Genomic DNA, 57,121 nt, shown 5'->3' on the forward strand with positions numbered 1-57,121 from the left:
GCGGACGACCGTGAGACGGGCTGCGCTCAGCGCGATCTGCAGCTCGAGAGCGCCGTCGAGGTCGGGTGCGAGGAACGCCACCGTCGGGCCGGAGCCCGACACGATGCCCGCGAGGGCCCCGTTGCCCTCACCGAGCTCGAGGACGTCGGCCAGGCCCGGCTGGAGGTGCAGGGCGGGCGCCTGGAGGTCGTTGTGCATGGCGTCCGCGAGCATGCCCGGGTCGCCCGCCCGGAGTGCCTGCAGGACGCCGGCGTCGACGACGGGGTGCCGCACCGAGCGGATCTCGCCCTGGTGCCGCAGACGGTGCGCGTCGAGTTCGTCGTAGACGCGCGGCGTCGAGAGGCCGACGTCGGCCACGGCCAGGACCCACTGGAACTGCCCCTTCGCCAGGGCCGGGCTGAGCTCGTCGCCGCGACCGGTACCGATCGCGGTGCCCCCGGCGAAGGCGAACGGGACGTCGGCACCGAGTCGGGCCGAGAGCCGCAGGAGTTCGTCACGACCGACGCCGGTTCCCCAGAGCGTGTCGCACGCGAGCAGCGTCGCGGCGGCGTCGGCCGATCCGCCCCCCATGCCGCCGGCCACGGGCACCGCCTTGTCGACGGTCAGGGCGACGCCGCCCGTGTAGCCGGTCGTCTCGGCCAGCAGGCGGGCGGCCTTGATCGCCAGGTTGGACCCGTCGGTCGGCACGCCCGACACGTCGATGGACGGGCCACCCGTGACGCTGACCGTGAAGTCGTCGGCGCGACGCGCGCGCACGTCCTCGTAGAGGGAGACGGCCTGGTAGGCGGTCGCGAGGTCGTGATAACCGTCGTCCTGCAGGTCACCGACGGCGAGGAAGACGTTGATCTTGCCCGGCGCACGCGTGTGGACCACGGTCGGGGCGGCCACGGACGTCATGCGTCCAACCTAGTCAGTTCTGGCGATCACTCATGACGCCGAACGCCCGCGTCAACCCCTCTTTCACGGGCTGCACCCGTTCGGGCAGGCGCAGGCTGCCCTGCGTCAACGACACCGAGCACTTCGGACCGGCGGTCGACACCACCTGGAGGCGCAGCGTGTCCCCGTGCGCGAGGGTCCAGTCGGCGGTCGGACGCGTCGCGGACCGGGCGACGACCTCGGGCGGACCGCCGGCGTACCGGGCGAACCGGTCGACGGCGAGGTCGAACAGTTCGAGCGGTGCACCCCTCAGGCTGCGGCCGACGGTGACCGCGTAGCTGCCGTCGGGCTGACGCCCCGGCGGCTCGACGCCGCGTTCTTGTTCGTAGCGCACCGTGATCCCTTCGGCCCACCACGGCACGACCTCGAACTCGTCGACCAGGAGGCGCGAGATCTGCTCGTGGGACAGTCGCGCCGCCCCCGCGGCGTCGAGCCGTGCGAACCACTCGGCCGCACCGCGTCCGGTGCCCGACCCGAGCCGGGCGTCACTGAGCCGCTGCTCACCGTGCCCGCGCTCGTCACCGCCACCGTCCCTGCCCCTGGCCCTGCCGGACGGCGCGCCGTCGGGGCCGTTCTTGCGTCGGGGCACGGCTCAGCCGGCCTCGCCCTCGTCGGCGTGCAGCACGGCGGCGACGGACGCCCCGGCGAGGGCGTCGACGTCGCTGACCCGGGCCACGGCGAGGAAGTCGTCGACGGTGAGCTGCTCTCCCCGCTGGGTCGGGGCGAGTCCGGCACGCTCGAGAGCCTCGGAGGCGGCGGCGGACGACCCGTAGAGGGAGGACAGCGACTGGCGCAGCATCTTGCGTCGCTGCTGGAACGCGGCATCGACGAGGGCGAAGGTCGCCCGACGCTCGAGCTCGCTGCCGCGGGCCGGCTTGCGGTCGAACGCGACGAGGATGCTGTCGACGTTCGGCACGGGCCAGAACACCTGGCGGCTGACCTGGCCCGCGGCCCGGAACTCGCCGTACCACGCCGCCTTGATGCTCGGGCCGCCGTAGACCTTCGAGCCGGGCTCGGCGGCCAGGCGCAGACCGACCTCGGACTGCACCATGACGAGCCCGTGCTCGAGCCCGCCGAAGTGCTCGAGGAAGTGCAGGAGCACCGGCACGCTGACGTTGTACGGCAGGTTCGCCACGAGGTGGGTGGGTTCGTCGGGCAGGGTCGTCACGCGCAGGGCGTCGTCGACGACGACGGTGAGGTCGGCCGCCGGCTGCAGCTGCGCGACGGTCTTCGGCAGCTGTTCGGCGAGGCGCTTGTCGATCTCGACGGCCACGACCTTGGCACCCGCCTCGAGCAGGCCGAGGGTCAGGGAGCCGAGCCCGGGGCCGATCTCGACGACGGTCATGCCCGCCGAGACACCCGACGCGGCGACGATGCGACGCACGGTGTTGGCGTCGTGGACGAAGTTCTGCCCGAGCTTCTTGGTCGGCTGCACGCCGAGGAGGTCGGCGAGGTCACGGATCTCGGCGGGGCCGAGCAGGGTGGCGCGCGACATCAGCCCTCGACCGTCACGGGCTCGCTGTCCCAGCTGCCGTAGACCAGTTCGGTCGTCGACGAGATCTGGGCCGCGAGCATGGACACGTCGGTGCCGATCGTCTCGGCCATCGACCGCAGCGTGAAGGGGATCAGGTACGGCGCGTTGGGGCGACCGCGGTAGGGCACCGGCGTCAGGTAGGGCGCGTCGGTCTCGACCATGATCAGGTTGCGCGGCAACTGCACGAGGGCGTCGCGCAGGGGCTGGGCGTTCTTGAACGTCACCGTGCCGGCGAAGGACGCGTACCAGCCGTTCTCGGCGAGGATGCTCGCCAGCTCGGGCCCGCCGCTGAAGCAGTGGAAGACGGTGCGTTCGGGAGCGCCCACCTCGAGCAGCAGGTCGACCACGTCGTCGTGGGCGTCGCGGTCGTGGATCTGCAGGGCCAGGCCGTGGCGCTTGGCGATCTCGATGTGGCCGCGGAACGCCTCGAGCTGGGCCGCCCGACCGTCGTCGCCGGTGCGGAAGAAGTCGAGCCCGGTCTCGCCGACGGCGCGCACGCGCGGCCTCGCGGCGAGCCCGTCCAGTTCGGACAGCGCCTCGTCGAGGGTGCCCGCGGCCGCGAGGGCCGGGGCCTCGTTCGGGTGGATGGCGACGGCGGCGAGCACCCGGGGCTCGCGGCTGGCGATCTCGGCCGACCAGCGGGACGTCTCGAGGTCGGTGCCGACCTGCACCACGCCGCGCACGCCCACGGACGAGGCCCGGTCGAGGTGCTCGCGGTAGTCGAGGGGGCCGTCGCCGTCGTCTCCGACGCCGTCGGCGATCTCGAGGTGCGTGTGGTTGTCGTAGACCGGCACGACGAGGGGCTGGGGAGGCGCGGGGTAGGTCAGGTCGCGCTTCTGGCCGTCCGCGCCCGACGAGCGGTGGCGGACGTGCGTCGCCGGGACTCCGTCGGCCGGCCCGGAGGTCGCGCCGCCGCCACCGGACGTGTCGTCGCTCATGCCGCGGGCTCGGGCTGTTCGATGCGCGGGAAGAGACCGGCGGCGAGCGGCTGGACGTCGGGAGCGCTCGACCACTCGGCCGCACGATCGACGGGCTGGCTGGTCAGCTCGCCCTGCCCGATCGACTGCCACAGGGTGCGCGTGGCCGTCGGGATGAACGGCGACAGCAGCACGGTGAGGGTGCCGAGACCCCGCAGCGCGGTGGCGAGGACCGTCGCCAGGCGCTCGCGCTGCGACTCGTCCTTCGCGATGGCCCAGGGCTCTTGCTCGGTGATGTACCCGTTCAGCTGGTCGACCAGTTGCCAGATGGACGCGAGCGCCTCGTTGATGGCGAACCGGTCGATCGCCGCGTCGGCCTCGGCCGTGACCCGCAGTTCGGTCTCGCGGACGGCCAGGTCGGCCTCGGTGAGGTCGCCGGCGACGGGCACGGTGCCGTCGAAGTAGCGGGTGATCATGGCCACGACGCGTGAGGCCAGGTTGCCGAACCCGTTGGCCAACTCGGCCTGGTAGCGGGCCGCGATGTCTTCCCAGCTGAAGTTGCCGTCCTGACCGAAGGTGATGGCGCGCATGAAGTAGTACCGGAACGCGTCGGCACCGAAGACGTCGGTGATCTGCTGAGGGGCGATGCCCGTGAGCTTCGACTTCGACATCTTCTCGCCACCGACCAGCAGCCAGCCGTGGCCGAAGACGTTCTTGGGGACGGGCAGCCCGGCCGCCATGAGCATCGCGGGCCAGATGACGGCGTGGAACCTCACGATGTCCTTGCCGACGAGCTGCACGGCCGGCCAGCGACGCCGGAACTCGTCGTCGTCGACGCCGTAGCCGATGGCCGTGACGTAGTTGAGCAGGGCGTCGAACCACACGTAGACGACGTGCTTCTCGTCCCAGGGCACCTTGACGCCCCAGTCGAAGCTCTGTCGCGAGATCGACAGGTCGCGCAGACCCTGCTTGACGAACGAGACGACCTCGTTGCGCACCGAGTCGGGCTGCACGAAGTCGGGCTGGGCCTCGTAGAGGTCGAGCAGTCGCTGCTCGAAGTCGCTCATGCGGAAGAAGTAGTTGCTCTCTTGCAGCACCTCGACCGGGATGCTGTGGATCGCGCAGACCTGCTCGCCCTCGTAGGCGCCGGTGCCGGGCACCAGGTCGCTCGGCTGCTTGTACTCTTCGCAGCCGACGCAGTAGAAGCCCTCGAACTCGCCCTGGTAGATGAAGCCGTCGTCGTAGAGCTTCTGCAGGAACTTCTGCACGCCGGCCTCGTGGCGGGCGTCGGTCGTGCGGATGAAGTCGTCGTTGGCGATGTCGACGGTCTCGAGCAGGGGCTTCCAGGACTCGGTGACGAGCTTGTCGGCCCACTCCTGCGGGGTCACGCCGTGGCTCGTGGCCGTGCGCAGGATCTTCTGACCGTGCTCGTCGGTGCCAGTCAGCAGCCAGGCGTCGTCACCCCGCTGACGGTGCCACCGGGCGAGCACGTCGGCTGCGACCTCGGTGTAGGCGTGACCGATGTGCGGCACGTCGTTGACGTAGAAGATGGGCGTTGCGATGAAGAAGGAGTCGCCGGCGGGCATGGGGACCATCTTAGGTGGGGGCACCGACGTGATGACGCGACCCGCGCCTCCTGCGTCCGCCGCCGGGGACGAGGAGGCGCGGGTCGCGTCGACCGGTCAGGTCGCGTCGTGCTCCTCGGTGCGGTCGTCGGAACCCGCCCGCTCGCCGGCGTGCTCGCCCGGGTACTCGACGACGTCCATGCCGAGCACGTACTTGCCCCGGGCGTGGCCGTCCTCGAGGTCGCGGTAGGCGTCCTTGACGTCGTCGAGGGGGAAGATCCCGTCGATCGGCACCATGATCTTGTTGGTCGAGATCAGCTCGAGCAGCTCGGACAGCACGGCCTGCGACGTCGCCTGGGCGCTGCCCTCGGCCTTGATGCCGTGCTGCTCGACGGCCGCGAAGTCGATGATCGTGTCGATGCGCTGCGGCGCGACGCCGAGCTCGAGGGCGTACCCGACGTTGCCCTGGCCGAAGCAGTCCACGAACGCGTCCACGCCCTGGGGGGCGGCCTCACGGATGCGGTCGACGACGCCGTCGCCGTACTCCACGGGCGTGACGCCGAGCTGCCGCAGGAAGTCGTGGTTGCGCTCGCTCGCGGTGCCGATCACGGTGAGCCCGCCGAGGACGGCGAGCTGCGACACCATCACGCCGACGCCGCCGGCCGCGGCCGAGACGACGATCGTGTCGCCCTCGGTGGCCTGCACGGCACGCAGCGCGGCGTAGGCGGTGGGTCCGGTCACGCTGATGCTGCCCGCGACCTCCCACGCCACGTTCTCGGGCTTCGCCACGAGTTCGTCGTGGTCGACGACGACGAACTCGGCGTGCGACGACCGGTTGGCCCACCCGACGACCTCGTCACCGACGGTCCACTCGTCGACCCCCGCACCGACCTCGTCGACCACGCCGGCGAAGTCGGTCCCCTGCCCCGACGGGAACGCCGCGGGGAACGCGTCGTGCATCAGTCCGGCGCGGATCGCCGCCTCACCGGGGTTCAGGCCCGCCGCCTTGACGGCGACCACGACCTGGCCGGCACCCGCCTCGGGCTTCGCCACCTGTTCGACCTTCAGCTCGTCGATGTCGCCGTACTGCTCGAAACGGACCGCCTTCATGTCGTACCTCCTGCTCGTGGTGGGCCGCGCCTCCTCCGGGCACGCGCCTCCTCCGAGCTTGCACCCGCCGGGCTGGGCGGGGTACGCCACGCCCTACGCGCGGGGCGGGCGGGCGGCGAGGGCGGCCTGGTAGAGGTCGCGCCTCGACAGACCCGTGGCGGCGGCCACGTCGGCGGTGGCCTCTTTGAGGCGGGTGCCGTCGGCGACCAGGGCCTGCACCTGCGCGAGCCCGGCGGCCAGGTCGACGACGCGTTCGGGGGCGCCCTCGACCACGATGCAGATCTCGCCCCGGACGCCCTCGGCCGCCCACTCGGCGAGCTCGGCCGCGCTGCCGCGGCGCACCTCTTCGTGCAGCTTCGTCAGCTCACGGCAGACGACCACGCGGCGCGTGGCCCCGAGAGCGGTGACCAGGTCGCCGAGCGAGTCGGCCAGGCGGTGGGGCGACTCGAAGAACACCATGGTGCGGCGTTCGTCGGCGAGCGCCCCCAGCACGCGCAGACGGTCGCCCTGCTTGCGCGGCAGGAAGCCTTCGAAGCTGAAGCGGTCGGTGGGCAGTCCCGACACGGCGAGCGCGGTGAGCACCGCGGACGGGCCGGGGATCGCCGTGACGGTGACGCCCGCGGCCGCGGCGGCCTCGACGAGCGGGAACCCGGGGTCGCTGATGGCGGGCATGCCGGCGTCGGTGAGCACGACCACGTCGGAGGCGCGGGCCAGCTCGACGATCTCGCCCGCCTTCTCGCGCTCGTTGTGCTCGTGCAGGGCGATGAGGCGGGGGCGGTTCTCGACGCCCAGGGCGCGCATCAGGTGGATCGCCGTGCGCGTGTCCTCCGCGGCGACGACCTCGGCGTTCGACAGCGTCTCGATCAGGCGACGGCTGGCGTCGCCGAGGTTTCCGATGGGGGTGGCGGCGAGCACGATCACCCGCCCATTGTCCCCCGGTCCCGGACCGCCCACTTACGATGGCCCGATGACGACCGGGCCCGAGCGCGAATTCGACGCGCTCGTCGAGGCCGGCACCGCGCCTCCTGCCCGTCCGACGGCGGGCGAGCCGGGCCTCGCGTCGGCCGACCCGCTCACCGACCGGGTGACCGTCCCGCCCGTCGGCACCCCGGTCGACGACGCGACCGCGGCCCACGCCCGCGAGGCTCCCCCGACCCGGCTCGACGCCTGGTGGGGGCGCGTGCTGCGCACCCCGGTCAGGAGGCGCGTCTGGGCCTGGGCGGGCCCGCTCGCGGTCACGCTGCTGGCCGCGGTGCTGCGCCTGTGGCACCTGAACTCCCCCGCGACCCTCGTGTTCGACGAGACGTACTACGTCAAGGACGCCTGGTCGTTGTTCAACCTCAGCTACGAGGGGTCGTGGCCGGCCGACTACGACCCGACCTTCGCCGCGGGCGGGGTCGGCGGGTTCCTCGCGGCACCGTCGTTCGTGGCGCACCCGCCCCTCGGCAAGTGGCTTATCGGCCTCGGCATGGCGGCGGTCGGTCCCGAGAACCCGGCGAGTTGGCGCATCAGCACGGCCGTCGTGGGCATCCTCGCGGTCGCCCTGGTCGCCGTCATCGGGTCGTTGCTGCTGCGATCGACGCTGCTCGGCACGCTGGCGGGGTTCTTCCTGGCGATCGACGGGCACGCGATCGTCATGTCCCGGGTGGCCCTGCTCGACAACTTCGTCATGTTCTTCGGCCTGCTGGCCTTCGGGGCGGTGCTGCTCGACCGCCGGCAGAGCGCCCGCCGGCTCGAGGCCTGGCGGGCGAGGAGGCGCGGTGCCGGTCGCGACATCGCCTGGGGCCCCGCCCTGTGGGCGCGTCCCTGGCTGGTGACGGCCGGCCTGCTGTGCGGGCTGGCGACGGCCGTGAAGTGGAACGGCCTGTACTTCCTGGCGTTCTTCGCGGTCTACACGGTGGTCGTCGACATGGTGGCGCGCCGCCGGGCCGGCGTGGAGTTCTGGCTGTCGGGCACCCTGTTCAGGCAGGCACCGGTGAGCTTCGTGCTGACCGTGCCCGTCGCCGTGGTGGCCTACCTGGCGAGCTGGACCGGCTGGTTCGCGACGTCGGGCGGCTACTACCGCAGCTGGGTCGAGGACGGCGGCACGCGGTGGACGGGAGCCCTGGCGTGGGTGCCCGACGTGGTGCAGAACTTCTGGCACTACCAGGCGGGCGTCTACGGGTTCAACGTCGGCCTGCACACCCCGCACGCCTACCAGGCGAACCCGCTCACCTGGCTGCTGATGCTGCGACCGACGAGCATGTACTACCAGGGGTTCGACGAGGGCCAGGGCGGCTGCGACGTGGCCCGGTGCGGCGAGGCGATCACCTCGGTCGCGAACCCGTTGATCTGGTACGCGGCGGTCGCGGCCTGCCTCTACCTCGTCTACCGCGTCGCGCGGTACCGCGAGTGGCGGTACGGGGCGATCCTCGTCGGCGTCGCGGCGGCCTACCTGCCGTGGCTGGCGTTCACCGACCGGACTGTGTTCCAGTTCTACACGATCGCCTTCGAGCCCTACCTCGTGCTCGGCCTGGCCGCGGTGCTCGGCATCGTCCTCGGCCGACGCACCGACGACCGGTCCCGGCGGCTGAGCGGCATCGGCGTCACGGCGATCGTCGTCGTGGTCGCCGTCGCCGTGTCCGTCTTCTTCTACCCCCTGTGGACGGCGCAGCTGGAGGACTGGGAGTTCATCCGGCTGCACTACTGGATCCCCAGCTGGAAGTAGGCGTCGGAGCCGCCGTCCGCCGACCGACGGCTCCTCCCCCGCAGGAGGCGCGGGTCGGCCGTGTTCCGCCGTGTGACGTCCCGGGTCCCCGCGTGACGACCAGCGGCTAGCGTGGGGGCATGGCAGATCGTGAGTACGGCTTCCGCACGCGGGCGATCCACGCGGGCAACATCCCGGACGCGGCGACGGGGGCACGGGCGCTGCCCATCTACCAGACCAGCGCCTTCGTGTTCGACGACACCGACGACGCCGCGGCGCGGTTCGCCCTGCAGAAGTACGGCAACATCTACAGCCGCCTCGCCAACCCGACCACCGCCTCCTTCGAGGAGCGCGTCGCCAGCCTCGAGGGCGGGCTCGGCGCCGTCGCGACGGCGAGCGGCCTCAGCGCCCAGTTCGTCACGTTCGCCTCGCTGGCCGGCGCGGGCGACCACATCGTCGCGAGCGCGAACCTCTACGGCGGGTCGATCACGCAGCTCGACGTCACCCTGCGTCGCTTCGGCGTCGAGACGACCTTCGTGCAGTCCTCCGACCCGGCGGACTACGCCGCCGCCATCCGTCCCGAGACGAAGCTGGTCTTCGTCGAGACGGTCGCGAACCCGTCCGGCGAGGTCGCCGACCTCGAGGGCCTGGCCGACGTGGCCCACTCGCACGGCCTGCCCCTGATCGTCGACTCGACCATCGCCACGCCCTACCTCAACCGTCCGATCGAGTGGGGTGCCGACGTCGTCGTGCACTCGGCCACGAAGTTCCTCGGCGGTCACGGCACCACGCTCGGCGGCGTCGTCGTCGAGTCCGGCCGCTTCGACTGGGACAGCGAGCGGTTCCCGCTCTTCGACCAGCCCGTGCCGAGCTACGGCGGGCTCAACTGGTCCGGCAACTTCGGCGAGTACGCCTTCCTCACCCGGTTGCGCGCCGAGCAGCTGCGCGACATCGGCCCGGCCCTCGCTCCCCACTCGGCTTTCCTGCTCGCCCAGGGGGTCGAGACCCTGCCGTTCCGCATGCAGGCCCACGTCGACAACGCCCGCCAGGTCGCCGAGTGGCTCGACGCCGACCCGCGCATCGAGCGCGTTCGCTGGGCCGGCCTGCCCGGGCACCCGCACCACGAGCGCGCGGCGAAGTACCTGCCGAAGGGCCCCGGCTCGGTCTTCACGTTCGAGCTGAAGGGCGGTCGTCCGGCCGGCAAGACCTTCATCGAGTCGGTCGAGCTCGCCAGCCACCTCGCCAACATCGGCGACGCGAAGACGCTCGTCATCCACCCGGGCTCGACCACCCACGCCCAGCTCAGCGAGCAGCAGCTCGTCGACGCGGGGGTGCTGCCTGGCTCGGTGCGCATCAGCGTCGGCATCGAAGACCCCGACGACATCATCCACGACCTCGACCAGGCGCTGGCCGCGGCGACGAAAGGCGAGTGACCCGACGTGACCGACACCGTCACCACGCAGCTGACCAACGGGCTGACCTGCGAGCTGCCCGCGTCGTCTCCCCTGGCCAAGCTGCTCAAGTCGCAGCGGACGTGGGTCGGCCCCACGGCCCGCGAGCGCCAGGCCATCCTGCGCTCGGCGAAGAGCGTCGCCGTCGTCGGTGCCTCGCCCAACCCGAGCCGGTCGAGCTCGTTCGTGGGCACCTACCTGCAGCAGTCGACCGACCTCCGCGTCTACTTCGTCAACCCCCGAGCCGACACCATCCTCGGCCAGAAGGCCTACCCCGACCTGGCCTCGCTGCCCGAGGTGCCCGACGTCGTCGACGTGTTCCGCAAGGCCTCCGACATCCGATCGGTCGTCGACGACGTGCTCGCGATCGGCGCGAAGACGATCTGGGTCCAGCTCGGCATCTACGACGAGGAGGCCGCCCGGTACGGCGAAGAACAGGGGCTCACCGTCGTCATGGACCGCTGCATGAAGGTCGAGCACGCCCGGTTCAACGGCGGGCTCAACCTGATGGGCTTCGACACCGGCGTCATCACCGCGAAGAAGGCCGGTCGCTGACACGACCGTCGGGGCGGGTCGCGGTTTCCCCGTTCGTCGAGGCGCACACGTTGTGACGCTTCATTGCGGACTCAGGGTCCGATGTCACCGGTCGGCGTTACCGTGGCCCGCATGGCACCCGTCCTCACCTCACCCGTCGTCTCGACACAGTGGTTGGCCGACCACCTCGGCGCCGACGACCTGACGATCGTCGACGCGACGGTGCTCGTCGACCTCGATCTCGACGTCGACCTCGACGTCGATCCGGGTCGCGGCGTCGGCCCGGGTCGTGGCGACGGCCCGGCGGCCCTCACCACGGGCCGCGACGGGTTCGAGCGAGACGGTCACGTCCCCGGGGCGGTCCTCGCCGACCTGCTCGTCGACTTCAGCGACCCCGGCTCCGACCTGCCCTTCACCCGGCCCGGGGTCGACCGTTTCCAGGCCGCGGCGGCCGCGCTGGGCGTCTCGAACGACAGCACGGTCGTCGTGTACGACACGGTCGACGGCCGCTGGGCGTCCCGCCTGTGGTGGCTGTTCCGCGCCTACGGGCACGACGCCGTGGCGGTGCTCGACGGCGGGTGGTCGCAGTGGCTCGCGCAGGGCAAGCCGTACGACCTCGGCGACGTCCTGCCGACGCCCGCCCCGTTCGTCGCGACCGAACGTCCCGACCACTGGGTCGACAAGGCCTTCGTCGAGTCCGTGGTGGCGGGCGACGAGAGAGCGGCGCTCGTCTCCGGTTCGCCCCGCGACGAGTTCGACGGCACGTCGAGCCCGTTCACCCGCGCCGGGCACATCCCCGGCAGCGTCAACGTACCGGCCGAGACGCTCCTCGCCGACGACGGCACGCTCGCCCGCGACCCGGTCCTCCGCGACCGCCTCGCCGTCGTGCCCGACGAACCGCGCACGGTCGTCTACTGCGCCTCGGGTGTGTCGGCCAGCGTCGACGCCCTCGCCTTCGCCGTCCTCGGCCGCTCGGACGTCGCGGTGTACGACGGTTCGCTCGCCGAGTGGGTCGCCGACCCGGCCGCACCGCTCGTGCCCGCCGCCGCCTGACGCCCCCGCCCGGCGCCCCGCACGGTTCACCCGCCGGGCGCCCCCGCCTGGCGCCCCTACCCGGTGCGTCGCCGGTGCCTGGGAGATCGACGCGGTCGTGTCGTCACCCCTCGAGCAGCAGTCCGTCGAGGTCGCCCACGGTCGTGACCGGCAGTCGGCAGACGAAGTCGCGGCAGAGGTACGCGGTGGGGACGCGCCCGGGGGCCGAGCGACCCGCGAACAACTCGAAGCCCGCGTGCTCGAAGGCGACCAGCGCCTCCTCGTCCAGCACGGCGACGACGCTGCCCGGGCGGACGACGCTCCGTGCCCGCCGGGCGAGGCCGTCGTCGGCGCGGTCCGTCGGGGACGGCTCGACCACGACCAGCTGCGTCAGCGGGGCCTCGAGCTCGACGAGCAGCCCGAAGGCGGCACCGTACGCGAGCGGGTTGTCGAGGGCCGAACCGGCCACCTCGGCGACGAGCCGTCCGGCCACCGACCGGTAGCGCGCCTCCCCGGTGAGCTGGTGGAGGGTGAGCGCGGCCGCCGCGACCGCACTGCGTCCCGACGGGTAGGCACCCTCGCTCGGGTCGCTCGACAGGGCAACGCCCTGCGAGACCAGCACGGGGTCGCCACCCGACGGGGCCGCGACGACCCGCGGGTCGGCGTCGTCGAGCAGGCAGGCGTCGACGAACGACCGCGCGGCGACGGCGTACCGGGCCTCGCCCGTCGCGAGCGAGAGGGCCAGCAGGCCGGACGCGAACAGGCCGTGGTCCTCGAGGGTCGCCACGGCGTCCGACACGGTCGACCCGACGGAGGCGCGCAGCAGACGACCATCGTCGGTCACGTGACGCGAGAGCAGCAGGTCGGCCGCGCCGCGGGCGGTGCGCACCCAGTCGGGGCGGCCGTGCCGTGACCCCGCCTCGGCGAGCGCCGCGATCGCGAGGCCGTTCCAGCCGGTGAGCACCTTGTCGTCGACGGGCGGCGGGTCGAGGGCCGCGCGGCCCGCGGCGTCCCTCCGGTAGTAGCCGCCCTCGTCACGGACGCCGTCGATCGTGCTCTCGCTGTCCTGCGCCGAGCCGAAGGCCCCGTCGGCCGTGCGCAGTCGGGAACTCAGGAAATCGGCGACCCCGGCGGCGACCCGGGCCGGATCCGAGCCGATCTCCTGAGTTGCCGACGTCGGCGCGGGGCCCGGGGCCGGGGCCGGGTCGAGCACCGAGAGCCGCGAGTAGGCCAGCAGCAGCTGGGCGTTGTCGTATAGCATGCGCTCGTAGTGGGGTTCTGACCAGTCGCGTCGGACCGCGTACCGGAAGAACCCGCCCTCGACCGGGTCGCGCAGCGGCGACGCGGCCATGCGGGCGAGCGTCCGCGACACGAGTTCGAGCGCGCCGTCGTCCCCTCCCGCGCCGAGGGCGAGCAGCGCCAGCTGGGCCGGCGCCGTCGGGAACTTCGGGGCCCCGCCGAAGCCGCCGTGCTCGCGGTCCTCGTGGGCGACGAGCCGGGCGACGGCGTGGGCGAGCTCGGGCCGTCCCGGCAGGGCGACCCCGGCACCGGGACCAGGAGGCGCGGTGCCGGTGACCGACGCGGGCCCCGCAGCCAGCGCCTCCTGCACCGCCGACGCGGTCGCGTCGACCTCGGACCGCCTGGTGGTCCAGGCGTCGGTGACGGCGTCGAGCACCTGTCGGAACGACGGCCGACCCTGCACGGGCACCGGCGGGAAGTACGTGCCGGCGTAGAACGGCCGACCCTCGGGCGTGACGAAGACGGTCAGCGGCCAGCCGAGCCCCTCGGTGAAGGCCGAGGCGGCGGCCAGGTAGCTGGAGTCGACGTCGGGGTGCTCCTCGCGGTCGACCTTGACCGAGACGAAGCCCGCCGAGAGCTGGGCAGCGACCTCGGGGTCGGAGAAGCTCTCGCGCGCCATCACGTGGCACCAGTGGCAGGTCGAGTAGCCGATCGACACCATCACGGGCACGTCCCGCTCGACGGCCTCGGCGAACGGCCCCGTCCCCCAGGCACGCCACTCGACGGGGTTGTCGGCGTGCGACCTGAGGTAGGGGCTGACGGCGTCTCGCAGCTGGTTCGGCATGCGGGCCACGGTAGGCGTCAGCGCGCGGGGACGTCCCTCAGGGGTGCGCCGTCGTACTCGCTCAAGGGGCGGATGAGCGAGTTGGCCTCGCGCTGCTCGATGACGTGGGCGCTCCAGCCGAGGACCCGCGACGCGACGAACAGCGGCGTGAAGACCGGCGTCTCGAACCCCATCAGGTGGTACGCCAGCCCGGACGGGTAGTCGACGTTGGGCTTCAGGCCCTTGCGCTCGAACACCGTCGCGGCGACGACGTCGTAGGTCTCCTTGAGCCCGTCGACCCGGTCGTCGCCCCGCTCGCGGGCCCGGTCGACCAGACGGCCGAGGGCGTCCTCCATCGTGGGAACCCGGCTGTCGCCGTTCTTGTAGACCCGGTGCCCGAATCCCATGATCTTCTCCTTGCGCGCGAACGCCTCGTCGAGCCAGGCCACGGCCCCGTCGGCGGGGCCGACCCGGTCGAGCAGCTCGAGCGCGGCCTCGTTGGCGCCGCCGTGCAGCGGGCCCTTGAGCGCCCCGATCGCGCCGACGATCGAGGAGTGCAGGTCGGACAGCGTCGAGGCGACGACCCGGGCCGTGAAGGTGGAGGCGTTGAACGAGTGCTCGGCGTAGAGCGTCATCGAGGTGTCGAACGCGTCCACGTCGAGCGGGTCGGGCTCGCGGTCGAACACCTGGTGCAGGAAGTCGGCGCTGTAGCCGAGGTCGTCCCGCGGCGGAACCGGCGGCAGGTCGTGGCGGCGCCGCTGGTCGTAGGCGATCACGGCGGGCAGCACGGCGAAGAGGTGCGTGGCGAGTCGACGCGTGTCGGCGACGTCGTAGGCGCCCGCACCCGTCGTGGGTTCGGGCCGGGCGGCGCCGATGGCGCTCACCGCGGTGCGGACGACGTCCATGGGGTGCGCCGAGGTGGGGATCAGGTCGATGAGGTGCTGCAGCCCGGGGGCCAGCGTGCGGTGCGAGCGCAGCTCGGCGTCGAAGTCGCGTCGCTCGTCGACGGTCGGCAGGTCGCCGTGCAGCAGCAGCCAGGCGACGTCCTCGACGTCCCGCTCGGCGGCGAGCTGCTGCACCGGGTAGCCGCGGTAGAGCAGCGAGTTGCTGGCCGCGTCGACCTTCGAGACCGCCGTCCGGTCGACCGTGACGCCGGCCAGGCCCTTGTGGATCTCGGGACCGTCGGAGGCGGCCGGGGCGGGTGCGGTGATGGTGTCGCTCATGTCACTCCTTCGTGATGAGGCGGGCCCGCCGGAGCGGGCCGGTCGTGCCGGGACGGGGCCGCGACACGATCGTCGAGGCTCCACTCTAGGTGGCGAGCGCCTCGGGACGGGAGGGGCGGACGGGTCTCGTCAGCACGATCGAGACGACACCCGCCAGCACGAGGGCGAGGCCGATCCAGCCCGGCGGCTCGAGCCGCTCGCCCACCACGAGCACCGCCAGCAGGGTCGCGACGAACGGTTCGAGCAACGTCACGGTCGTCGCCCGAGAACTCGACACCGTGCGCAGGCCGTGGCCGAAGAGGAGGTAGGCGACGAACATCGGCCCGATCGCGAGGTAGGCCGTCGCCCCCACGGAGGCGCCCGACTGCAGCATCGGACCCCCGGTCGCCAGCAACACCGGCAGCAGGAGCACCGCACCGAGGCCGAACTGGGCCGACACGGCCCCGCGCGACGGGTGACCCTCGGCCATGAGCCGAGCCGCGGTGTAGGTGTACGTCGCGTAGGCGAGACCCGCGAGGACGCCCAGTGCGATGCCGAGCGGGGCGGACCCGGGGGACGCCGCCGTGCCCGCCTGACCGTGCTGCCCGGTCGCCGCGAGCACTCCGACGCCCACGACGGCCAGTGCCGCACTCGCCACCCAGCGGGGCTCGAGGGGACGCCGCCGGCCGGGCGGGTCGAGCAGGCGTTCGAGCAGCGCCGCGAAGACGGGCGCCGTCCCGAGCGAGACCACGTTGCCCACGGCGACGCCGGCGAGCGACATGGACGAGTAGAACGCCAGCGGGTAGACCACGACGCCCAGTGCCCCCGGCACGAGCCAGCGCCACGCCGCCGGGCCACCTCGCAGGGCGGCGCGCGTGGCGCGGGGGGCCGTGAGCGCCAGCAGCAGGCCGCCGACGCACATCGTCGCGGCGCCCGTGGCGAGCGGGCCGACGTCGCCGGGAAGAGAAGACGCCACCGTGCCCGTCGTGCCCCAGAGGAGCGCGGCGAGCACGATGGCGATCATCGTGCGAGGGTACCGACGGCGCGGGTCAGGTGCGCGGCGGGCCCGGGCAGTAGTTCAACGCGGCCGCGTTCTCGGAGACGGCGGCCGTGCCACCGATCGTGACGACCTTCTCGGACGCGAGGCCCGCGATGAGGTCCTCGGCGTAGTAGTTCGTGCAGCCGGGCGCGGTGAGGAGCACGGGCGACTTCTCGGCACCGGCGACCGCGGCGATCGCGAGGGCGTCCGGGAAGTTCTGCCCGGAGGCGAGGTACACGGTGCCCGAGTCGTCGGTACGGGGGACGTCGCCCGTCGCGTCGCTGAAGGCGAAGAACGACACGAAGGCCGAGGTCTCGTAGCGGTCCTGGCCGGCAAGCAGGGCGACCTCGCCCGGGAACTGCGCGTCGAGATCGGAGACGATGCCGTCCGAGATGACCGCGGGGCCACCCACGACGGCGACGGACTCGACGCCGAGCGATTCGAACAGGTCCGACGTGGGCTGGTCGACCCCGTCGGCGGTCCCGGGGACGAGCACGACCGCGTCCGGCGCACCGGTCGAGTCGGTGCTGCCGGCACCGGCGGCGGCACTGGCGCTGACGGCGTCGGGGAAGTTCAGGCCCGAGGTGACGAAGGCGCGGTAGACGCCGGTCTCGGCGAAGAACGCGTCGACGACGGCCCGCGAGGTCGCGTAACGGTCGGCGCCCTGGACGCGATCGACCGTCGCCCCGGTGATCTTGCCGATCTGGGTGGCGACGGCGGGCGACACGGCGTTGACGCCACCGATGACGACCACGTTCCGCGGCTTGAGGGCGACGAGGCGGTCGGCCACCGACGACGGGAGGGCGTTCGGAGCCGTCAGCAGGAGCGGCGCCTCGATCAGCGCGGCGGCCGGAGCGGCGCTCAGCGCGTCGGGGAACTGCACGCCGTTCGCGATGATGACCGTGCCGGCACCGTCCGGGTAGGCCCGGCCGGCGATGTCGGCGGCCGTCGCGAAACGGTCGGCGCCCTGGTAGCGGTCGAGGGCGGGGGCCGCTGCCGCGGAGGCGTCGGACCCGGTGAAGGAACCGGTGGCGGGTTCGGCGGTCGCCGCGGTGACGCCTGCCAGGCTCAGGGCGACGAGGCCGCCCACGGCGGCGGTGACGCCGAGGACTCGGGACATGGAAGGGTTCACGGGGGTCCTGTCAGATCGGGCTGAGGTTCTGCTGTGAGGCTAGAAGCCCGATCGTCCGCCCGGCAGCCCCCGTCCGGGCAGCCCCCGTCCTGGTGATCCCCGTCCGGGGGGTGCCCTCGCGACCCGGTCAGCGGGGCGCCGCGGCTCCCTCGCCGACCCCGGTGACGGCGGCCGAGAACCGGTCCACGAGTTCGCGCTTGAGGACCTTGCCGCTGGGGCCGAGCGGCAAGGCGTCGAGGACGTGGACCACGCGGGGGTACTTGTAGGCCGCGATCTCGTCGGCGACGAAGGCGACCAACTCGTCGGGGGTGGCCGTGGCCCCGTCACGGAGGACGACGGCCGCCTCGATCTCCTGCCCGTGGAGTTCGTGCGCCACGCCGAAGACGGCCGCCATCGTGACGTCGGGGTGCTGCGCGAGGACCTCCTCGACCTGCCGCGGGTACACGTTGTAGCCGTTGCGGATGATCATGTCCTTCGTGCGGTCGACGATCGTCAGGTAGCCGTCGTCGTCCTTCGTGCCGAGGTCGCCCGTGCGGAACCAGCCGTCGACGATCGCCTTCGCGGTGTCCTCGGGCCGGTCGAGGTAGCCGTTCATGAGGTTGTGCCCACGGATGACGAGTTCGCCGATCTCGCCGTGCGGCAGCAACACGATCGAGTCCTCGACGTGCTGGTCGGCGATCTCGACGTCGACGCCCCAGATCGGCGTGCCGATGGTGCCGGGCCGCGGTGGCACCCCGACGTGGTTGAAGGTGGCGACGGGCGAGGTCTCGGTCAGCCCGTAGCCCTCGTGGATCGGGGCGTCGTACACCTGCTGGAACTTCTTGAGCACCGCGAGCGGCAGCGACGCCCCGCCCGAGACGGCGTAGCGCAGCGGTGGGCGCGCCTCGCTGCGGGTGGCCGCGGCGATCAGGGCCATGTACATCGTGGGCACGCCCATGAACACCTCGCAGCCGTGCTCGACCATCGCGGCGAGCGCGGCGTCGCCGTCGAACTTCGGCAGCATGACGATCGTCGCGCCGACCCGGAACCCGGTGTTCATCGTGCAGGTCTGTCCGAAGGTGTGGAACAGCGGCAGGGCCCCGAGCAGCACGTCGCCGCGATGCATGTCGAACGTCGTCATCAGGTTGGTGTTGACCTGCTCGATCAGGGCGAGGTGAGACCCTTCGGCCCCCTTGGGCTGGCCCGTGGTGCCGCTCGTGTAGAGGATCGTGGCGGTGTCGAACGGGTCGCGGGGCACGTAGGTGTCGAGGGGTGCGGCGGCCGCGGCGAGGTCCTCGAGGCGGTCGGGCCCGTCGTCCTCCTGGCCGGCAGGAGGCGCGAGCACGGTCAGGACGTCGACCCCCGCGAGCTGCGCTCCCGCGCCTCCTTCACCGAGCAGCGGTGCGGCGCAGACGAGCAGGCGGGAGCCGCTGTCGCGCAGCACGTACTCGATCTCGTGTCGCTTGAGGAGGGCGTGGACGGGCACGGCCACCGCGCCGAGCGCGAGCGTCGCGTAGTAGACGCGGGGGAAGTCCGCGACGTTCGGGACGAGCATGGCGACCCGGTCCCCGGGGCCGACGCCCCGGGCGCGGAGGGCCCCGGCGTAGGCCAGGGTCTGCTGCCAGAGCTCGGCGTAGGTGGTCGAGGTGGGCCCGACGATGACGGCGACGTCGTCGGGGAACCGGCCGGCCGACTCGGCGAGGATGGCCGCGACCGACGCGGTGGCGTGGCCTCGGGGGCTGGGTGCTGATGACATGGTGTCTCTCCGTCTCCGTTGACGTGCGGTCTGCCGCGATCCTACGACGCGCCACCCGTTGCCCGGTCCGGCCCCGGGCGGCTTACGATGGAGGGCTCATGATCCCCACCATCACGTATCCCGCCGAGCTGCCGGTCAGCCAGAGGCGCGACGACATCGCCGCGGCGATCCGTGACAACCAGGTCGTCATCGTCGCGGGCGCCACCGGTTCGGGCAAGACGACCCAGCTGCCCAAGATCTGCCTCGAGCTCGGCCGGACCAAGATCGGCCACACCCAGCCGCGCCGCATCGCGGCCCGCACCATCAGCGAGCGCATCGCCGAAGAACTCGGCGACGAGGTCGGCGGCGTGGTCGGCTACCAGGTGCGGTTCACCGACAAGGTCGGTGCCGACACGCAGATCAAGCTGATGACCGACGGCATCCTGCTGAACGAGATCCACTTCGACCGCGAGCTCGAGCGCTACGACACGATCATCATCGACGAGGCCCACGAGCGCAGCCTGACCATCGACTTCCTGCTCGGGTACCTCAAGCAGCTGTTGCCCCGCCGCCCCGACCTCAAGCTCATCATCACGAGCGCCACGATCGATCCCGAGTCGTTCTCGAAGCACTTCGGCGACGCGCCCATCGTCGAGGTCTCGGGTCGCACCTACCCGGTCGAGGTCCGCTACCGACCGCTCGTGGACGACACCACGAGCGACGACGACGGCGACCTCGACGACGACGACCGCCCCGCGGGTCGCCAGGGCGACCGTCAGGAGGCGCGGGCCGGCGACCGCAGGCAGCGCGCCGACGACAAGGACTACCTGCAGGGCATCAACGAGGCCCTCGACGAACTCGCCCGCGAGTCGAGCGGCGACGTCCTCGTCTTCCTCAGCGGAGAGAACGAGATCCGTGACGCCGAGGAGAGCATCCGCGGCCGCAACCTGCCGTTCACCGAGGTGCTGCCGCTGTACGGCCGGTTGAGCGCCGCCGACCAGCACCGGGTCTTCCAGCCCAGCACGACCGCGGGCACCAGGCGCCGCATCGTCCTCGCGACCAACGTCGCCGAGACCAGCCTCACCGTGCCCGGCATCAAGTACGTGATCGACGCCGGCACGGCCCGCATCAGCCGCTACTCGACCCGCGCCAAGGTGCAGCGCCTGCCGATCGAGGCCATCTCGCAGGCGAGCGCCAACCAGCGGTCGGGCCGCTCCGGTCGCACGAGCAGCGGCATCGCGATCCGCCTCTACAGCGAGACCGACTTCGAGAAGCGCCCCGAGTTCACCGAGCCCGAGATCCTGCGGACCAACCTCGCCGCGGTCATCCTGCAGATGATCTCCCTGAACCTCGGCGACATCGCCGCCTTCCCCTTCCTCCAGCCGCCCGACTCGCGCGGCATCAAGGACGGACTCGACTTGCTGCGCGAGCTCGGCGCCGTCACCCAGGGCGGCCAGATCACCCGGGTCGGCAAGCAGCTCACGCGACTGCCGATCGATCCGCGCCTCGCCCGCATGGTCGTCGAGTCCAAGACGCAGGGCACGACGCGCGAGGTGCTCGCCATCGTCTCGGCCCTGAGCATCCAGGACCCGCGCGAGCGGCCCCTCGAGCGGCGTGCCCAGGCCGACGAGAAGCACTCGCGCTTCCGCGACCCCAAGGGCGACTTCCTCACGCTGCTCAACCTGTTCGAGTACCTCGAGGACAAGCAGAAGGAGCTCAGCGGCAACGCCTTCAAGCGTCTGTGCCGCGACGAGTTCCTCAACTACCTGCGCATCCGCGAGTGGCAGGACGTCTACCGCCAGCTCAGCCGCGCGGCCAGGCCCCTCGGGCTGCACATCGGCGAGCGCAGCGCGAACCCCGACGGCGTCCACCGCAGCCTGCTGGCCGGCCTGCTCAGCCAGATCGGGCTGTTCGACCCGCAGAAGAAGGACTTCGTCGGCGCCCGCCAGACGAGGTTCCTGATCTTCCCGGGCAGCAGCCTCGCGAAGAAGCCGCCGGCGGCCGTGATGACGGCCGAACTGGTGGAGACCAGTCGCCTGTTCGCCCGCGTCGCCGGCTCGATCGACCCGGCGTGGGCCGAACCGCTGGCGCCCGACCTGGTCAAGCGCAGCTACGGCGAACCCCACTGGGAGAAGAAGCAGGGCGCCGTCGTCGCCTACGAGCGCGTCACGCTCTACGGGGTGCCGATCGTCGAGCGACGACGCATCCAGTTCTCGCGCATCGACCCGGCGTACGCCCGCGAGCTGTTCATCCGGCACGCGCTGGTCGAGGGCGACTGGGAGGGGCACCAGGCGTTCGAGCAGAAGAACCGGCAGCTCATCCGCGAGCTCACCGAGGTCGAAGAGAGGACGCGTCGCCGCGACATCCTGGTCGACGGCGACGCCGCGTTCGAGTTCTTCCAGCGGCGCATCCCGGCCGACGTCGCGAGCATGCGCGACTTCGAGGGCTGGTGGCGCAAGGCCAAGGTCGACACGCCCGACCTGCTCACCATGACCGCCGCCGACCTGCTCGGGGACGACGAACCCGACGTCGACGAACAGGGCTTCCCGAGCACGTGGCAGCAGGGCGACCAGACGTTGACCCTGCGCTACAAGTTCGAGCCGGGGGCCGACGACGACGGCGTGACCGTGATCGTTCCGCTGCCGCTGCTGCCGCGCCTCCGTCCGGTCGGCTTCGACTGGCAGGTGCCGGGGTTGCGCGACGAGCTCGTCACGTCGCTCATCAAGTCGCTGCCGAAGCAGATCCGCAAGAACGTGGTGCCCGCCGCCGACTGGGCGTCGAAGATCACGGACGAGCTGCCCGACGCACCACCGGCCGACGTCGACGAGCCGTTCACGGCGACCGTGGCCGCGGCGATCAAGAAGCTCACCTACACGCCAGTCTCGACCGACGACTTCGACCTGCACCGCGTGCCCGCGCACCTGCGGGTCACGTACGCCGTGGTCGACGAGCGGGGCCGCACGGTCGGGGCCGACAAGGACCTCGACGCGCTCCAGCACCGGCTGCGCGACGCCACGCGCGACAGCGTCGCGCGCGTCACGCAGGGCGGCGGGCGCGACGAGCGCGGCCGTGGCCGGGGTCGCGGACGAGGAGGCGCGGGGGGCGACGCCACGCCCGTCACGCCTCGCCCCACGAGCTCGATCGAGCGCGAGGGCCTGACGTCGTGGGACTTCGACGAGCTCCCCGCGGTCGTCGACACCCGCCACGGCGACACCGTGATCCGGGCCTACCCGGCGTTGGTCGACCACGGCGACTCGGTCTCGATCACGTTGATGGCGACGCCCGCCGACCAGGCCCTCGCGACGCCGAAGGGAGTGCGGCGCCTGCTGATGCTGGCGACCCCGTCGCCCGTGGCCTACGTGCAGCAGCACCTGACGAGCGCCGAGAAGCTCATCCTCGCGACGAGCCCGTACCAGAACACGTCGGCGCTCTTCGCGGACTGCCTCGTGGCCGTCGTCGACGACGTGCTGTTCCGCGTCAAGCCCGACGGCATGGTGATGACGAAGAAGGAGTTCCTCTCGACCCGCGACCGGGTCTCGGGGGCCGTCATGGACCAGATGTTCCAGACCGTCTCGCTCGTCGCCCGCACGCTGACCGCCGCCCGCGACGCCGACAAGGCCCTGAAGGGTGCGACCTCGATGACCCTGCTCGCGGCGCTGACCGACATGCGGCAGCAGCGGGATCGCCTGATCCGTCCGGGCTTCGTGTCGCAGACCGGGCTCCAGCAGCTCCAGCGCGTGCCGGTGTACCTCGTGGGCATCACGAAGCGCACGGCGAAACTGCTCGAGAACCCCGGGCGGGACCGCGTCTGGCTCAGCGAGGTGCAGCAGGCGACCGAGCGGTACGAGGCCGCGGGCGGGACGTTCCCGCCCGCCGACACCGCGCCTCCTGCACTCGTCCGCGCCCGGTGGATGATCGAGGAGTTCCGCCTCAGCCTGTTCGCACAAGACCTGCGGCCGAGCGAGAGCGTCTCGCTGCAACGCATCGTCAAGGTGCTCGCCTCCGCCTGAGCGCCTGCCGCCACTAGCCTGAACGCATGCGCGCGACGGTGAAGGACGTGGCGGCACTCGCCGGGGTGTCGCCGAAGACCGTCTCCAACGTGATCAACGGCGTCGTCTTCGTCCGGCCCGACACCCGCACCCGGGTCGAGAGCGCACTGGCCGAACTCGACTACGTGCCGAACCTCAGCGCGCGTGGCCTGCGCACCGGGCGCACCGGGTCGATCGCCCTGGCGTTCCCCGACCTGAGCACCCCGTACAGCGCCGAGATGACGCACTGGTTCGTCGAGCAGGCGCACGAGCGCGGCTGGTCGATCCAGCTCGAGCAGACCGGCTCGCGGCCCGAACGCGAGGGCGAGCTGCTCTCGCGCGGCAAGGAACACCTCGTCGACGGCCTCGTCCTCAACCCGATCACGCTCGACGCCAGCGCCCTGTCGTCCGCCGGCAGCGGCTCCGGCACCGGCTCCGGCTCCGGCTCCGGCTCGGGGGCCACCGACTCGCTGCCGCCCGTGGTCGTCATCGGAGAGGTCGAGCAGACCCTCGTCGACCAGGTGCGGGTCGACAGCGTCGCCGCGGCCCGCGACATGACGGCCCACCTGATCGCCGCCGGACACCGCCGCATCGCGACCCTCGGCGACTCGGCCGGCGAGTTCGACACGGCCACGGCCCGCGCCCGCACCCGCGGCTTCGAGCAGGCCATGGCCGAGGCCGGGCTGCCCCTCGACCACGCCCTGCAGTACTCGTGCCCGGAGTGGACCTCGGCCGACGCCTTCTCGGTCGTCCGGGCGGCCGTCGAGCGCGGCGACCGGCCCGACGCGATCTTCTGCTTCACCGACTCGCTCGCCATCGGCGCCGTCAGCGCGCTGACGTCGGCGGGCCTGCGGGTCCCCGACGACGTCGCGGTCGCCGGTTTCGACGACATCGTCGACGGGAGGTTCTCCGTGCCGCCGCTGACGACCGTCACCTTCGACAAGCGCCTCTTCGTCGACCGCACCCTCGAACTGCTCGCGGCCCGCATCGCCGACCGGCAGGGCGCGGCCGAACTCGTGATCGTCCCCCACGAGATCGTCGTGCGCGCCAGCACCCGCGGCCGCGCCTGACACCACGAGAGGGGCACGACGCCAGAAGAGAGCCTGGCGCTGTGGCCCTGTCCTGGCGGTGTGCCGGAAACCTCTTGCGCATCCGTTACAACGATGGAATAGTCGCTTTCGTCACGCATCACGAAGGAGTGAAGATGACCGAGAACCATCGGACGACCCCGGCACCGCGTCCGGGCACCACCGCCGGCACCGCCACCCCCCGCGGCCTCAGCCGCCGCAGCATGTTGCTCGGCTCCGCCGCCCTCGTCGGCGGGGCGTTCGTCGCCACGGGCCTCTCGGGCTGTGCGCCCGGGGCGGTCACCGGCTCGGGCACGGACGTCGCGCAGCTGAAGTTCTGGCACCTGCTCAGCGGCGGTGACGGCATCAAGATGTCGGCGCTGATCGACCAGGCCAACGAGCAGAACCCGGGGTTCCACGCGACGCAGACCGTGCTCGCCTGGGGCACGCCGTACTACACGAAGCTCGCCATGGCCTCGGCCGGCGGTCGCGCGCCGGACGTCGCGATCATGCACGCCTCGCGCGTGCCCGGCTACGCCCCCGGCGGCCTGCTCGACCCGTGGGACGTCGAGAAGCTCGCGTCGTACGGCGTCCGCGAAGAGGACTTCGCCGAGGCCGTGTGGAAGAAGGGCTTCAACGGCGGCGACCTCTACTCGGTCGCCCTCGACTCGCACCCGTTCATCCTGTTGTACAACACCGACATCGCCGCCCAGGCGGGTGCCCTCGGCCCCGACGGCAAGCTCGTCGAGATCACCAGCCCCGAGCAGTTCCTCGAGGTCGCGAACGCCATGCAGCAGGTGACCGGCAAGCACGGCGCCTCGTGGGGCTACCTCAACGACGGCGCGCAGCTGTGGCGCATGTTCTACACGTTCTACAAGCAGCAGGGCGCCGACATGGTGCTGAAGGAAGGCGGCACGGTCGAGTACGACGAGCAGGCCGCCGTCACCGCGCTCCAGTTCATGCAGCAGCTCACGGACGGCACGGCGATGGCCACGGCCAGCGACATCCAGTCGGGCATCGCCGAGTTCGTCAGCGGCGAGAGCGGCATGCTCTTCACCGGCGTGTGGGAGGTTCCGAGCGCCGAGAACGCGGGCATCCCGTTCGACGGCAGCATCATCCCGACGCTCTTCGGCACGCCGGCCGTCTACGCCGACTCGCACGCGTTCGTGCTGCCGAGGCAGAGCGAGGTCGACGACGTCAAGCGCGAGGACGCCTACAAGATGGTCTCGACCATCCTGAAGGACTCCATCTCCTGGGCCGCGGCCGGGCACATCCCGGCCTACCTGCCGATCGTCGAGAGCCCCGAGTACGCCGAGCTGCGACCGCAGGCGAACTACGCCGAGGCGGCGGACTACCTGAACTACGACCCGCCCGCCTGGTTCACCGGCTCGGGCTCGGACTTCCAGACGTACTTCCTCGACTCGATCCAGTCCGTGATCCTCGCCAAGGACGACGCGGCCGACGGCATGCGTCGGTTCGTCGCGCGAGTCAACACGCAGCTGTCGCGGCCGGCTCCGGTGTGACCGTCGTGCCCTCCCCCACGCCGACGCGGCACCGCCGCCCCGTCCGCCCGACACCGCCCTCCTCCCCCTCCGCACGACCCGACCATCACGACGACGAAGGAGTCGATCTGTGACCTCCACCACGGTCAAGGCCCCCCGGGCCACCGCCGAGCGCGCGCGGTCCGACGCCCGCGCGACCGACCGCAGCCGCGCCTCCCGCAAGCGGACCGGCCCCTCCGACAACCGCATCGGCTGGGGCTTCGCCGCTCCGTTCACCGTGCTCTTCGCGGTGTTCCTGGTCTGGCCGCTGCTCCACGGCTTCTACCTGAGCTTCACCGGCCAGAGCCTGACCGGCCAGGGCGGCGAGCTGATCGGCGTCGCCAACTACGCCGAGGCCTTCGCCGACGGCGACATGTGGCGTTCGATGCTCAACACGCTGTGGTTCACGGTGCTCAGCACGATCCCGCTCGTCGTCGTCGCGCTGGTGCTCGCCATCCTCGTCAACACCGGGCTGCCGGGTCAGTGGCTCTGGCGGCTGAGCTTCTTCCTGCCGTACCTGCTCGCCTCGACGGTCGTCTCGCTGTTCTGGATCCAGCTCTACAGCCCCACCCTCGGCCCGATCAACAACGTGCTCGGCACACTGGGGCTGCCGCAACCCGCCTGGCTGCAGGACCCCGACACCGCCATGATCGCCGTGGTCGCGACCACCGTCTGGTGGACGGTCGGCTTCAACTTCCTGCTGTACCTCGCCGCCCTGCAGAACATCCCCGACCAGCAGTACGAGGCCGCGTCGCTCGACGGCGCCGGACGCTGGCGGTCGCTGCTGTCGATCACCATCCCGCAGCTCGGCCCGACCACCGGCCTGATCGTCATCCTCCAGGTGCTCGCCTCGCTGAAGGTCTTCGACCAGATCTACCAGATGACCACCGGCGGACCGGCGGGAAGCACCCGCTCGGCCGTGCAGTACATCTTCGACACCGGCTTCACCGGCTACCGCTTCGGCTACTCGTCGGCGATCTCGTACATCTTCTTTGCGGTCATCGTCGTCATCTCGATCGCGCAGTTCAGCATCACGGCCCGCAACCGCAAGGGAGCCCAGAAATGACCGCCCCCGCCCTCGCCCCCACGTCCGACCTGCGGGCCCCCACCGCCGGCCGGGGCCGGAAGGGCCACAAACCCGGCCAGAAGCCGTTCGGCCCCATGGCCGTGATCAGCGTGGCCATCCTGGTCGTGCTCGCCGTCCTCTGGCTGCTGCCGTTCCTGTGGTCGCTCGCCACCTCGTTCAAGAGCGAGACCGACGCCGCGGCGACGCCGCAGACCTGGATCCCGGCCGGCGGCTTCACGCTGGACGCCTACCGCGGGGTGCTCGAACAGGGCAACATCCCGGTGTGGCTGTTCAACAGCCTGTTCACCTCGATCGTCATCACGCTGATCGTCGTGGCCACCTCGGCCCTCGTCGCCTACGCCTTCTCGCGCCTCGACTTCCGCGGCAAGAAGTGGCTGTACGTCGCGACGATCGCGTCGATCATCATCCCGCCGCAGGTGCTGATCGTGCCGCTGTTCTACCAGATGCTCGCCTTCGACATGGTCGACACGTACTGGGGCATCATCCTGCCGCAGGCGATCGCCCCGGCGATGGTGTTCGTGCTGAAGAAGTTCTTCGACCAGGTGCCGATCGAGCTCGAGGACGCCGCCCGCGTCGACGGCGCGGGACGCATCCGGGTCTTCTTCACGATCCTGCTACCGCTGTCGCGCCCCATCCTCGGCGCGGTGTCGATCTTCGTGTTCATCGGCGCCTGGAACAACTTCCTGTGGCCGTTCATCGTCACGAACGACGCGTCGCTGCTCACCCTGCCGGTCGGCCTGCAGACCATCGAGAGCGCCTACGGCATCCAGTACGCGCAGAACATGGCCGCCGCGGTCCTCGCGGCCCTGCCGCTCATCCTCGTGTTCCTGTTCTTCCAGCGGCAGATCATCAAGGGCATCTCGACCACCGGGTTCGGAGGTCAGTGATCCGACCGCCCCGGACGCGACCGCCCTGCCGCACCGCGCCTCCTCGTCCCCACCACACGCACGCCGATCCCCTCACCTAGGAGACCCATGTCCACCGCCCGCATCACCGTCGACCGCGAGTTCACCATCGGCCCGGTCCCCCGCCGCCTGTTCGGCTCGTTCGTCGAGCACATGGGCCGCTGCGTCTACACCGGCATCTACGAACCCGGTCACCCCACCGCCGACGAGAACGGCTTCCGCCAGGACGTCCTCGACCTCACCAAGGAGCTCGGCGCCACCGTCATCCGCTACCCCGGCGGCAACTTCGTCTCGGGGTACAACTGGGAGGACGGCGTCGGCCCGGTCGACCAGCGCCCCCGTCGCCTCGACGGCGCCTGGCACACCGTCGAGACCAACGCCTTCGGCCTGCACGAGTTCGTCGCGTGGTCGAAGCTGGCCGGCACCGAGGTGATGGAGGCCGTCAACCTCGGCACCCGGGGCGTCGACGCCGCCCGGGAGCTCGTCGAGTACGCCAACCACCCCGGCGGCACCGCGCTGAGCGACCGCCGCATCGCCAACGGCGCCAAGGACCCCTTCGACATCAAGCTCTGGTGCCTCGGCAACGAGCTCGACGGCCCGTGGCAGATCGGCCACAAGACGGCCACCGAGTACGGCCGCCTCGCCCAGGAGGCCGCCAAGGCCATGAAGTTCGTCGACGACTCGATCGAGCTGGTCGCCGTCGGCAGCTCGGGCCGCGGCATGCCCACCTTCGGCACCTGGGAGCACGAGGTCCTGACGCACGCCTACGACGAGGTCGACTACGTGTCGATGCACGCCTACTACCAGGAGCACGACGGCGACGCGAAGAGCTTCCTCGCGACGGCCGTCGACATGGACGCGTTCATCGAGGAGGTCGTGTCGACGATCGACGGCGTCAAGGCCGCCGGCAAGCACACGAAGCAGGTCGACATCTCGTTCGACGAGTGGAACGTCTGGTACCAGACGGGCCTCGACTCGGACGACCAGCCGCACAACGTGTCGAAGGGCTGGCGCGAGCACCCCCGGCTGATCGAGGACCAGTACAACGTCACCGACGCGGTCGTGGTCGGCACCTTCCTCAACTCGCTGCTGCGTCACGGCGACCGGGTCAAGATCGCCAACCAGGCGCAGCTCGTCAACGTCATCGCGCCGATCCGCAGCGAGGCCGGCGGGCCCGCGTGGCGTCAGTCGATCTTCTGGCCGTTCGCCCGCATGGCCGCGCTCGCCACCGGGCAGATCCTGCGCACCCTCGTCACGAGCGACAAGGTCGACACCGAGAAGTACGGCGACGCCGACCTGGTCGACGTCAGCGCCACCTACGACGAGGAGGCCGGCACGGTCGCGTTCTTCCTCGCCAACCGCGGGCTCGACGAGGCGGCCGACGTCGAGGTCGCCCTGCGCGGCTTCAGCGGCGGGCGCGTCACCCGCGCCGAGGTCCTGGCCGTCCCCGAGGGCGGCGACCGCTTCTCGTCCAACACCGAGAACGCGCAGGACACCGTGGGCCTCGTGCCGCTGACCGGCGTCACGGTCGACGGCGGCACCGCGCGCCTCCGCCTGCCCGCCCTCTCGTGGGCGGTCGTCGAGCTCGAGGTCGGCAAGGCCTGACCCACGGCACGACCGCAGGAGGCGCGGTGCCGGTCACGACCGGCACCGCGCCTCCTGCGTCCGGTCGCGTCGACGCCCCGGATCAGCCGCGGGGCTTGAAGAGGCGGGCGATGCTGTCGCGCACCGACTCCTCGATGGTGTCGGTGAAGCCGTTCGAGAAGCCCAGGGCGTCGGCAGGGGCCGACGCGGCCGTCATCGACTCGACGACGCGCTGACCGTGATGGGCACGCGCCTCGCGCACCGAGCCGAAGCCGAGGCCGAGGTCGACGGCCGCCTGGGCGAGGAGCGCCTCACGGGCGTCGTCGGTGCTGGTCTGTGCCTCGGCGAGCGCGAGCACGGACAGGTCGTCCACGCCGTCGTCCACCCATCGGGCCGCACGCCCCGGCAGCACGCCGGAGGGCAACAGGCCGAGACGGCGCTGTGCCTCGCTGTCGCGGATCTCGGCGCGGGCGACGGACGGGCCACGGGGAGTCGGGTCGGGGTTCACGACGATCACGATACCGGTGGGCATCCCGGAGCGGCTGCCCCGCCTTCGGGTCGCGCTCAGCTGAACAGGCGCGTCGGGGTCGTGACGTCGAGCTCGTCGGCGCGCAGGTCGCCCACCGCCAGGTCGACGCGCGCGTCGCCGTCGTCGAGGGTCTGCTTGATGCGCCCCTTCTCGGCGATGCTCGAGCGGATCAGCGGCAGGCCGCGCTGGATCGCGTGGCGGATGCGCTCCTGCAGCAGAGGGGCCGTGACCGCGTACTTCTCCGCGCCTCCGGTCGCCGTGAAGTCGGTCGTGTGCGCGTAGACGCCCAGCGGCAGGGTGAGGGCCTGGAAGAACCCGAACAGTGGTCGCAACGCGTGCTCGATGATCAGCGCGTGGCGCTCGCTGCCCCCCGTCGCGGCGAGCAGCACGGGCACGTCCACGAGCGCGTACTGCTCGACGAAGTCGAACAGGTGCTTGAACAGCCCGGTGAAGGAGGCGCGGTAGACGGGCGAGGCGACGATCAGCAGGTCGGCGGTCTCGATGGCGACCAGCTCGCGCTCGACCCGCTCGTCGAGCTGGTCCCGGGTGAGCGCGCCGGCGAACAGGGGGCCGAGTTCGCTGACCCGGATCACGTGCGCCTCGATCGGCAGGACGTCACCCAGCGCCGTCACGATCTCGTGCACGAGGGCGTCGGTCTTCGACGGCGTGCTGAGGGTGCCGGACACCGCGACGACCCGCAGGGGACGGGTCGGACGCGGGGACGAGGGGGTCGGAGGCAGCGAGGAAGTCATCCCCTCCATGCTGCGCCCGAGGCCGACGTAACAGAGGGTGTGTGACGGATCGTGACGTGCGACAGTGTTCCGGTGACACATCAACCACTCCAGGAGGGGTTCGATCCGGCCGCCCACGGCTTCGACCCCGCACGACCCGATTCCGACCTCGCCGCCTCGTTCGGGCTGGCCGCCGACGTCTACGAGAGGGGTCGCCCGTCGTACCCCCTCGACGCCGTCGACTGGCTGCTGCCCGAGGGCGCCTGTCACGTGGTCGACCTGGGGGCGGGCACGGGCAAGCTCACCCGTCTGCTGCTCGACCGTGCCCCGTCGGTCACGGCCGTCGAGCCGTCGCCGGGCATGCGCGCGACCCTCGAGCAGGTCGTCCCCGGGGCGACGTCGGTCGCCGGGTCGGCCGAGGACATCCCCCTCGGCGACGACTCGGTGGACGCCGTCCTCGTCGCGCAGGCCTGGCACTGGGTCGACCCCGCCCGCGCCGTGCCCGAGATCGCCCGCGTCCTGCGTCCCGGCGGCACCCTCGGCCTCGTCTGGAACATCCGCGACGAGTCCGTGCCGTGGCTGGCGGAGCTCAGCCGGGTGATGCGCCAACCCCGCGAGCGCGACATGGGGTCGGACGCACCGGTCGTCGGTGCGCCGTTCGGCAGCGTCGAGCGGTACGACGTCCCCTGGGTGCACGAGCTGGGTCGCGACGAGTTCCTCGCCATGATCGCGTCGCGCAGCTACGTCATCACGCTCTCGCCCGACGACCGCGCGGCCCTGCTGCGCGACGTCGAGCGGCTGCTCGACACGCACCCGGACACCCGCGGCGCCGACCTGATCCGCCTGCCCTACGTGGCGCGGTGCTCGCGGGCCGTCCTGCCCGGCTGAGTCGCGCCTCCTCGGCACCCACCCTGCGAGCCCGCCTCGTCGGCACCCACCCTGCGAGCCCGCCTCGTCGTCCCCGGACGCGGGCGGGCCTGCAGGGCACGGGCAGCACGCACGAATAGGGTCGGGTCATGGACCAGGAGGCGCGGCTCGTCACGGTCGACCACGCCTGGTCGGGCCGGTGGTCCGGTCGCAGCCTGTTGCGCCTCGACGCCCACGGCGTGGTCTTCGCCGGATCGGCCGACGCGCACGACGCCGACACCCTGGCCGGCGCCGAGCTGCCCCACGTGCCGGGCACCGTGCTCGCCCCCTTCACCGACTCGCACGTCCACCTCGGCCTGATCGACGCCACGCAGCTGCCCGTCGGCGGCATCTCGCGGGTCGTCGACCTCGGGTGGGACCCGACGGTCGCCTCCGGCTGGCTCGGCCGGTCGGGTCGCGACGGCTGGCCCGAGGTGGCGATCGCCGGCGGGTTGATCACGGCGCCGGGCGGGTACCCGAGCCGGGCGGGCTGGGCGCCGCCCCGCGCCTCCCTCCCGGTCGGCGGCCTCCGCGCCTCGACCCGGCTGCGCCGCGCGGCCCGGCTCGTCGAGCAGCAGCACGCCCTCGGCGCCTCGATCGTCAAGGTCGCCCTGAACTCCGACGTCGGCCCCGTCCTCGACGACGCGATGCTGGCCGCCGTCGTCGACGCCGCACACGGGCTCGACCTGCCCGTGGTCGCCCACGTCCAGGGCGTCGGCCAGGCGGCACGCGCGGCCGACGCCGGGGTCGACCGGCTCGCCCACACGCCCTTCAGCGAACGGCTCGACGACGACCTCATCGCCCGGCTGGCCGCGTCCACGACGTGGGTGAGCACGCTCGACATCCATGGCTACGGTCTCGGTGGGGTCGCGCACGAGACAGCCGTCGACAACCTGTCGCGGTTCCGTGCCGCCGGGGGCCGGGTGCTCTACGGCACCGACCTCGGCAACGGCGACCTTCCGCTCGGGGTGAACGAACGCGAGCTGCGCGCGATGGGTCGGGCCGGCTTCGGGCTGGCCGGCCTGCTCGACGCCCTCGCCCCCGACGTCGCCGGGCCCACCGGCGGTGCGCGCCTGCCGTTCACCCGCGTGACCTGGATCGCCGACGCGCCCCGCGCCTCCGCGGCCTCCGACGAACGGGCCGCCTGGCTCGCCCGCGCGACCGCACTGACCGCCGACGAGCTGCTCGCCGTCGCCCTCGAGGAGAAGACCCGATGACCGATCCGCTCGCCTACCCCGTCGACGCCACCGACCCCGACGAGCAGGCCTCGGCGCATCCCGCCGGCCCGCTCGACGCCACCGACCCGCTGGCGTCGTACGTCGACCGGTTCGTACCGGCCGTCGACGTGGTGTCGTACCTCGACGGCAACTCGCTCGGGCGGCCCGTGACCGCCACGCTGTCGCGGCTGTCCGAATTCGTCGAGGGCGCCTGGGGCACGCGGTTGATCCGCTCGTGGGACGAACGCTGGATGGCCCTGCCGACCGAGCTCGGCGACCGCATCGCGGCGGCCTGCCTCGGTGCCGCCCCGGGCCAGACGGTCGTGGCCGACTCGACGACCGTGCTGCTCTACAAGGCGATCCGCGCGGGCCTGCGGGCCCGGCCCGACCGCCACGAGATCGTCATCGACGACGACCAGTTCCCGACCGACCGCTTCGTCGTCGAGGGCATCGCCCGCGAGCACGGGGCCACGATCCGCTGGATCGCCGTCGACAAGGCGACCGGCGTGACCGTGTCGCAGGTGCGCGACGTCGTCGGGCCCGACACCGCACTGCTGCTGGTGAACCACGTGTCGTATCGATCGGGCTGGCTGGTCGACCTGCCCGCGATCACGACGCTCGTGCACGAGGCGGGCGGTCTCGTGCTGGCCGACCTCTGCCACAGCGTCGGCGTCGTGCCGATGCAGCTCGACGAGTGGGGCGTCGACCTCGCCGTCGGCTGCACCTACAAGTACCTGAACGGTGGGCCGGGAGCCCCCGCGTTCGTCTACGCCCGCGCCTCGCTGCTGCCCGAGCTCGACCAGCCGATCCAGGGGTGGATGGGCGCCGCCGACGTGTTCGCCATGGCCGACGGGTACCAGCCGGCGACCGGCATCCGGCGGTTCATCAGCGGCACTCCCCCGGTGATGGGCATGCTCGCGATGCACGACATGCTCGACCTGATCGACGAGGCCGGCATCGATGCCATCCGGTCGAAGTCGCTCGCCCTGACCGACTACGCCTTCGACCTCGTCGACGCCTGGCTCGTGCCGCTCGGGGTGACCGTCGCGACGCCTCGCGAACCGGACCGCCGCGGCAGCCACGTCACGATCACGCACGACTCGTTCCGGTCGATCGTGGCGCGGCTCTGGGAGGCCGGTGTCGTCCCTGACTTCCGCAACCCCGACGCGCTGCGCATCGGACTGTCGCCGCTCAGCACCTCGTTCGCCGAGGTGCGGATCGGCATCGCCGCGATTCGTGCGGCGCTGCTCGCCGACTGAGGCCGAGCGAGGTCGGACCGGACGCAGAACAGGCGCCGCCCGGGATGGGCGACGCCTGTTGCGTGGTGCGGGGGTGGGTTAGAAGTCCCAGTCCTCGTCTTCGGTGTTGACGGCCTTGCCGATGACGTACGACGAACCCGACCCCGAGAAGAAGTCGTGGTTCTCGTCGGCGTTCGGCGAGAGCGCGGACAGGATCGCCGGGTTCACGTCGGTCGTCTCTTTGGGGAACATCGGCTCGTAGCCGAGGTTCATCAGCGCCTTGTTGGCGTTGTAGTGCAGGAACTTCTTGACGTCTTCGCTGAGGCCGACGCCGTCGTAGAGGTCTTGCGTGTACTGGATCTCGTTCTCGTAGAGCTCGAAGAGCAGGTTGAACGTGTAGTCCTTGATCTCTTGCTTGCGCTCGTCCGAGGCGCCTTCGAGACCCTTCTGGAACTTGTAGCCGATGTAGTACCCGTGCACGGCCTCGTCGCGGATGATGAGGCGGATGAGGTCGGCCGTGTTGGTCAGCTTGGCGCGCGACGACCAGTACATCGGCAGGTAGAAGCCGCTGTAGAACAGGAACGACTCGAGCAGCGTCGAGGCGACCTTGCGCTTCAGCGGGTCGTCGCCCGTGTAGTAGTCGAGGACGATCTGGGCCTTCTTCTGCAGGTTGACGTTCTCGGTCGACCAGCGGAAGGCGTCGTCGATCTCGGGGGTCGACGCGAGGGTCGAGAAGATCGACGAGTAGCTCTTGGCGTGCACCGACTCCATGAACGCGATGTTCGTGTAGACGGCTTCTTCGTGCGGGGTGATCGCGTCGGGGATCAGGCTGATCGCGCCGACGGTGCCCTGGATGGTGTCGAGCAGCGTCAGGCCGGTGAAGACCCGCATCGTCATCTGCTGCTCTTCGGGCGTGAGGGTGTTCCACGACTGGACGTCGTTCGACAGCGGGATCTTCTCGGGCAGCCAGAAGTTGTTGACCAGCCGGTTCCAGACCTCGACGTCCTTGTCGTCGTGGATGCGGTTCCAGTTGATCGCACTGACCGACGAGATCAGCGGGACCGACTTGCCGGTGGCGTGGACCGGATCGGTGAGGGTCATGACGTGCCTTTCAGGAGCAGGAATGTGAGTTCAGGAGGCGCGGGCCGGTCGTCGAGACCGGCCCGNGCATGCAGCTGACGCAGCCATCGACCTCGGTGCCCTCGAGCGCGAGCTGGCGGAGACGGATGTAGTAGATCGTCTTGATGCCCTTGCGCCATGCGTAGATCTGCGCCTTGTTGATGTCGCGCGTGCTCGCCGTGTCTTTGAAGAACAGCGTGAGCGACAGGCCCTGGTCGACGTGCTGCGTCGCCGCGGCGTAGGTGTCGATGATCTTCTCGGGCCCGATCTCGTAGGCGTCGGTGTAGTACTCGAGGTTGTCGTTCGTCATGAACGGCGCCGGGTAGTACACGCGACCGAGCTTGCCCTCTTTGCGGATCTCGATCTTCGACGCGATCGGGTGGATCGACGACGTCGAGTGGTTGATGTACGAGATCGACCCGGTCGGCGGCACGGCCTGGAGGTTCTGGTTGTAGATGCCGTGCTGCATGATGCTGGCCTTGAGCGCGAGCCAGTCGTCCTGCGTGGGGATCGCGACGCCGGCGTCGGCGAACAGTGCCGCCGCCCGCTCGGTCTCGGGCTTCCACTCGGTCTCGGTGTACTTGTCGAAGAAGGTGCCCGACGCGTAGGTCGAGTCCTCGAAGCCGCCGAAGGTGACGCCACGCTCGATCGCGATGGTGTTCGAGGCGCGCAGGGCGTGGAACAGCACCGTGTAGAAGTAGATGTTCGTGAAGTCGATCGCCTCGGGCGTGCCGTAGTGCACCCGCTCGCGGGCGAGGTAGCCGTGCAGGTTCATCTGGCCGAGGCCGATGGCGTGCGACTGGTCGTTGCCGACCTCGATCGAGCGGACCGACGTGATGTGGCTCATGTCGCTGACGGCGCTGAGGCCACGGATCGCGGTCTCGACGGTCTTGCCGAGGTCGGGGGCGTCCATCGACAGGGCGATGTTCATCGAGCCGAGGTTGCAGCTGATGTCCTTGCCGATCTCGTTGTACGAGAGGTCTTCGTTGAAGGTCGTCGGCGTGTTGACCTGCAGGATCTCGGAGCACAGGTTCGACATGTTGATGCGACCCTTGATCGGGTTCGCCTTGTTGACCGTGTCCTCGAACACGATGTAGGGGTAGCCCGACTCGAACTGGATCTCGGCGATCGTCTGGAAGAAGTCGCGCGCCTTGATCTTGGTCTTCTTGATGCGCGAGTCGGCGACCATCTCGCGGTACTTCTCGCTGATCGCGACGTCGCCGAAGGGGACACCGTAGACCTTCTCGACGTCGTACGGCGAGAAGAGGTACATGTCTTCGTTGTTCTTGGCGAGCTCGAACGTGATGTCGGGCACGACGACGCCGAGGGACAGCGTCTTGATGCGGATCTTCTCGTCGGCGTTCTCACGCTTGGTGTCGAGGAAGCGCATGATGTCGGGGTGGTGTGCGCTGAGGTACACCGCACCGGCACCCTGGCGGGCACCGAGCTGGTTCGCGTAGCTGAAGCTGTCTTCGAGCAGCTTCATGACGGGGATGATGCCCGACGACTGGTTCTCGATCTGCTTGATCGGGGCGCCGGCCTCGCGGATGTTCGAGAGCGACAGGGCGACTCCGCCACCGCGCTTCGACAGCTGCAGCGACGAGTTGATGCCGCGCGAGATGGACTCCATGTTGTCTTCGATGCGCAGCAGGAAGCAGCTGACGAGCTCGCCGCGCTGGGCCTTCGCCGTGTTGAGGAAGGTCGGCGTGGCCGGCTGGAACCGGCCCGCGATGATCTCTTCGACGAGGTCGACGGCGAGCTTCTCGTCGCCCTGGGCCAGGCCGAGGGCGGTCATGACGACGCGGTCCTCGAAGCGCTCGAGGTAGCGCTTGCCGTCGAACGTCTTGAGCGTGTACGAGGTGTAGTACTTGAACGCGCCGAGGAAGGTCTGGAAGCGGAACTTCTTCGAGTACGCGAGGTCGTTCAGCTTCTCGATGAAGGCGAAGTCGTACTGCTCGATGGTGGCGAGCTCGTAGTACTCGTTCTCGACAAGGTAGTCGAGACGCTCACGCAGGTTGTGGAAGAAGACCGTGTTCTGGTTGACGTGCTGCAGGAAGTACTGCTTCGCCGCCTCGCGGTCCTTCTCGAACTGGATCTCGCCGGACGGACCGTAGAGGTTCAGCATCGCGTTCAGGGAGTGGTAGTCCATCCCCGAGCTGAGACCCTGCCCCGGGGCGGCGATCACTTCGAGGTCATCGACTGCTGCGTCCAAAATTCTTCCAATCCTGTGTGTACGGCTTGTACGTCGTCTGGTGTTCCGAAGACTTCGAAACGGTAGAGAAGGGGAACGTCGCACTTGGCGGCGACGATGTCACCGGCCAGGCAGTAGCCCTCTCCGAAGTTGGTGTTGCCCGCCGCGATCACGCCTCGGATGAGGCGCCGGTTGCCCTCGTCGTTGAGGAACCGGATGACCTGCTTCGGGACGGCGCCTCGTCCTTCGCCGCCACCGTAGGTCGGCAGGACGAGGACGTAGGGGTCACGGACGTGGAGCGGCGGCTCGGACGGGAACAGCGGGATGCGCCGGGCCGGGAGACCGAGCTTCTTGACGAAGCGGTCGGTGTTGCCCGAGACGCTCGAGAAGTAGACGAGTTCGTTCGTCATGACGAGTCCTCGCCTCCGACGTGGTGTGGGCCCGAGCCCCGGGTCATCCGACTGGTGGGGCGCTGTGCGCCGGGTCGACTAGTCGACCTTGGCGGCCAGCGCGGCGATCTTGTCGGGGCGGAAACCGCTCCAGTGGTCGTCGTCGGCGATGACCACGGGGGCCTGCATGTAGCCGAGGGCGCGGACCTTCTCGAGGGCGGCGTCGTCGGCCGTGACGTCGAGCACGTCGTACTCGATGCCCTTGTTGTCGAGGGCTCGGTAGGTGGCCGTGCACTGGACGCAGGACGGCTTGGTGTAGACGGTGATGGCCATGGGATCCCCTGTGTTCTGGCCGGCCCCTGAGGCCGGATCGGTGGTTCGTGAGCCTGCGGGTCGTGGTGCCCGTGGCGACTCCTCGATACTACATCTAGTGGCCCGGGGTTGCCCCCACAACTAGATGCGGTGTTACACGCCTGTAGTTCGTCTCGCAGAGTTGTCCACAGGGAACCGCACACGTTTTGCACAGAACGAGGGCGGTTCTCCCCGGTTCTGCGCCGTTCTCCACATGTTCGTCCCCACCACCGACACTCGTCGACGGATGTCCCCAGTTCGGGACCACGGCGTGTCGCGGACCGCGGACCCACTCGTAGACTTGTCCCCTCGTGAGCACCTATTCGACCCTGCTGAAGACGCCCGGCGTCTCGCGCATCATCGCGGCCCAGCTGACCGCGCGCTTCCCGTTCGGCATGCTGTCGCTCGCGTTCCTGCTGCACGTCGAGCACGTCCACCACTCGTACGCCGCGGCCGGTCTCGTCCTCGCGGCGACGAGCATCGGTCAGGCGATCTCGGGGCCGCTCACCAGCCGGTGGATGGGCCGCTGGGCGATGCGCCCCGTGCTCACCCTGACCCTGGTGGTCTGCCTCATCACGATGGTCACCTTCACCCTGTACGACTTCTCGGTGCCGGTGTTCATGGCGCTCGGCTTCGTGACGGGCCTCAGCGTGCCTCCCGTCCAGCCGGCCGTCCGCACCATCTACCCGAAGATGGTCACCTCGAACCAGCTCACCCCCCTCTTCTCCCTCGACGCGTCCGCGCAAGAGATCATCTGGGTCGCCGGTCCGGTCATCACGACCTTCGTCGGCACGCAGGTCGGCACGCGAGAGGCGATCTGGCTCGCGGCCGCGTTCCTGGTCGGCGGCGGCATCTGGTTCATCGCCTCGCCCGAGGTCGGACGCGTCCGCATCCCCCGCAGCAAGCGGGCCTTCGGCAAGGTGCTGGCCCGGCCGACCGTGCTGCTCGCGACCGTCGCCGGGTTCCTGCTCATCGGCGCCTGCGCCGCGGTCGAGGCCGGCGTCGTCGCGCTCTTCGGCGAGGGGAGCGCCGACTCGGGCATCGCCCTGGCGATCTTCGCCGCGGGGTCGCTGGTCGGCGGTCTCGCCCTCGGGCACGTCCCGGTCGGCCCGTGGGCGCTCGCCCGCCGCATCGCCATCGTGTTCGTGGGCATGACCCTCGCGATCTTCGCGACGGGCCTCTGGCCGATCAGCATCACGCTGCTGATCGCGGGCGTCGGCATCGCACCCGCCCTGGCCGTGATGTTCGCGATCGTCTCGTCGAGCGTGAAGTTCAGCGACACGGCCGAGGCCTACGGCTGGGCCGGCACCGGCCAGCTGATCGGCTCGGCCCTGGGTTCGGCCATCGCCGGCTTCGCGATCGACCACGTCGGCGGCCAGGGCGGGCTCATCGTCGCCGCCTGCTTCGCCTTCGTCGGCATGATCGTCGGGGCCGCGTTCCACAAGGCGCTGCCCGACCTCCGCGGCCGTGACGCCAGCCCCCTGCCCGACACCGAACCGGTGCCGGTCCAGACGAGCTGACCCGCGCCTCCTCGTCCATCGGTCGACGGGCCCGGCGCGCACCGTTCACCGGACGGTCGCCCGGTGCGTGCGACACGCGTCGGTCGGTCGCTGGCAGAGTTGGGGCATGCCCTCCATCGACGTGCCCCAGATCACCCTCAACGACGGCCGCACGATCCCCCAGCTCGGCCTCGGCGTCTACAAGGTCGCCGACGACGAGGCCGAGCGGGTCGTCGAGACCGCCCTCGCCGAGGGGTACCGCCACCTCGACACGGCCGAGTTCTACGCCAACGAGCGGGGCGTGGGCCGGGCCCTGCGGGCCTCGGGCGTGCCGCGCGACGAGGTGTTCCTCACGACCAAGGTCTGGAACACCGCGCACGGCTACGACGAGACGCTCCGCTCGTTCGACGAGAGCCTGACGAAGCTCGGCACCGACCACGTCGACCTCTACCTCATCCACTGGCCGGCTCCGCGGCAGGACAAGTACGTCGAGACCTACCGCGCGCTCGAGACGATCCGGGCCGAGGGCCGCGCGCTCTCGATCGGCGTGAGCAACTTCCAGATCGCGCACCTCGAGCGCCTGATGGCCGAGACCGACGTCGTGCCGGCCATCAACCAGGTCGAGGCGCACCCGTGGTTGCAGCAACGCGAGCTGCGCGACTTCGACGCCACCCACGGCATCGTCACCGAGGCGTGGTCGCCGCTGGCGCGAGGGCGCATCCTGGACAACGCCGCCCTGGTGCGCATCGGTGCGAAGCACGGGGTCACCCCGGCCCAGGTGACGATCCGCTGGCACCTGCAGCAGGGCCTCGTCGTGATCCCGAAGTCGGTCACTCCGTCGCGCATCCGCGCCAACCTCGACGTCTTCGGCTTCGAGCTCGACGCCGGCGACCTCGCCGCCGTCGCGGGCATCGAGACGGGCGAGCGCACCGGGTCGCACCCCGACCACAACGGCTGACACGGGCGGGCGCCACCCCACCGGGCGATCGCTGACACCCCGCAGGAGGCGCGGGTCCGGTCGGTCGCGCCCGGCACGTTACCGTGGACCGGCAACCCGTCGACGCAAGGAGCACCCCGCATGACCATCACCGCCGCAGCAGACGGATCGGCCCTCGGCAACCCCGGTCCCGCCGGATGGGCCTGGTACGTCGACGACGAGCGGTGGGCGGCCGGCGGCTGGCCGCGTGCCACCAACAACCAGGGCGAGCTCACCGCCGTGCTCGAGCTGCTGCGCGCCACGGCCGGAACCGACGACGACCTGCACATCCTGTGCGACAGCCAGTACACGATCAAGGCCTGCACCGAGTGGATGCCCGGCTGGAAGCGCAAGGGCTGGCGGAAGGCCGACGGCAAGCCCGTGCTCAACGTCGAGATCCTCAAGGAGCTCGATGCCGCCCTGGCCGGGCGGAAGGTGCGCTTCGAGTGGGTCCGCGGCCACGTCGGCCACGAGATGAACGAGGCGGCCGACGTGCGGGCCCGGGGCGCGGCCACGGCGTTCCAGAACCGCACCGACGTGCCGTCCGGGCCCGGCTGGCCGGGGGCACCGGTCGCCACGACCGACCCGATCGCGGCGCCGGCGACCCCGCCCGCGCCTCCGGCGACGCTCTTCTGACGCGCCCCACCCGCACCGCACCGCACCGCACCGCGAATCGGGCACCGCACCTGATCTAGACGCGGTGCCGTGCACGAGTCGCGGTGCCGCACCGCGCAAGGCAAGCAGCGCCGCGCCGCGCGGCTACATCGAGGGGTGCGTGCTCGACAGCCCGCCGTCGACGACGAACTGGGCGCCGGTCGAGAAGGCCGAGTCGTCGCTCGCGAGGTGCAGGGCGAGCCCGGCGACCTCGTCGGGCTTGGCGAGTCGACCCCGCGGGCTCATGGCGCGGAACGCGTCGAGCACCTGCGGCTGGGCCTCGACCTGACGGCGGAACAGGGCGGTGTCGGTCGGGCCGGGGTGGAGCGAGTTGATGCGGATGTTCCAGCCCTCCTGGGCGGCGTGTGCGGCACTCGACCGGGTGAGCCCGACCAGCGCGTGCTTGCTCGCCGTGTAGGCCGCGTCGTCACCGAAGCCGAGGAAGGACGTCGCCGGAGCCAGGTTGATGATCGACCCGCCCTCGCCGTCGGGGTTCGCGCGCATCTGTTCGATGGCGAAGCGCGTGCCGAGCATGACGCCGGTGACGTTGACCGCGAAGACGCGGTTCCAGCTCTCGAGCTGGGTGACGTCGATCGACTGACCCGAGACGATGCCGGCGTTGTTGACCAGCACGTCGAGTCGGCCGTAGTGCTCGGCGATGCGGTCCATGACGCGCTTCCAGTCGCCGCCGTTGGCGACGTCGTGCTGCACGAACTCGGCCCCCGTCTCGGCGGCCACGGCCGCCCCGTCGACGATGTCGGTCGCGACGACCCGGGCCCCCTCGTCGGCGAACCGGCGGACGATCGCCTCGCCGATGCCCGAGGCTGCCCCGGTGACGATGGCGACTTTGCCGGACAGACGAGACATGGCGACCTCTTCGTGGTGGAACGCGGGTGGAGCTGGTCGGCTGCCGGGGTGGGGCGCGACCCTACGAGATTACCCCTCGACGGGTGACGGTCGGCTCCGCTCGGAGGCCGGCCCGACGGCCGTGACGGTCACGACGGCCTCGCCTCGCTCGTCGCTCGAGGCGAGGTCGACCACGGCCGAGATGCCGAAGTCGTGGTCGCCCTCGGGGTCGGCGAGGATCTGCCGCACCCGCCACACCGTGGGCAGTTGCTCGACCTGGAGCATCTGTGGGCCCCGGGCCGCGGCGTCCGTGCCGATGGAGTCGTACTCGTCGTAGTACCGGTCGAGGGCCTCGCCCCAGCGGTCGGCGTCCCAGCCCGAGCCCGCGTCGAGGGCCCCGAGGGCGTCCGCGTCGTCGCGGGCGGCGAGTTCGACGCGACGGAACAGCTCGTTGCGCACCATGATCCGGAAGGCCCGGGCGTTGGCGGTGAGGTTGCGGAGCGTCGGGGGCACGATCTCGTCGTGGGCCTCGAGCTCGCTCGGGTTCACCATCTCTTCCCACTCGTCGAGCAGGCTGGAGTCGACCTGCCGGACGAGTTCGCCGAGCCACTCGATGACGTCGACCAGCTCGTCGGTCTTCGCCTCGTCCGGCACCGTCTGCCGCAACGCGCGGAAGGCGTCGGACAGGTAGCGCAGCACGAGCCCCTCGGAGCGGGCCAACCCGTAGAAGGCCACGAAGTCGCCGAACGTCATGGCGCGCTCGTACAGGTCGCGCACGACCGACTTGGGGCTGAGCGCGAAGTCGCCGATCCAGGGCTGCGAGGCCGCGTACGTCTCGAACAGGGCGGTCAACAACTCGTCGAGCGGCTTGGGCCAGGTGACCTCCTCGAGGAGTTCCATGCGCTGGTCGTACTCGATGCCCTCGGACTTCATCGCGGCCACGGCCTCGCCGCGGGCCTTGAACTGCTGCTGCGACAGGATCGGCCGGGGGTCGTCGAGGGTCGCCTCGACCACGGACACCATGTCGAGGGCGTAGGTGGGCGACTCGACGTCGAGCACCTCGAAGGTCGCCAGGGCGAAGGGCGACAATGGCTGGTTGAGGGCGAAGTTGGCCTGCAGGTCGACGGTCAGGCGGATGGTCGGAGCGCCTCCGTCGGGCGAGGCCTCTTGTACGACGACCTCGGCGGTGCGCAGCGTGCGGTAGATCGAGATGGCCTGCCGGGCCATGGCGTACTGCTTGGCGAGGGGCTCGTGGTTGTCGAAGACCAGCGAGCGCACGTTGGCGAAGACGTCGCCGCCGCGCCCGATGACGTTGAGCAGCATGGCGTGGGTGACCTGCATGTGCGAGGTCAGGGCCTCCGGCTCGGCGGCGATGAGCTTGGTGAAGCTGGGTTCGCCCCAGGACACGAAGCCGTCGGGCGCCTTCTTGCGGACGATCTTGCGCTTCTTCTTCGGGTCGTCGCCCGCCCGCTCGATCTGCTTGAGGTTGTCGATCTCGTGCTCGGGCGCCTGGAGCGTGACCGTGCCCGAGGTGTCGTAGCCCGCGCGACCGGCCCGCCCGGCGATCTGGTGGAACTCTCGCGCGCTGACCTGGCGCATGCGGGTGCCGTCGAACTTGGTCAGCGCCGTCAGCAACACCGTGCGGATCGGCACGTTGATGCCGACGCCGAGCGTGTCCGTGCCGCAGATGACCCGCAGCAGGCCGCGTTGCGCCAGTTGCTCGACGAGGCGACGGTACTTGGGCAGCATGCCCGCGTGGTGCACCCCGATGCCCGAGCGCACCAGGCGGTTGAGGGTCTTGCCGAACCCGGTGCTGAACCGGAAACCGCCGATCAGTTCGGCGATCTCGTCGCGCTGCTCGCGGCTGGCGACCTTGATGCTCGACAGCGCCTGCGCCCGCTCGAGCGCCGCGGCCTGGGAGAAGTGCACGACGTAGACGGGCGCCTCGCCGGTCGAGAGCAGTTCTTCGACCGTCTCCTGCACGGGCGTCTGCGCGTAGAAGTAGTGCAGCGGCACGGGACGCTCGACGCCCGTGACCCGAGCCACGGGCCGACCGGTGCGCCGTGCGAGGTCGTCGGTGATGCGGGTGACGTCACCCAGCGTCGCCGACATCAGCAGGAACTGCGCACGCGGCAGCAGCAACAGCGGCACCTGCCAGGCCCAGCCGCGAGACTGGTCGCCGTAGAAGTGGAACTCGTCCATCACGACCTGGTCGACGGCGGCGTCGGCCCCGTGCCGCAGGGCCAGGTTCGCGAGGATCTCGGCCGTGCAGCAGATGATCGGCGCGTCGGAGTTCACCGACGAGTCGCCGGTCACCATGCCGACGTTCTCGGGCCCGAAGAGCTCGACCAACGCGAAGAACTTCTCGCTGACCAGGGCCTTGATCGGGGCCGTGTAGTACGACCGCCCGCCCTGGCTCAGGGCGACGAAGTGGGCGCCGGCCGCGACGAGCGACTTGCCCGTGCCGGTCGGCGTGCTGAGGATCACCGACGCGCCTCCGACGAGCTCCATCATCGCTTCGTCCTGGGCCGGGTAGAGGGGCAGCCCCCGCGACTCGGCCCACTCGGCGAAGGCCGTGTACGCCGCGTCGGCGTCGTACGAGTCGGCGCCCGGCGTCGAGGGGAGCAGGGCGGCGAGGGGGGCGACGGGAGCGGGCGACATGATGAGTCAACCCTGCACCATCCACCGGTCCGACGGCGACGACCACGGACGGGTCGTCCGGCCGCGGGAGCGCGACGACGCTCCCGCGGCCGGTCCCCCGCCTCGTGCCCTGAACCTCCGCGAGGTGAGGGGGCCTCAAGTAAAGCACGAGGAGGCGCGACTCGCGACCCCGAGGACGCCCGGTCCGCGACGACCGCCGGGACGAGAAGAGGGCACGCTCCGGTCGACGAGCGGAGCTCGGACCAGGGCGTGCCCACCGGACCCACGGCCGAGGACCTCACGAAGTCGGATCAGGAGACCACGCTGCGTTCGTCGGCCGCTTGACGGGAACGGGCGCCCCGGTAACCAGCCGGTGAGCGCACTACACCGTACCTCGGACGATGCCCGAGGTGGTGGGTGACTTCCAGGTGATTGGAACACCTCGTAATCCGGATGAAACACCGGACGGCTAACGTCGCGATGAACCAACTGGTTCACATCTCTCGACGGGAGCCCCGATGACCCGCACCACGTCGCTCGACCCGGTCGAACGCTCGGCGTTCGCCGCCTTCCCGAGCGGGGTCGCCGCGCTCGCCGCCACCGGGGTCGACGGCCCGGACGGCATGGTCGTCTCGAGCTTCACGGTCGGGGCCTCGTTCGACCCGCCGATGGTGACGTTCTCCGCGCGTCAGGACTCGGCGACCTGGGCCCGCCTGCGCACGGCGCCGCGCCTCGGCGTCTCGGTGCTCGCCGCCGACCAGGGCCTGCTCTGCCGTCAGCTCTCGTCGCGCACGCGGGCCGCCCGGTTCGCCGGCGTCGACCACGTCGTCACCGACGACGGGGCCGTCCTGGTGTCGGGCACCCCGCTGCGGCTCGAGTGCGTGGTGCACCGCGAGGTGCCCGCCGGCGACCACGTCGTGGTCATCCTGCAGGTGCTCGGCGCCCGGGTCGACGACACGGCGGCGCCGCTCGTCTACCACGGCACCGCCTTCCACTCGCTGCAGCCGATCGGCTGACGCGTCGACCGGCCCGACGGCTCAGGCGACGCGTCCCGGGCCGCCGAGGAGCCCGTCGACCTGGTCGACGGCGCCTTCGACGGCGGCCTCGTCGGCCGGGGACTCGCCGTTCAGCTCGACCTCCTCGGGGCTGTCGCCGTGCACGGCCGCCGGGTCGGTGCGCTCGTCGGCGTCGTGGTTCGCGGGGTTCGTGGGCGTGCTCATGAGGGCCTCTCTCGGGGGCCGACGGTCGACCCCGGTCAGGCCGAAGCTACCCGGCACGTCCGACACGGCTCCCAGCGGATGCGGACCCCCACCGCGCCTCCCGGGCGTCGGGACGGAGTCGGCCCGACCACCCGCGTCCGACCACGGAGGCCCGCCGGCTAGTAGAAACGACGGAGGCGCGGAGCCCGATCCGCGCACCCCCAGACCCGCCGGGCGTCCGGCAGAAAGGGCCGACGATGTCGTCTCCCCGCACCCCCACCACCCGAGTCGCCGTCACCGGCGGCAGCGGCAAGCTCGGCCGCGCCGTCGTCCGCGACCTCGCCGACCACGGCTACGAGGTCGTCCTGCTCGACCGCGTCCCCAGCCCCGACCCCGTCGACGGCGTCGTCTTCGTCAAGGTCGACCTGACCGACTACGGCCAGGTCGCCCAGGCGCTCACGAGCGTGGACGACCGGTACGACCACATCGACGCCGTCGTGCACCTCGGCGCCATCCCGGCCCCCGGCCTGGTGCCGAACGCCGCCCTCTTCACGAACAACGTGACGTCGAGCTACAACGTGTTCGCGGCCGCCCGTGCCGCGAAGATCCGCAACGTCGTCTGGGCCTCGAGCGAGACCCTGCTCGGCATCCCGTTCGACATCGATCCGCCGTACCTGCCGCTCGACGAGGAGTACGCCGTGCGCCCCGAGTCGTCGTACTCGCTGGGCAAGGCCGTCGAGGAGGAGATGGCGCGGCACTTCACGCGGTGGGACCGTCAGCTCAAGCTGATCGGCCTGCGCTTCTCGAACGTGATGGACGACGGCGACTACTCGGAGTACCCCTTCGACGAGACCCCCGAGAAGCGCACCTTCAACCTGTTCTCGTACATCGACGCCCGCGACGGCGCCCAGGCCGTGCGCAAGGCGCTCGAGAGCGACCTCGTCGGCTTCGAGGCGTTCATCATCGCGGCGTCCGACACCGTGATGAACACGCCGACGGCCGTGCTCGCCGAGCAGTACTGGCCGCAGGTCGAGAAGCGCCGGGCGGTCGAGGGCGTCGAGCCGCTGCTCAGCAGCGACAAGGCCCGCGACCTGCTCGGCTTCGTACCCGAGTACTCGTGGCGCGAGTGGGGCGAGCGCACGGGCAACCACCGCGGCTGACGCCCGCTCCGCGCACCGACGACCCGCGCCTCCTGATTCGACGGACCAGGAGGCGCGGGTCGCGTCACGCGGCGCGCCTCACCCCTCGAGCACGACCGTCGCCTCGAGCGGCAGCTCGGCGACGGACGACCCGACGTGCACCGTGAAGGCGCCCGGCTCGTGGGCCCAGGACCCGTCGCGCCAGTCGGCGAACGCCCGGGCCGGGACGGTCACCTCGACACGGCTCGTCCCCCCGACCGGCACCACGACGGGCGCGAACCCGACGAGCCACCGCACCGGACGGTCGACCACGGAGTCGGGGCGCGAGGCGTAGACCTGGACCACGTGCTTGCCCTCGCGGGCGCCGGTGTTGGTGACGTCGACGGCCACCTGCACCGCGCCTCCTGCGCTCACCGTCGAGGTCACGTCGAGGCCCGAGAGCGACCAGGTCGTGTAGCCGAGGCCGTGCCCGAACGGGTAGGCCGGGGTCGTGCCGGCCTTCAGCCAGGCGCGGTAGCCGACGTGGATGCCCTCGTCGTAGACGACCTCGCCGTCGACGGGGGTGACGTCGATCACGGGCACGTCCGCCTGCGTGGCGGGCCACGTCGTGGGCAGGCGGCCGCCGGGCTCGACGGCACCGGTGAGGACGTCGCCGAGCGCGTGGCCGTACTCCTGACCACCGAACCAGGTGAGGAACAGGGCGTCGACCTCGTCACGCCACGGCATCGTGACCGGCGACCCCGCGTTGACGACCACGACGGTCGTCGCGGCGGCCGCCGCCACGCGCGAGACGAGCTCGTCCTGGCGGCCGGGCAGGTCGAGCGAGGTGCGGTCGAAGCCCTCGGACTCGACCTTGCCGTTCGTGCCCACCACGACGATCGTCAGGTCGGCGGCCGCCGCGGCCGCGACGGCCTCGTCGATCAGCCCGGACGGGTCGGCGTCGTCGGGCTCGATGCCGAAGGTGTAGCTCAGGGCTCCGCCGAGTGCGCTCGCCCCGATGGTGTGGTCGATGACGACGTCGATCGGTCGCCCCTCGACGACCGCCACGGCCGCCGACTGCGACGGCGGTGCGAGGAACGCCGCGCCGAGGTCGTCGCCGACGGCCTCGCTCGTGCCGTCGAGCACGACCTCGCCGTCGACGCGGATGACCGAGTGGCCGACCGAGGCCACGCCGAGCAGGATCTCGCCCGTGACCTCCGGCGTGTAGCGGGTCGAGAATCGCACCGTGTCGCTGCGCTCGATGGGGGCGTCGCCACCGAACCAGACGAGCGCGGTGGCCCGACGGTCCTCCGAGAACAGCTCGTCGTCGCCCGAGCGGAACGACACACGGACGCCGGGTTCGCCCGTCTCGGGATTGGTGATGCGGTCGAGGGGCAGCTCGGCCACGCCCTCTTGCACGACGGCGCCGACCGAGTAGGTCAGGGTGGCGCCCGGGAAGGCCTGCTCGATGCCCTCGACGGGCGTGACGACCTTCTCGGGCAGCACGGTGGCGCTGCCACCGCCCTGGGTCCGCGCGAACCGCGCGTTGTGGCCGACGACGGCGACGGACCGGACGGTCGCGGGGTCGACCGGCACCGCGCCTCCCCGGTCGTGGGCCAGGACGGTGCCGGCGGCCGCGGCCTCGCGGACGAAGGCGATGCCGTCCTCGACCGTGGTCGGCGTCGCGGCGACCGGCTCGAAGCCGTCGAGGGCTCCGACGCGGGCGGCGAGCTGCAACAGGCGCAGCACCTTGCGGTCGATCGAGGCCTCCGGCACCTCTCCCGCCCGCACGGCGGCGACGAGGGCGTCGCCCCAGGGGCCGTCCGGGCCGGGCATCACGAGGTCTTGCGAGTGCTTCGCGCTCTCGACGCTCCGCACGCCGGTCCAGTCGCTGACCACGACGCCGTCGAAGCCCCACTCGCTGTTCAGCGGCGTCTCGAGCAGCTCGTTCTCGGTCGCGGTCACGCCGTTGATCGAGTTGTACGACGACATGACCAGCCAGGCGTGCGCCTCGGTGACGGCCTTCTCGAACGCCAGCAGGTAGAGCTCGCGCAGGGCCCGGTCGCTCACCACGGTGCTCGCGGTGAAGCGGTCCGTCTCGTAGTCGTTGGCGACGTAGTGCTTGGGGGTCGCGCCGACGCCGTTGTCCTGCACGCCGTGGACGTACGCGGCGGCGAGCTCGGCGGTGAGCACCGGGTCCTCGCTGAACGCCTCGAAGTGCCGACCGCCGAGGGGTGACCGGTGCAGGTTGATGGTCGGGCCGAGCACGACGTCGACGCCCTTGCGGCGGGCCTCGACGGCGGCCGCGGCACCGTAACGACGGGCCAGGTCGGGGTCCCAGGACGACGACAACGAGGAGGCGCTGGGCAGGTTCAGGGACGGCGAGCGTTCGTCCCACACCTCGCCGCGCACCCCGCTGGGGCCGTCGCTGACCAGGATGCGCCGCAGGCCGATCTTCTCGTTCGGGTGGGTCGTCCAGAAGTCGCGGCCGGTGAGCAGCTGCACCTTCTCGTCGAGCGTGAGTCGCCCGAGCAACTCTGTCAGTCGGGCCTGGTCGTCCCGGGCCTGGTCGGCACGGATCTGGTCGTCGGCCGCGTCGCCGTCGTGGTGGAGGGTCATGACGTGACGCTACCAGCGAAAACCGAGCGACGGTGGGTTTCGGGCCCGAGCGCCGACGGTCGCGCTAGCCTGACCGCATGGCACAACGGGGTTCGTACGCGAAGGGTGTGGCCAAGCGCACGGAGATCCTCGACACGGCGCTCGAGGTGGTCTCCCGCAACGGCTTCCGCGGCACGTCGGTCCGGGAGCTCGCCGACTCGGTCGGCCTCAGCCAGGCCGGGCTGCTGCACTACTTCGACAGCAAGGACGAACTCTTCACGGCCATCCTGCGTCGACGCGACGAGGTCGACCTCGCGCTCGCCGACCCGCAGGCGGACATCGTCGAGCAGTTGATCACCGTCATCCGGCACAACGCCGACGTGCCCGGGCTGGTCCAGCTGTTCGCCAGCATGTCGACGGCTGCGACGAGCGATCCGAGCCATGCCGCCCACGCGTACTTCGTCGAGCGCTACGCGTCGATCCGCGCCCAGGTCGCCGAGGCGATCACCGCCCGACAGCGACGGGGCGAGGTGCCGGCGGGCGTCGACCCCACCCGCCTCGCGACCGTCCTGCTCGCGGTCAGCGACGGCATGCAGATCCAGTGGATGCTCGACCCCGCCACCGACATGGCCGAGCACGTCGAGCTCGTCTGGCGCCTCGCGCTGGCGACGGTGGGCACCCCCGCCTGACCCCGTCCGGCCGGCGCCCGGCACGTCTTCCGAGCCCGGGACGGGACACGCCCGTCCGGCTCAGGCCCGCAGCATGCCCGTCGTCACCAGTTCGCGGACCTGGGGCAGCAGTTCCGCCCTCAGAGCGGCCTCGTCGGCCCCGAGCAGCTGGGCCAGGGCACCGACGATCGCCCCGACGCTGAGCTCGCCGTCGCAGGCACCGACCAGGGCCGACAGGGCCGTGCCCGAGTCGACCGTTCGGGCGAAGCCGCCGCCCTGCCGCAACGAGATGACCGTGGGGTCGTCGTTGCCCGGCCAGTAGTGGCGCTCCTCGGTGACGTCGCCCGCGACGACCAGCCGACGCGCGGCCAGCTGCTCGTCGTCGAGGTCGCGCAGCAGGTCGACCGCGTCGAGCGTCCCGAGCAGGTGGGCACCGAGTCCCACGTCGTTCTGGCCGAGACCGCCGAGGAGGCGCTCCGTGCGCACCACGGGCAGGCTCGCGTCGCCTGCGGGCCGACGCACCGTCAGGTAGCCGAACCCGACCTCGACGACCCCCCGGGCCTCGAAGTCGCCGAGCCACGCCTCGTACAGGCGCTCGAAGTCGGCGGAACCGGGTCGGGTGCCGCCGTCGCGGATCCAGGTCTCGGAGTACGCGGTCGGGTCCTGCACCTCGCGCTCGACGACCCAGACGTCGACGGCCACGCCGCCCCGGGCCGCCCAGTCGGCGACCGAGTACGCGCCCTTCTTGCCGGCGACCGCACCCGCGCCTCCGGACTCCCAGTTGCCCAGCAGCTGCGCGATGCCGCCCGGCGCGAGGTGGCGCCCGAGGCCCTCGACGACCGAGGCGACGAGGTCGTCGCCGACCATGCCGCCGTCGCGGTACTCGTACTCGGGCACGCCCTCGGCACGCGGCGTGATGACGAAGGGCGGATTCGACACGATGTGGTCGAAGGTCTCCCCGGCGACGGGCTCGAACAGGCTGCCCAGCCTCAGCTCGATGCCGTCGACCAGGTTGAGCGCGGCGTTGAACGCGGCGTAGTCGAGGGCGCGCTGCGAGATGTCGGTGGCCACGACGTGCCGCGCGTGCCGGGCCGCGTGCAGCGCCTGGATGCCACAGCCGGTGCCGAGGTCGAGCGCCCGGTCGACCTGGCGCGAGATCATCAGGCCGGCGAGCGTCGCCGAGGCTCCCCCGACGCCGAGCACGTGGTCCTCTCGCAGCGCCCCCTCGACGACGAGCTCGCCGAGGTCGGAGGCGATCCACCAGCTCGCCTCGCCCGAGGCGTCGACGAAGGCGTACGGACGGAGGTCGACGAGCGCACGGACCGAGTCGCCCTCCCTCGCCACGAGCCCGAGGGCGACCGCGCCCTCGGCGCCCAGGGTCGGCAGGGCGCCGGCCACCGCCTCGACGGCCTGCGGGTAGCCGAGCACGAAGAGCGACGCGAGGGTGGCGGCCGGACGCACGGACTCGTCGCGAGCCGAGCTGCGGGCGAGGGCACGACGGGCCGCGACCCGCTCGCCGCGGAAGAGTGCGGCCCCGGCGTGCGAGCCCCACGCGTCGGCACCCTGCAGCCGCTCGACCGTGAACCCGGACGACGCCAGGTCGGCCCTCAGCCGCGCGAGCAGCTCGGGATCGGTCGAGAGGTGGGGCGTCGGGGCATCGGTCGGGGTCGTCGGAGGCACCCGACCATCATGGTGCAGGAGGCGCGACACCGGTCGCCCCGGACGCCACGGAGCCCCCGTCGCGGACGACGGGGGCTCCGCCCGACACGGGGCCGGTGGACGCGGAACGGCTCAGCTGGTGAACACCACGTCGTCGTAGTCGAACGACGGGGACATCTGGAAGACGATCTGGTCGGCGTCGGCCACCGAGAACACGATGCGGTACGAGATGGACTGGCCGGCCGGGACGACCGTCGTGGGCGAGCTCTCGATGTCGGAGTCGTAGACCTTGCTGGCCTCGACGCCGCCCGAGGTGGCCGTCTCGTAGGGCATCGGGTCGAAGTTGGCGTCGGTGCCGTTCTCGATCGTCACGGTGAAGACCACGGAAGCCGCCTGGTCGGCGCCGCTCGAGTACTCGCCGGGCGTGTACGCCTCAGGGGCCGAGACGGTCAGGGCGATGCCGTCGTCGTAGGTGAAGGTGTCGCCGAAGGCGTTGTTCTCGGCCGAGGCGTCGCCGTCGGCCGTCCCGGTGTCACCCGAGTCGATCGAGCCGCTCGTGGGCAGGGACTCGTTGATGGCCTGGACGGAGGCGAGCCCGACGATGACACCGAAGATCACGACGGCGATGCCGATCAGGACGCCAAGCCCCGACACGATCGTGCCGATCAGGGCGAGCATGCGCGCACCCTTCTTCTTCACGAGCGCGATGATGCCGAGCACGAGGCCGACGATCGCGGGGATCACGCCGAACCCGACGAACGACAGCAGCAGTCCGACGCCGCCGACGACGATCGAGGCGATGCCCAGGCCGTTGCCGCCCTGCGGCGACTGCGGGGCCTGACCGTAGGCGGGAGCGCCGGTCGGGGCGCCAGCGTAGGGCTGCTGCTGGCCGCCGTAGGGCTGCTGCGGCTGCCCGCCGTAGGGCTGCTGCGAGCGGTCGCCCTGCGGCTGCCCGCCGTAGGGCTGCTGCGGGGCTCCGTAGGCGGGCTGGGGAGCACTCGGCGGGGGCGTCGTGCCGTAGGCCGGCTGCGGGGGCCGGGGTGCCGACGGCGGAGGCGTCTGGTCGCCGCGTCCGTTCTCGTCGCGAGGGTCACGGGGCTCGTCGGACGAGCCTTAGGGCGGCTGCGGAGTGCTCATCAGGCAAGCATGTCGTGATCTCGACGTCCCCGAGGGTCGAACAGGCTGCGCGACCGGTTTTCGTTACCGATCTGTCGTAATTGATTCACCCTCCGCAACCTCTCGGCGGTCATGCGCCGAATCGGGGTGGTCAGGCCGGCAGCACCGAGATCTCGAACTCGCCGTACATGTGGGCGGCGTCGCGCAGGTGGCGCAGCGCCTCCTCGGCCTCGGATCGGGAGTGGTACGGCCCCCGGGCCGGCGCGCCGGGCAGGGCGCGGGCGTACGAGTACTGCAGGTACCAGACCGGGTGGTCGTGTTCGTCGTGCTGCACGATGCTGACTGCGAGTGACATGCCCGGATGCTACGACCGCCCTCGGCCCGCCGCACCCGCTCACAGCGGATCCATCAGGTCGCTCGGGCCGACGACGGCGGCGCCGGCATGAGGAAGGCCCGGGTCGTGATCGACCCGGGCCTGATGTGGTGGAGCTAAGGGGATTCGAACCCCTGACCTTCTCATTGCGAACGAGACGCGCTACCAACTGCGCCATAGCCCCAGAAACTGCTCTGCCACGATAGCACCTCGTCGACACCCGGATGAACCCGGGCCGGACGCTCCACGGGTCAGACGGCGCGGCGACGCTGCAGGGCCTCGTCGAGCGAGAAGTCCGACTGCGGCAGGTCGTCGATGATGCCCATGCGGGCGAAGCGACTCGGGGGGCGAGGGGGCGCCACCGGCTCGACCCGCGCCTCCTCGGCGGGGACGGCGGGAGCCGCGACGGGTGCAGGAGGCGCGGTGCGGGCCACCGACGCCCGTCGCGTCGACTGCAGCGCGGCCTCGGCCCGCGCGGCCTCGCGCAGGGCGTCGTGTTGGGCCGACCGGAGGGACTCGACCGAGCGACGGGAGTCCCGCTGCAGCTCGGCCGCCGCGGCGTCGGCCGCCGCGGCGTCCACCGACGCGTCGGGGACGGGGCGCTGGCGGCCGCGCCGCAGGTAGAGGGGCTTCGGGACGGGCACGGGGGTCCACAGGCGCGACTCGGCCGAGGCCTGCTCGTCGCGGATGACGACGCCGTCCCCCATGACGCCGGAGAAGTCCTTGAGCGGCTGCGCGACGGGGGCGACGACCGCCCGGCGGGCGCGCGCCCGCGACACGGCGGCGAGCTGGGTCAGCATCGCGACCGCGCCGGCACCGAAGACGAGGCCGGCGACGACGAGCACCCACGACGACGTCAGGCCCGCGGCGACGCCGCCGACGACGGCGACGACGCTGACGGCGAGCACCACGGTCGAGACCAGGCGTGAGCGCCGGAGCCGACGGGCGGCGAGGGCCGGGTCGCGGTCGGCGGCACGCAACACGGGGGCGGCCGCGGCGAGCTCACGGGTGACGGCACGCTGCCGCGCCGCCTCGTGCGCACGCCTCAGGGCCTCGCGCCGCGCCTCCTCGTGTCGCAGGATCTTCTGCGCGTCGGCGACCGAGCGGGCGTTCGCCTCGATGCGCACCTCGTCGGGGACCTCGGCCGTCTGGGCGAGGATGCGCAGGGTCTGCTGCAGCCGCACGGCGTTGCGTTCGGTCGCGAGGTACTCGCGTCGGCGCTGCCAGGTGGGCACGAGGTAGACGAGCCAGAGCGCGGCGACGAGAGCGAGGACGACGCCTCCACCCCACGACTCGATGTTCATGGTGACCAAGGTATGAGCGGGCGGGCCCCGGAGGCCGCTGATCGACAGGTGTGTCCGCGTGTCGCGGCACGGATGTGCCTCGCGACCCGACGAGCGCCCCCGGGGGCGGAGTCGCTAGAGCGGCAGCGCGCGCCCGGCCTCGGCGAGGGCGTCGGCGGGCACGCTGCCCTGCCCGACCGGCACGGTGCCCGTGGTCCAGCGACGCAGGACGCCTTCGGGGACCTCTTCGGCGACCAGCGCGAAGCAGAAGTGGTCGCGCCACGAACCGTTGATGTGGATGTACCGCCGCCGCAGACCCTCGTAACGGAAGCCCAGCTTCTCGACGACGCGCAGGCTGGGGGCGTTCTCGGGCCGGATGCAGATCTCCATGCGGTGGAGCCCCAGTGCCCGGAAGCAGTGGTCGGTCGCGAGTGCCACCGCGATCGGCGTCGCGTTGTGGCCCGCCGCGGCCTGGGTCACCCAGTAGCCGATGGTGGCCGAGCCGAGCGAGCCGTAGGCGATGCCCGAGACGTTCAGCTGGCCGACGAACCGGCCGTCGAGCTCGATCGCGAACGGCAGACCGAGCCCCGCCCGGGCGTTGGTCTGCAACGAGCGGATGCTGCCGCGCACGTCGTGGCTGGTGAAGCCGTTCGGGTTGGTGGCCTCCCACTGCCGCAGCCACGACCGGTTCTCCATCAGGGCCTGGTCGAGGTCGCGGGTGTCACGGAGACGGAGGGGGCGGATGGTCACCGCCCCCTCCGTCAGCGTGGGGATGTTCGTCACGGAACGAGTCGCCTGCTTACTTCTCGAGCCCGGCGGTGAACTCTTGCAGCCACGGGCGCAGCTCGCCACCGATGTCCTCGCGGTCGGACGCGAGCTGGACGATGGCCTTGATGTAGTCGAGCTTGTCGCCGGTGTCGTACCGACGGCCACGGAAGACGACGCCGTACACGCCGCCGGTCCACTCCTCGGCACCGGCCATCTTCATGAGGGCGTCGGTCAGCTGGATCTCGCCACCCTTGCCCGGCTCCTGCTTCTCGAGGACGTCGAAGACCTCGGGGCGGATGACGTAGCGGCCGATGATGGCCAGGTTCGAGGGCGACTCGCCCTGGGCCGGCTTCTCGACAAGGCCGGTGACCTTGACGACGTCGTCCTCGTCGGTCTTCTCGACCGTGGCGATGCCGTAGAGGTGGGTCTGCGAGGGGTCGACCTCGAGGAGGGCGATGACGGTGGCGTTCTTCTGCCCCTGCACCTCGACCATGCGCGTCAGCAGCGGGTCGCGTGCGTCGATGATGTCGTCACCGAGCAGCACGGCGAACGGCTCGCGACCGACGTGCATCTTGGCGCGGAGCACCGCGTGGCCGAGGCCGAGCGGGTCACCCTGGCGCACGTAGTGCATGTCGGCGAGGTCGGTCGACTGGTTGACCTTGGCGAGCTTGTCGTGGTCACCCTTCTTCTTCAGCGTCTCCTCGAGCTCGCTGACGTGGTCGAAGTGGTTCTCGAGCGCGTTCTTGTTGCGTCCCGTGATCATCAGCACGTCGGTGAGGCCGGCGTTGACGGCCTCCTCGACGACGTACTGGATCGCCGGCTTGTCGACGACCGGCAGCATCTCCTTCGGCATTGCTTTCGTGGCGGGCAGGAATCGTGTCCCCAGGCCCGCGGCGGGAATGACTGCTTTAGAAATCGTGAAGCCCATGCGGGTCAGCGTATCCATCCCCGACGTTTCGCGGAGGTTAATAGTCGGACGGTTAAGCTCGTCGTCATGACTGACGACGTCGGCAACGCCAAACGCGCCCTGCGAGCCGAGATCCGCCAGAAGCGTCGCACCCTGGGTGCGCACGAGAGGGACCAGGCCACCGAGGGCATCACGCGGCACCTCACCGACCTCGCGACGGGCCTGTCGGTGCGCTCGATCGCGGCCTACCTGTCGACCGATGTCGAGCCGAACACGCGTCCGTTCCTGAACTGGGCCTTCGCGAACGACGTCCGCGTGCTGTTCCCGATCACGCGGGCCGACGGCCTGCTCGACTGGGCGGTGGGTGACGGCGAGAGCGAGACCCGGGGCCTCTTCGACCTGCCCGAGCCCGTCGGCGAGGTGCTCAGCCCGATGGCGGTCAACGACGTCGACCTGATCGTCGTGCCCGCGGCGTCCATCGACCACGGCGGCATGCGCATGGGCTGGGGCCGGGGCTACTTCGACAAGACCCTCGGCTCGATGGAGCGTCGTCCGCCCGTCTATGCTGTGGTGTTCGACCCCGAGTACGTCGAGTCGGTGCCCCGAGAGCGGCACGACCAACCCGTCGACGGCGTCGTCACCCCCTCCGGCATCCACGAGTTCTAGACTCGCCTTCCTTCAGGAGCGCCTCCGTGCCCACCTACTCGTACCGCTGCACCGAGTGCGACAACGCCTTCGACATCGTCCAGTCGTTCACCGACGACACGCTGACGGTCTGCCCGGTCTGCCAGGGCAAGCTCCGCAAGGTGTTCAGCCCCGTCGGCGTGACCTTCAACGGGTCGGGCTTCTACCGCACCGACTCGCGTTCGAAGGGCACGTCGGGCTCGGGCTCGTCGGGCGGCTCCGGCGAGAAGGGATCGTCGTCCGGCTCGTCCGACAAGAGCTCAGGAGGCGCGAGCGGCTCGTCCTCGTCGGGCGCCTCGGGCAGCGGGTCGGGTTCGTCCTCGTCCGGCAGCGGCT

Annotated in this window: 48 protein-coding genes, 1 tRNA gene and 1 pseudogene (1 of these 50 only partly in view); 21 read left to right on the forward strand and 29 right to left on the reverse strand. The window is 71.3% G+C overall.

The annotated features are described in order from the left end of the window. From ASL10_RS13700 to rsmI, 7 genes are all read right to left on the reverse strand, one after another. Positions 1–897 (reverse strand): 4-(cytidine 5'-diphospho)-2-C-methyl-D-erythritol kinase (locus ASL10_RS13700; protein WP_056049289.1); only part of this gene is annotated, 897 nt, incomplete at its 3' end. Positions 898–910: 13 nt separating this feature from the next. Next, a complete protein-coding gene (locus ASL10_RS13705; protein ID WP_056048896.1) occupies positions 911–1,525 on the reverse strand; it encodes a hypothetical protein in 615 nt (204 codons plus the stop codon). 3 nt (positions 1,526–1,528) lie between these two features. Continuing rightward, a complete protein-coding gene (gene rsmA / locus ASL10_RS13710) occupies positions 1,529–2,431 on the reverse strand; it encodes a 16S rRNA (adenine(1518)-N(6)/adenine(1519)-N(6))-dimethyltransferase RsmA (RefSeq protein ID WP_056048901.1) in 903 nt (300 codons plus the stop codon). Further along, the gene (locus ASL10_RS13715; RefSeq protein ID WP_082460596.1) at positions 2,431–3,408 is read right to left on the reverse strand and encodes a TatD family hydrolase; all 978 of its coding nucleotides are present in this window, start codon (positions 3,406–3,408) and stop codon (positions 2,431–2,433) included. The genes rsmA and ASL10_RS13715 overlap by 1 nt, the downstream gene beginning before the upstream one ends. Next, positions 3,405–4,973, reverse strand: a complete 1,569-nt coding sequence (gene metG, locus ASL10_RS13720) for a methionine--tRNA ligase (RefSeq protein ID WP_056049295.1) — start codon at positions 4,971–4,973, stop codon at positions 3,405–3,407. The genes ASL10_RS13715 and metG overlap by 4 nt, the downstream gene beginning before the upstream one ends. A 96-nt stretch (positions 4,974–5,069) precedes the next feature. Further along, a complete protein-coding gene (locus ASL10_RS13725) occupies positions 5,070–6,062 on the reverse strand; it encodes an NADP-dependent oxidoreductase (protein WP_082460597.1) in 993 nt (330 codons plus the stop codon). A gap of 93 nt (positions 6,063–6,155) precedes the next feature. Further along, the gene (gene rsmI, locus ASL10_RS13730; RefSeq protein ID WP_056048904.1) at positions 6,156–6,983 is read right to left on the reverse strand and encodes a 16S rRNA (cytidine(1402)-2'-O)-methyltransferase; all 828 of its coding nucleotides are present in this window, start codon (positions 6,981–6,983) and stop codon (positions 6,156–6,158) included. A 46-nt stretch (positions 6,984–7,029) separates the two neighbouring features. Here rsmI and ASL10_RS13735 point away from each other — a divergent pair, with 46 nt between their 5' ends. The 4 genes from ASL10_RS13735 (at position 7,030) to ASL10_RS13750 (ending at position 11,786) form a co-directional block, all read left to right on the forward strand. Next, positions 7,030–8,769, forward strand: a complete 1,740-nt coding sequence (locus ASL10_RS13735; RefSeq protein ID WP_082460598.1) for a dolichyl-phosphate-mannose--protein mannosyltransferase — start codon at positions 7,030–7,032, stop codon at positions 8,767–8,769. A 119-nt stretch (positions 8,770–8,888) separates the two neighbouring features. Then, positions 8,889–10,181, forward strand: a complete 1,293-nt coding sequence (locus ASL10_RS13740) for an O-acetylhomoserine aminocarboxypropyltransferase/cysteine synthase family protein (protein WP_056048907.1) — start codon at positions 8,889–8,891, stop codon at positions 10,179–10,181. Between the two features lie 6 nt (positions 10,182–10,187). After that, entirely contained in the window at positions 10,188–10,754 is a 567-nt protein-coding gene (locus ASL10_RS13745) for a CoA-binding protein (protein WP_056048910.1), read from the forward strand. A 111-nt stretch (positions 10,755–10,865) separates the two neighbouring features. Further along, the gene (locus ASL10_RS13750; protein ID WP_056048914.1) at positions 10,866–11,786 is read left to right on the forward strand and encodes a sulfurtransferase; all 921 of its coding nucleotides are present in this window, start codon (positions 10,866–10,868) and stop codon (positions 11,784–11,786) included. Positions 11,787–11,889: 103 nt separating this feature from the next. On the opposite strand, the gene ASL10_RS13755 is transcribed toward ASL10_RS13750, so the two are convergent. The 5 genes from ASL10_RS13755 to ASL10_RS13775 all read right to left on the reverse strand — a co-directional run bounded on the left by ASL10_RS13755 (position 11,890) and on the right by ASL10_RS13775 (position 18,935). Continuing rightward, the gene (locus ASL10_RS13755; RefSeq protein WP_056049300.1) at positions 11,890–13,848 is read right to left on the reverse strand and encodes a thioredoxin domain-containing protein; all 1,959 of its coding nucleotides are present in this window, start codon (positions 13,846–13,848) and stop codon (positions 11,890–11,892) included. A gap of 17 nt (positions 13,849–13,865) precedes the next feature. After that, a complete protein-coding gene (locus ASL10_RS13760) occupies positions 13,866–15,050 on the reverse strand; it encodes a bifunctional 2-methylcitrate synthase/citrate synthase (protein WP_056048917.1) in 1,185 nt (394 codons plus the stop codon). An 85-nt stretch (positions 15,051–15,135) separates the two neighbouring features. After that, positions 15,136–16,053: a DMT family transporter gene (locus tag ASL10_RS13765; RefSeq protein ID WP_056048920.1), complete on the reverse strand. Its 918-nt coding sequence runs from the start codon at positions 16,051–16,053 to the stop codon at positions 15,136–15,138. A gap of 25 nt (positions 16,054–16,078) precedes the next feature. Beyond that, positions 16,079–17,188, reverse strand: coding sequence for a cell wall-binding repeat-containing protein (locus tag ASL10_RS13770; RefSeq protein ID WP_056048923.1), 1,110 nt, complete (start codon positions 17,186–17,188; stop codon positions 16,079–16,081). A gap of 139 nt (positions 17,189–17,327) precedes the next feature. Beyond that, positions 17,328–18,935, reverse strand: a complete 1,608-nt coding sequence (locus tag ASL10_RS13775) for a long-chain fatty acid--CoA ligase (RefSeq protein ID WP_056048924.1) — start codon at positions 18,933–18,935, stop codon at positions 17,328–17,330. Between the two features lie 98 nt (positions 18,936–19,033). Between ASL10_RS13775 and hrpA the strand changes: the two genes are divergently transcribed. The 6 genes from hrpA (at position 19,034) to ASL10_RS13805 (ending at position 29,147) form a co-directional block, all read left to right on the forward strand. Next, on the forward strand, positions 19,034–22,924 hold the full coding sequence (gene hrpA / locus ASL10_RS13780) for an ATP-dependent RNA helicase HrpA (RefSeq protein ID WP_056048927.1): 3,891 nt from the start codon (positions 19,034–19,036) through the stop codon (positions 22,922–22,924). 26 nt (positions 22,925–22,950) lie between these two features. Continuing rightward, positions 22,951–24,012, forward strand: a complete 1,062-nt coding sequence (locus ASL10_RS13785; RefSeq protein WP_056048930.1) for a LacI family DNA-binding transcriptional regulator — start codon at positions 22,951–22,953, stop codon at positions 24,010–24,012. Between the two features lie 134 nt (positions 24,013–24,146). Then, a complete protein-coding gene (locus tag ASL10_RS13790) occupies positions 24,147–25,532 on the forward strand; it encodes an extracellular solute-binding protein (RefSeq protein WP_082460619.1) in 1,386 nt (461 codons plus the stop codon). A gap of 226 nt (positions 25,533–25,758) precedes the next feature. After that, entirely contained in the window at positions 25,759–26,616 is an 858-nt protein-coding gene (locus ASL10_RS13795; protein ID WP_043593482.1) for a carbohydrate ABC transporter permease, read from the forward strand. Then, positions 26,613–27,524 (forward strand): carbohydrate ABC transporter permease, encoded by a 912-nt coding sequence (locus ASL10_RS13800; RefSeq protein ID WP_056048933.1) that lies wholly within the window; start codon positions 26,613–26,615, stop codon positions 27,522–27,524. The genes ASL10_RS13795 and ASL10_RS13800 overlap by 4 nt, the downstream gene beginning before the upstream one ends. 87 nt (positions 27,525–27,611) lie before the next feature. Then, positions 27,612–29,147 (forward strand): alpha-N-arabinofuranosidase, encoded by a 1,536-nt coding sequence (locus ASL10_RS13805; protein ID WP_056048936.1) that lies wholly within the window; start codon positions 27,612–27,614, stop codon positions 29,145–29,147. Between the two features lie 82 nt (positions 29,148–29,229). On the opposite strand, the gene ASL10_RS13810 is transcribed toward ASL10_RS13805, so the two are convergent. Continuing rightward, positions 29,230–29,658 (reverse strand): hypothetical protein, encoded by a 429-nt coding sequence (locus tag ASL10_RS13810; RefSeq protein WP_056048939.1) that lies wholly within the window; start codon positions 29,656–29,658, stop codon positions 29,230–29,232. A gap of 32 nt (positions 29,659–29,690) precedes the next feature. Next, positions 29,691–30,407, reverse strand: a complete 717-nt coding sequence (msuE, locus tag ASL10_RS13815) for an FMN reductase (protein WP_082460620.1) — start codon at positions 30,405–30,407, stop codon at positions 29,691–29,693. A 72-nt stretch (positions 30,408–30,479) separates the two neighbouring features. Between msuE and ASL10_RS13820 the strand changes: the two genes are divergently transcribed. The 3 genes from ASL10_RS13820 (at position 30,480) to ASL10_RS13830 (ending at position 33,768) form a co-directional block, all read left to right on the forward strand. Beyond that, the gene (locus tag ASL10_RS13820; protein ID WP_056048942.1) at positions 30,480–31,274 is read left to right on the forward strand and encodes a class I SAM-dependent methyltransferase; all 795 of its coding nucleotides are present in this window, start codon (positions 30,480–30,482) and stop codon (positions 31,272–31,274) included. 128 nt (positions 31,275–31,402) lie between these two features. Beyond that, positions 31,403–32,509 carry a hypothetical protein gene (locus ASL10_RS13825; protein WP_056048945.1) on the forward strand — a complete coding sequence of 369 codons (1,107 nt, stop codon included), beginning with the start codon at positions 31,403–31,405 and terminating at the stop codon, positions 32,507–32,509. Continuing rightward, positions 32,506–33,768, forward strand: coding sequence for a kynureninase (locus tag ASL10_RS13830; protein WP_056048949.1), 1,263 nt, complete (start codon positions 32,506–32,508; stop codon positions 33,766–33,768). Before ASL10_RS13825 ends, ASL10_RS13830 begins: the two co-directional genes overlap by 4 nt. A gap of 78 nt (positions 33,769–33,846) precedes the next feature. Here the strand turns inward: ASL10_RS13830 and nrdF are convergent, their stop codons facing one another. The 4 genes and pseudogenes from nrdF to nrdH form a co-directional block, all read right to left on the reverse strand. Continuing rightward, complete coding sequence (nrdF, locus tag ASL10_RS13835) at positions 33,847–34,848, reverse strand: class 1b ribonucleoside-diphosphate reductase subunit beta (RefSeq protein WP_056048952.1); 1,002 nt, start codon at positions 34,846–34,848, stop codon at positions 33,847–33,849. A gap of 66 nt (positions 34,849–34,914) precedes the next feature. Beyond that, positions 34,915–37,015 (reverse strand): annotated as a pseudogene (gene nrdE / locus ASL10_RS13840) (class 1b ribonucleoside-diphosphate reductase subunit alpha); the annotation flags it as partial. 32 nt (positions 37,016–37,047) lie between these two features. Beyond that, positions 37,048–37,467 (reverse strand): class Ib ribonucleoside-diphosphate reductase assembly flavoprotein NrdI, encoded by a 420-nt coding sequence (gene nrdI / locus ASL10_RS13845; RefSeq protein WP_056048957.1) that lies wholly within the window; start codon positions 37,465–37,467, stop codon positions 37,048–37,050. Positions 37,468–37,545: 78 nt separating this feature from the next. Then, positions 37,546–37,779, reverse strand: a complete 234-nt coding sequence (gene nrdH / locus ASL10_RS13850; RefSeq protein ID WP_043596549.1) for a glutaredoxin-like protein NrdH — start codon at positions 37,777–37,779, stop codon at positions 37,546–37,548. Between the two features lie 329 nt (positions 37,780–38,108). Here nrdH and ASL10_RS13855 point away from each other — a divergent pair, with 329 nt between their 5' ends. The 3 genes from ASL10_RS13855 to ASL10_RS13865 all read left to right on the forward strand — a co-directional run bounded on the left by ASL10_RS13855 (position 38,109) and on the right by ASL10_RS13865 (position 40,908). Beyond that, positions 38,109–39,317 carry an MFS transporter gene (locus ASL10_RS13855; protein WP_056048960.1) on the forward strand — a complete coding sequence of 403 codons (1,209 nt, stop codon included), beginning with the start codon at positions 38,109–38,111 and terminating at the stop codon, positions 39,315–39,317. Between the two features lie 106 nt (positions 39,318–39,423). After that, positions 39,424–40,254 carry an aldo/keto reductase gene (locus ASL10_RS13860; RefSeq protein WP_056048963.1) on the forward strand — a complete coding sequence of 277 codons (831 nt, stop codon included), beginning with the start codon at positions 39,424–39,426 and terminating at the stop codon, positions 40,252–40,254. Positions 40,255–40,374: 120 nt separating this feature from the next. Then, entirely contained in the window at positions 40,375–40,908 is a 534-nt protein-coding gene (locus ASL10_RS13865) for a ribonuclease H (protein ID WP_056048966.1), read from the forward strand. Positions 40,909–41,031: 123 nt separating this feature from the next. Here ASL10_RS13865 and ASL10_RS13870 read toward each other — a convergent pair whose 3' ends face one another. Together ASL10_RS13870 and ASL10_RS13875 are read right to left on the reverse strand one after the other, a co-directional pair. Then, positions 41,032–41,793 (reverse strand): SDR family NAD(P)-dependent oxidoreductase, encoded by a 762-nt coding sequence (locus ASL10_RS13870; RefSeq protein WP_043596555.1) that lies wholly within the window; start codon positions 41,791–41,793, stop codon positions 41,032–41,034. Positions 41,794–41,862: 69 nt separating this feature from the next. Further along, entirely contained in the window at positions 41,863–44,433 is a 2,571-nt protein-coding gene (locus ASL10_RS13875) for an RNA helicase (protein WP_082460602.1), read from the reverse strand. A gap of 497 nt (positions 44,434–44,930) precedes the next feature. On the opposite strand from ASL10_RS13875, the gene ASL10_RS13880 reads away from it, so the two are divergent. Continuing rightward, positions 44,931–45,428, forward strand: coding sequence for a flavin reductase family protein (locus ASL10_RS13880; RefSeq protein ID WP_056048968.1), 498 nt, complete (start codon positions 44,931–44,933; stop codon positions 45,426–45,428). A gap of 21 nt (positions 45,429–45,449) precedes the next feature. Here the strand turns inward: ASL10_RS13880 and ASL10_RS13885 are convergent, their stop codons facing one another. Continuing rightward, on the reverse strand, positions 45,450–45,632 hold the full coding sequence (locus tag ASL10_RS13885) for a hypothetical protein (protein WP_056048970.1): 183 nt from the start codon (positions 45,630–45,632) through the stop codon (positions 45,450–45,452). Between the two features lie 236 nt (positions 45,633–45,868). Between ASL10_RS13885 and ASL10_RS13890 the strand changes: the two genes are divergently transcribed. Further along, complete coding sequence (locus tag ASL10_RS13890) at positions 45,869–46,771, forward strand: NAD(P)-dependent oxidoreductase (protein WP_056048973.1); 903 nt, start codon at positions 45,869–45,871, stop codon at positions 46,769–46,771. 78 nt (positions 46,772–46,849) lie between these two features. On the opposite strand, the gene ASL10_RS13895 is transcribed toward ASL10_RS13890, so the two are convergent. Continuing rightward, positions 46,850–49,348: a beta-glucosidase gene (locus ASL10_RS13895; protein WP_082460603.1), complete on the reverse strand. Its 2,499-nt coding sequence runs from the start codon at positions 49,346–49,348 to the stop codon at positions 46,850–46,852. A 77-nt stretch (positions 49,349–49,425) separates the two neighbouring features. Between ASL10_RS13895 and ASL10_RS13900 the strand changes: the two genes are divergently transcribed. After that, positions 49,426–50,016 (forward strand): TetR/AcrR family transcriptional regulator, encoded by a 591-nt coding sequence (locus tag ASL10_RS13900; protein ID WP_200922612.1) that lies wholly within the window; start codon positions 49,426–49,428, stop codon positions 50,014–50,016. A 60-nt stretch (positions 50,017–50,076) separates the two neighbouring features. On the opposite strand, the gene ASL10_RS13905 is transcribed toward ASL10_RS13900, so the two are convergent. From ASL10_RS13905 to galU, 7 genes are all read right to left on the reverse strand, one after another. After that, positions 50,077–51,675 carry a methyltransferase gene (locus ASL10_RS13905; RefSeq protein ID WP_056048976.1) on the reverse strand — a complete coding sequence of 533 codons (1,599 nt, stop codon included), beginning with the start codon at positions 51,673–51,675 and terminating at the stop codon, positions 50,077–50,079. 111 nt (positions 51,676–51,786) lie between these two features. After that, on the reverse strand, positions 51,787–52,398 hold the full coding sequence (locus tag ASL10_RS13910) for a DUF4190 domain-containing protein (protein WP_056048978.1): 612 nt from the start codon (positions 52,396–52,398) through the stop codon (positions 51,787–51,789). A gap of 523 nt (positions 52,399–52,921) precedes the next feature. After that, positions 52,922–53,125, reverse strand: coding sequence for a hypothetical protein (locus tag ASL10_RS13915; protein WP_056048981.1), 204 nt, complete (start codon positions 53,123–53,125; stop codon positions 52,922–52,924). Between the two features lie 126 nt (positions 53,126–53,251). Continuing rightward, positions 53,252–53,327 (reverse strand) — tRNA-Ala (locus ASL10_RS13920). A 67-nt stretch (positions 53,328–53,394) separates the two neighbouring features. Beyond that, on the reverse strand, positions 53,395–54,447 hold the full coding sequence (locus tag ASL10_RS13925) for a hypothetical protein (protein ID WP_056048984.1): 1,053 nt from the start codon (positions 54,445–54,447) through the stop codon (positions 53,395–53,397). A 114-nt stretch (positions 54,448–54,561) separates the two neighbouring features. Beyond that, positions 54,562–55,209, reverse strand: a complete 648-nt coding sequence (locus ASL10_RS13930) for a GNAT family N-acetyltransferase (protein ID WP_056048986.1) — start codon at positions 55,207–55,209, stop codon at positions 54,562–54,564. A 16-nt stretch (positions 55,210–55,225) separates the two neighbouring features. Further along, a complete protein-coding gene (gene galU / locus ASL10_RS13935) occupies positions 55,226–56,140 on the reverse strand; it encodes a UTP--glucose-1-phosphate uridylyltransferase GalU (RefSeq protein WP_369794403.1) in 915 nt (304 codons plus the stop codon). A gap of 48 nt (positions 56,141–56,188) precedes the next feature. Here galU and ASL10_RS13940 point away from each other — a divergent pair, with 48 nt between their 5' ends. After that, on the forward strand, positions 56,189–56,767 hold the full coding sequence (locus ASL10_RS13940; protein ID WP_056048994.1) for a 5-formyltetrahydrofolate cyclo-ligase: 579 nt from the start codon (positions 56,189–56,191) through the stop codon (positions 56,765–56,767). A 26-nt stretch (positions 56,768–56,793) separates the two neighbouring features. Further along, positions 56,794–57,121, forward strand: the 5' portion of a protein-coding gene (locus ASL10_RS15685) for an FmdB family zinc ribbon protein (protein WP_082460604.1). 89 nt of this gene lie beyond the right edge of the window; the window shows 328 of its 417 coding nt (coding positions 1–328); it begins with the start codon at positions 56,794–56,796; the stop codon falls past the right edge of the window.

Source organism: Frigoribacterium sp. Leaf8, assembly GCF_001421165.1.
Classification (GTDB): domain Bacteria; phylum Actinomycetota; class Actinomycetes; order Actinomycetales; family Microbacteriaceae; genus Frigoribacterium.

Coding starts and splice junctions, on each gene's coding strand:
- rsmA (WP_056048901.1), bottom strand. CDS start 2,431: ATGTCGCGCGCCACCCTGCTCGGCCCCGCCGAGATCCGTGACCTCGCC.
- ASL10_RS13715 (WP_082460596.1), bottom strand. CDS start 3,408: ATGAGCGACGACACGTCCGGTGGCGGCGGCGCGACCTCCGGGCCGGCC.
- metG (WP_056049295.1), bottom strand. CDS start 4,973: ATGCCCGCCGGCGACTCCTTCTTCATCGCAACGCCCATCTTCTACGTC.
- ASL10_RS13725 (WP_082460597.1), bottom strand. CDS start 6,062: ATGAAGGCGGTCCGTTTCGAGCAGTACGGCGACATCGACGAGCTGAAG.
- ASL10_RS13735 (WP_082460598.1), top strand. CDS start 7,030: ATGACGACCGGGCCCGAGCGCGAATTCGACGCGCTCGTCGAGGCCGGC.
- ASL10_RS13740 (WP_056048907.1), top strand. CDS start 8,889: ATGGCAGATCGTGAGTACGGCTTCCGCACGCGGGCGATCCACGCGGGC.
- ASL10_RS13750 (WP_056048914.1), top strand. CDS start 10,866: ATGGCACCCGTCCTCACCTCACCCGTCGTCTCGACACAGTGGTTGGCC.
- ASL10_RS13755 (WP_056049300.1), bottom strand. CDS start 13,848: ATGCCGAACCAGCTGCGAGACGCCGTCAGCCCCTACCTCAGGTCGCAC.
- ASL10_RS13760 (WP_056048917.1), bottom strand. CDS start 15,050: ATGAGCGACACCATCACCGCACCCGCCCCGGCCGCCTCCGACGGTCCC.
- ASL10_RS13765 (WP_056048920.1), bottom strand. CDS start 16,053: ATGATCGCCATCGTGCTCGCCGCGCTCCTCTGGGGCACGACGGGCACG.
- ASL10_RS13770 (WP_056048923.1), bottom strand. CDS start 17,188: ATGTCCCGAGTCCTCGGCGTCACCGCCGCCGTGGGCGGCCTCGTCGCC.
- ASL10_RS13775 (WP_056048924.1), bottom strand. CDS start 18,935: ATGTCATCAGCACCCAGCCCCCGAGGCCACGCCACCGCGTCGGTCGCG.
- hrpA (WP_056048927.1), top strand. CDS start 19,034: ATGATCCCCACCATCACGTATCCCGCCGAGCTGCCGGTCAGCCAGAGG.
- ASL10_RS13785 (WP_056048930.1), top strand. CDS start 22,951: ATGCGCGCGACGGTGAAGGACGTGGCGGCACTCGCCGGGGTGTCGCCG.
- ASL10_RS13790 (WP_082460619.1), top strand. CDS start 24,147: ATGACCGAGAACCATCGGACGACCCCGGCACCGCGTCCGGGCACCACC.
- ASL10_RS13800 (WP_056048933.1), top strand. CDS start 26,613: ATGACCGCCCCCGCCCTCGCCCCCACGTCCGACCTGCGGGCCCCCACC.
- ASL10_RS13805 (WP_056048936.1), top strand. CDS start 27,612: ATGTCCACCGCCCGCATCACCGTCGACCGCGAGTTCACCATCGGCCCG.
- ASL10_RS13810 (WP_056048939.1), bottom strand. CDS start 29,658: ATGCCCACCGGTATCGTGATCGTCGTGAACCCCGACCCGACTCCCCGT.
- msuE (WP_082460620.1), bottom strand. CDS start 30,407: ATGACTTCCTCGCTGCCTCCGACCCCCTCGTCCCCGCGTCCGACCCGT.
- ASL10_RS13825 (WP_056048945.1), top strand. CDS start 31,403: ATGGACCAGGAGGCGCGGCTCGTCACGGTCGACCACGCCTGGTCGGGC.
- ASL10_RS13830 (WP_056048949.1), top strand. CDS start 32,506: ATGACCGATCCGCTCGCCTACCCCGTCGACGCCACCGACCCCGACGAG.
- nrdF (WP_056048952.1), bottom strand. CDS start 34,848: ATGACCCTCACCGATCCGGTCCACGCCACCGGCAAGTCGGTCCCGCTG.
- nrdI (WP_056048957.1), bottom strand. CDS start 37,467: ATGACGAACGAACTCGTCTACTTCTCGAGCGTCTCGGGCAACACCGAC.
- nrdH (WP_043596549.1), bottom strand. CDS start 37,779: ATGGCCATCACCGTCTACACCAAGCCGTCCTGCGTCCAGTGCACGGCC.
- ASL10_RS13860 (WP_056048963.1), top strand. CDS start 39,424: ATGCCCTCCATCGACGTGCCCCAGATCACCCTCAACGACGGCCGCACG.
- ASL10_RS13865 (WP_056048966.1), top strand. CDS start 40,375: ATGACCATCACCGCCGCAGCAGACGGATCGGCCCTCGGCAACCCCGGT.
- ASL10_RS13870 (WP_043596555.1), bottom strand. CDS start 41,793: ATGTCTCGTCTGTCCGGCAAAGTCGCCATCGTCACCGGGGCAGCCTCG.
- ASL10_RS13875 (WP_082460602.1), bottom strand. CDS start 44,433: ATGTCGCCCGCTCCCGTCGCCCCCCTCGCCGCCCTGCTCCCCTCGACG.
- ASL10_RS13880 (WP_056048968.1), top strand. CDS start 44,931: ATGACCCGCACCACGTCGCTCGACCCGGTCGAACGCTCGGCGTTCGCC.
- ASL10_RS13885 (WP_056048970.1), bottom strand. CDS start 45,632: ATGAGCACGCCCACGAACCCCGCGAACCACGACGCCGACGAGCGCACC.
- ASL10_RS13890 (WP_056048973.1), top strand. CDS start 45,869: ATGTCGTCTCCCCGCACCCCCACCACCCGAGTCGCCGTCACCGGCGGC.
- ASL10_RS13895 (WP_082460603.1), bottom strand. CDS start 49,348: ATGACCCTCCACCACGACGGCGACGCGGCCGACGACCAGATCCGTGCC.
- ASL10_RS13900 (WP_200922612.1), top strand. CDS start 49,426: ATGGCACAACGGGGTTCGTACGCGAAGGGTGTGGCCAAGCGCACGGAG.
- ASL10_RS13915 (WP_056048981.1), bottom strand. CDS start 53,125: ATGTCACTCGCAGTCAGCATCGTGCAGCACGACGAACACGACCACCCG.
- ASL10_RS13925 (WP_056048984.1), bottom strand. CDS start 54,447: ATGAACATCGAGTCGTGGGGTGGAGGCGTCGTCCTCGCTCTCGTCGCC.
- galU (WP_369794403.1), bottom strand. CDS start 56,140: ATGGATACGCTGACCCGCATGGGCTTCACGATTTCTAAAGCAGTCATT.
- ASL10_RS13940 (WP_056048994.1), top strand. CDS start 56,189: ATGACTGACGACGTCGGCAACGCCAAACGCGCCCTGCGAGCCGAGATC.